56 protein-coding genes are annotated in these 57671 nt (G+C 42.0%); 26 read left to right on the plus strand and 30 right to left on the minus strand.

Going from position 1 to position 57671, the window contains the following annotated elements; translation table 11 throughout:
* Nucleotides 1-557: 557 nt before the first annotated feature.
* The 5 genes from LC653_RS08865 (at nucleotide 558) to LC653_RS08885 (ending at nucleotide 4180) form a co-directional block, all read left to right on the plus strand.
* Nucleotides 558-1454 carry an alpha/beta fold hydrolase gene (locus tag LC653_RS08865; protein WP_229494138.1) on the plus strand — a complete coding sequence of 299 codons (897 nt, stop codon included), beginning with the start codon at nucleotides 558-560 and terminating at the stop codon, nucleotides 1452-1454.
* A gap of 196 nt (nucleotides 1455-1650) precedes the next feature.
* On the plus strand, nucleotides 1651-2610 hold the full coding sequence (locus LC653_RS08870; protein WP_229494139.1) for a type I restriction enzyme HsdR N-terminal domain-containing protein: 960 nt from the start codon (nucleotides 1651-1653) through the stop codon (nucleotides 2608-2610).
* Nucleotides 2607-2897 carry a hypothetical protein gene (locus tag LC653_RS08875; RefSeq protein WP_308189055.1) on the plus strand — a complete coding sequence of 97 codons (291 nt, stop codon included), beginning with the start codon at nucleotides 2607-2609 and terminating at the stop codon, nucleotides 2895-2897. Before LC653_RS08870 ends, LC653_RS08875 begins: the two co-directional genes overlap by 4 nt.
* A 39-nt stretch (nucleotides 2898-2936) precedes the next feature.
* A complete protein-coding gene (locus LC653_RS08880; protein WP_229494140.1) occupies nucleotides 2937-3404 on the plus strand; it encodes a hypothetical protein in 468 nt (155 codons plus the stop codon).
* Nucleotides 3405-3724: 320 nt separating this feature from the next.
* Nucleotides 3725-4180 (plus strand): nuclear transport factor 2 family protein, encoded by a 456-nt coding sequence (locus LC653_RS08885; RefSeq protein ID WP_229494141.1) that lies wholly within the window; start codon nucleotides 3725-3727, stop codon nucleotides 4178-4180.
* 412 nt (nucleotides 4181-4592) lie between these two features.
* Here the strand turns inward: LC653_RS08885 and LC653_RS08890 are convergent, their stop codons facing one another.
* From LC653_RS08890 to LC653_RS08905, 4 genes are all read right to left on the minus strand, one after another.
* Complete coding sequence (locus LC653_RS08890) at nucleotides 4593-5285, minus strand: hypothetical protein (protein WP_229494142.1); 693 nt, start codon at nucleotides 5283-5285, stop codon at nucleotides 4593-4595.
* A gap of 628 nt (nucleotides 5286-5913) precedes the next feature.
* A complete protein-coding gene (gene trpE, locus LC653_RS08895; RefSeq protein ID WP_229494143.1) occupies nucleotides 5914-7467 on the minus strand; it encodes an anthranilate synthase component I in 1554 nt (517 codons plus the stop codon).
* A 92-nt stretch (nucleotides 7468-7559) separates the two neighbouring features.
* Nucleotides 7560-7985 carry a photosystem I reaction center subunit II PsaD gene (locus LC653_RS08900; RefSeq protein WP_229494144.1) on the minus strand — a complete coding sequence of 142 codons (426 nt, stop codon included), beginning with the start codon at nucleotides 7983-7985 and terminating at the stop codon, nucleotides 7560-7562.
* A gap of 160 nt (nucleotides 7986-8145) precedes the next feature.
* On the minus strand, nucleotides 8146-10155 hold the full coding sequence (locus tag LC653_RS08905) for a DICT sensory domain-containing protein (protein ID WP_229494145.1): 2010 nt from the start codon (nucleotides 10153-10155) through the stop codon (nucleotides 8146-8148).
* A 917-nt stretch (nucleotides 10156-11072) separates the two neighbouring features.
* On the opposite strand from LC653_RS08905, the gene LC653_RS08910 reads away from it, so the two are divergent.
* Entirely contained in the window at nucleotides 11073-13364 is a 2292-nt protein-coding gene (locus LC653_RS08910) for an amylo-alpha-1,6-glucosidase (RefSeq protein WP_229494216.1), read from the plus strand.
* Between the two features lie 172 nt (nucleotides 13365-13536).
* On the opposite strand, the gene LC653_RS08915 is transcribed toward LC653_RS08910, so the two are convergent.
* From LC653_RS08915 to LC653_RS08945, 7 genes are all read right to left on the minus strand, one after another.
* The gene (locus LC653_RS08915; protein WP_229494146.1) at nucleotides 13537-14217 is read right to left on the minus strand and encodes a hypothetical protein; all 681 of its coding nucleotides are present in this window, start codon (nucleotides 14215-14217) and stop codon (nucleotides 13537-13539) included.
* On the minus strand, nucleotides 14217-14630 hold the full coding sequence (locus LC653_RS08920; protein ID WP_229494147.1) for a RusA family crossover junction endodeoxyribonuclease: 414 nt from the start codon (nucleotides 14628-14630) through the stop codon (nucleotides 14217-14219). Before LC653_RS08920 ends, LC653_RS08915 begins: the two co-directional genes overlap by 1 nt.
* Nucleotides 14631-14728: 98 nt before the next feature.
* Nucleotides 14729-15025, minus strand: coding sequence for a BrnA antitoxin family protein (locus LC653_RS08925; protein ID WP_229494148.1), 297 nt, complete (start codon nucleotides 15023-15025; stop codon nucleotides 14729-14731).
* Nucleotides 15015-15311, minus strand: a complete 297-nt coding sequence (locus LC653_RS08930; RefSeq protein ID WP_229494149.1) for a BrnT family toxin — start codon at nucleotides 15309-15311, stop codon at nucleotides 15015-15017. Before LC653_RS08930 ends, LC653_RS08925 begins: the two co-directional genes overlap by 11 nt.
* 78 nt (nucleotides 15312-15389) lie before the next feature.
* Nucleotides 15390-15566, minus strand: a complete 177-nt coding sequence (locus LC653_RS08935) for a hypothetical protein (protein WP_229494150.1) — start codon at nucleotides 15564-15566, stop codon at nucleotides 15390-15392.
* A 176-nt stretch (nucleotides 15567-15742) separates the two neighbouring features.
* Entirely contained in the window at nucleotides 15743-16072 is a 330-nt protein-coding gene (locus LC653_RS08940; RefSeq protein ID WP_229494151.1) for a DUF2973 domain-containing protein, read from the minus strand.
* A 329-nt stretch (nucleotides 16073-16401) separates the two neighbouring features.
* A complete protein-coding gene (locus tag LC653_RS08945) occupies nucleotides 16402-16719 on the minus strand; it encodes a DUF2605 domain-containing protein (RefSeq protein ID WP_229494152.1) in 318 nt (105 codons plus the stop codon).
* Between the two features lie 414 nt (nucleotides 16720-17133).
* Between LC653_RS08945 and thrS the strand changes: the two genes are divergently transcribed.
* Nucleotides 17134-19005: a threonine--tRNA ligase gene (gene thrS / locus LC653_RS08950; protein WP_229494153.1), complete on the plus strand. Its 1872-nt coding sequence runs from the start codon at nucleotides 17134-17136 to the stop codon at nucleotides 19003-19005.
* A 265-nt stretch (nucleotides 19006-19270) separates the two neighbouring features.
* On the opposite strand, the gene LC653_RS08955 is transcribed toward thrS, so the two are convergent.
* Together LC653_RS08955 and LC653_RS08960 are read right to left on the minus strand one after the other, a co-directional pair.
* Nucleotides 19271-19642, minus strand: coding sequence for a hypothetical protein (locus LC653_RS08955; RefSeq protein ID WP_229494154.1), 372 nt, complete (start codon nucleotides 19640-19642; stop codon nucleotides 19271-19273).
* Nucleotides 19643-19825: 183 nt separating this feature from the next.
* Nucleotides 19826-20152, minus strand: coding sequence for a hypothetical protein (locus LC653_RS08960; RefSeq protein WP_308189056.1), 327 nt, complete (start codon nucleotides 20150-20152; stop codon nucleotides 19826-19828).
* A 371-nt stretch (nucleotides 20153-20523) separates the two neighbouring features.
* On the opposite strand from LC653_RS08960, the gene LC653_RS08965 reads away from it, so the two are divergent.
* A complete protein-coding gene (locus LC653_RS08965; protein ID WP_229494155.1) occupies nucleotides 20524-21405 on the plus strand; it encodes a DUF4351 domain-containing protein in 882 nt (293 codons plus the stop codon).
* Between the two features lie 166 nt (nucleotides 21406-21571).
* On the opposite strand, the gene LC653_RS08970 is transcribed toward LC653_RS08965, so the two are convergent.
* The 3 genes from LC653_RS08970 to LC653_RS08980 all read right to left on the minus strand — a co-directional run bounded on the left by LC653_RS08970 (nucleotide 21572) and on the right by LC653_RS08980 (nucleotide 23667).
* The gene (locus LC653_RS08970) at nucleotides 21572-21910 is read right to left on the minus strand and encodes a hypothetical protein (protein WP_229494156.1); all 339 of its coding nucleotides are present in this window, start codon (nucleotides 21908-21910) and stop codon (nucleotides 21572-21574) included.
* 181 nt (nucleotides 21911-22091) lie between these two features.
* On the minus strand, nucleotides 22092-22892 hold the full coding sequence (locus tag LC653_RS08975; RefSeq protein ID WP_229494157.1) for an RMD1 family protein: 801 nt from the start codon (nucleotides 22890-22892) through the stop codon (nucleotides 22092-22094).
* A 493-nt stretch (nucleotides 22893-23385) separates the two neighbouring features.
* Nucleotides 23386-23667 (minus strand): hypothetical protein, encoded by a 282-nt coding sequence (locus LC653_RS08980; RefSeq protein ID WP_229494217.1) that lies wholly within the window; start codon nucleotides 23665-23667, stop codon nucleotides 23386-23388.
* Between the two features lie 598 nt (nucleotides 23668-24265).
* Here LC653_RS08980 and LC653_RS08985 point away from each other — a divergent pair.
* The gene (locus tag LC653_RS08985; protein WP_229494158.1) at nucleotides 24266-24418 is read left to right on the plus strand and encodes a ribbon-helix-helix domain-containing protein; all 153 of its coding nucleotides are present in this window, start codon (nucleotides 24266-24268) and stop codon (nucleotides 24416-24418) included.
* Nucleotides 24419-24716: 298 nt separating this feature from the next.
* Here the strand turns inward: LC653_RS08985 and LC653_RS08990 are convergent, their stop codons facing one another.
* On the minus strand, nucleotides 24717-24911 hold the full coding sequence (locus LC653_RS08990; protein WP_229494159.1) for a hypothetical protein: 195 nt from the start codon (nucleotides 24909-24911) through the stop codon (nucleotides 24717-24719).
* A 919-nt stretch (nucleotides 24912-25830) separates the two neighbouring features.
* Here LC653_RS08990 and LC653_RS08995 point away from each other — a divergent pair.
* Complete coding sequence (locus tag LC653_RS08995) at nucleotides 25831-26235, plus strand: response regulator (RefSeq protein WP_229494160.1); 405 nt, start codon at nucleotides 25831-25833, stop codon at nucleotides 26233-26235.
* A gap of 217 nt (nucleotides 26236-26452) precedes the next feature.
* Nucleotides 26453-26719 carry a hypothetical protein gene (locus tag LC653_RS09000; protein ID WP_229494161.1) on the plus strand — a complete coding sequence of 89 codons (267 nt, stop codon included), beginning with the start codon at nucleotides 26453-26455 and terminating at the stop codon, nucleotides 26717-26719.
* A 142-nt stretch (nucleotides 26720-26861) separates the two neighbouring features.
* Here LC653_RS09000 and LC653_RS09005 read toward each other — a convergent pair whose 3' ends face one another.
* Complete coding sequence (locus LC653_RS09005) at nucleotides 26862-27647, minus strand: hypothetical protein (RefSeq protein WP_229494162.1); 786 nt, start codon at nucleotides 27645-27647, stop codon at nucleotides 26862-26864.
* Nucleotides 27648-27759: 112 nt separating this feature from the next.
* The gene (locus tag LC653_RS09010; RefSeq protein WP_229494163.1) at nucleotides 27760-28029 is read right to left on the minus strand and encodes a DUF2171 domain-containing protein; all 270 of its coding nucleotides are present in this window, start codon (nucleotides 28027-28029) and stop codon (nucleotides 27760-27762) included.
* Nucleotides 28030-28304: 275 nt separating this feature from the next.
* Between LC653_RS09010 and LC653_RS09015 the strand changes: the two genes are divergently transcribed.
* On the plus strand, nucleotides 28305-28472 hold the full coding sequence (locus tag LC653_RS09015; RefSeq protein WP_308189058.1) for a universal stress protein: 168 nt from the start codon (nucleotides 28305-28307) through the stop codon (nucleotides 28470-28472).
* Nucleotides 28473-28839: 367 nt separating this feature from the next.
* Nucleotides 28840-29820, plus strand: a complete 981-nt coding sequence (locus LC653_RS09020; protein ID WP_229494164.1) for an aldo/keto reductase — start codon at nucleotides 28840-28842, stop codon at nucleotides 29818-29820.
* 198 nt (nucleotides 29821-30018) lie between these two features.
* On the opposite strand, the gene LC653_RS09025 is transcribed toward LC653_RS09020, so the two are convergent.
* Entirely contained in the window at nucleotides 30019-32820 is a 2802-nt protein-coding gene (locus LC653_RS09025; RefSeq protein WP_229494165.1) for a calcium-binding protein, read from the minus strand.
* An 860-nt stretch (nucleotides 32821-33680) separates the two neighbouring features.
* Between LC653_RS09025 and LC653_RS09030 the strand changes: the two genes are divergently transcribed.
* The 5 genes from LC653_RS09030 to LC653_RS09050 all read left to right on the plus strand — a co-directional run bounded on the left by LC653_RS09030 (nucleotide 33681) and on the right by LC653_RS09050 (nucleotide 42630).
* A complete protein-coding gene (locus LC653_RS09030; RefSeq protein ID WP_229494166.1) occupies nucleotides 33681-34550 on the plus strand; it encodes an inositol monophosphatase family protein in 870 nt (289 codons plus the stop codon).
* 110 nt (nucleotides 34551-34660) lie between these two features.
* Nucleotides 34661-35875 (plus strand): RNA-guided endonuclease InsQ/TnpB family protein, encoded by a 1215-nt coding sequence (locus LC653_RS09035; protein WP_229494218.1) that lies wholly within the window; start codon nucleotides 34661-34663, stop codon nucleotides 35873-35875.
* Between the two features lie 66 nt (nucleotides 35876-35941).
* The gene (locus LC653_RS09040; RefSeq protein WP_229494167.1) at nucleotides 35942-36919 is read left to right on the plus strand and encodes a 2-dehydropantoate 2-reductase; all 978 of its coding nucleotides are present in this window, start codon (nucleotides 35942-35944) and stop codon (nucleotides 36917-36919) included.
* 416 nt (nucleotides 36920-37335) lie between these two features.
* Nucleotides 37336-41538, plus strand: a complete 4203-nt coding sequence (locus tag LC653_RS09045; RefSeq protein WP_229494168.1) for a response regulator — start codon at nucleotides 37336-37338, stop codon at nucleotides 41536-41538.
* 12 nt (nucleotides 41539-41550) lie between these two features.
* Complete coding sequence (locus LC653_RS09050; RefSeq protein ID WP_229494169.1) at nucleotides 41551-42630, plus strand: hybrid sensor histidine kinase/response regulator; 1080 nt, start codon at nucleotides 41551-41553, stop codon at nucleotides 42628-42630.
* A gap of 210 nt (nucleotides 42631-42840) precedes the next feature.
* On the opposite strand, the gene LC653_RS09055 is transcribed toward LC653_RS09050, so the two are convergent.
* Nucleotides 42841-43140: a hypothetical protein gene (locus tag LC653_RS09055; protein WP_229494170.1), complete on the minus strand. Its 300-nt coding sequence runs from the start codon at nucleotides 43138-43140 to the stop codon at nucleotides 42841-42843.
* Between the two features lie 173 nt (nucleotides 43141-43313).
* On the opposite strand from LC653_RS09055, the gene LC653_RS09060 reads away from it, so the two are divergent.
* Entirely contained in the window at nucleotides 43314-44795 is a 1482-nt protein-coding gene (locus LC653_RS09060; protein WP_229494171.1) for an ABC transporter permease subunit, read from the plus strand.
* The gene (locus LC653_RS09065) at nucleotides 44788-45522 is read left to right on the plus strand and encodes an amino acid ABC transporter ATP-binding protein (protein ID WP_229494172.1); all 735 of its coding nucleotides are present in this window, start codon (nucleotides 44788-44790) and stop codon (nucleotides 45520-45522) included. Before LC653_RS09060 ends, LC653_RS09065 begins: the two co-directional genes overlap by 8 nt.
* On the opposite strand, the gene LC653_RS09070 is transcribed toward LC653_RS09065, so the two are convergent.
* The 3 genes from LC653_RS09070 to LC653_RS09080 all read right to left on the minus strand — a co-directional run bounded on the left by LC653_RS09070 (nucleotide 45519) and on the right by LC653_RS09080 (nucleotide 47215).
* Nucleotides 45519-46007 carry an NUDIX hydrolase gene (locus tag LC653_RS09070; protein WP_229494173.1) on the minus strand — a complete coding sequence of 163 codons (489 nt, stop codon included), beginning with the start codon at nucleotides 46005-46007 and terminating at the stop codon, nucleotides 45519-45521. The genes LC653_RS09065 and LC653_RS09070 overlap by 4 nt on opposite strands.
* 528 nt (nucleotides 46008-46535) lie before the next feature.
* Nucleotides 46536-46979 (minus strand): type II toxin-antitoxin system PemK/MazF family toxin, encoded by a 444-nt coding sequence (locus LC653_RS09075; protein ID WP_229494174.1) that lies wholly within the window; start codon nucleotides 46977-46979, stop codon nucleotides 46536-46538.
* Nucleotides 46973-47215: an AbrB/MazE/SpoVT family DNA-binding domain-containing protein gene (locus tag LC653_RS09080; RefSeq protein WP_229494175.1), complete on the minus strand. Its 243-nt coding sequence runs from the start codon at nucleotides 47213-47215 to the stop codon at nucleotides 46973-46975. The genes LC653_RS09075 and LC653_RS09080 overlap by 7 nt, the downstream gene beginning before the upstream one ends.
* Before the next feature lie 232 nt (nucleotides 47216-47447).
* Here LC653_RS09080 and LC653_RS09085 point away from each other — a divergent pair, with 232 nt between their 5' ends.
* The 3 genes from LC653_RS09085 (at nucleotide 47448) to LC653_RS09095 (ending at nucleotide 48858) form a co-directional block, all read left to right on the plus strand.
* Nucleotides 47448-48056 carry an NADPH-dependent FMN reductase gene (locus LC653_RS09085; RefSeq protein WP_229494176.1) on the plus strand — a complete coding sequence of 203 codons (609 nt, stop codon included), beginning with the start codon at nucleotides 47448-47450 and terminating at the stop codon, nucleotides 48054-48056.
* A gap of 214 nt (nucleotides 48057-48270) precedes the next feature.
* Complete coding sequence (locus LC653_RS09090; RefSeq protein WP_229494177.1) at nucleotides 48271-48549, plus strand: type II toxin-antitoxin system RelE/ParE family toxin; 279 nt, start codon at nucleotides 48271-48273, stop codon at nucleotides 48547-48549.
* A 9-nt stretch (nucleotides 48550-48558) separates the two neighbouring features.
* Nucleotides 48559-48858 carry a HigA family addiction module antitoxin gene (locus LC653_RS09095; RefSeq protein ID WP_229494178.1) on the plus strand — a complete coding sequence of 100 codons (300 nt, stop codon included), beginning with the start codon at nucleotides 48559-48561 and terminating at the stop codon, nucleotides 48856-48858.
* A 60-nt stretch (nucleotides 48859-48918) separates the two neighbouring features.
* Here the strand turns inward: LC653_RS09095 and LC653_RS09100 are convergent, their stop codons facing one another.
* Both LC653_RS09100 and LC653_RS09105 read right to left on the minus strand, forming a co-directional pair.
* Nucleotides 48919-49884 carry an acetamidase/formamidase family protein gene (locus LC653_RS09100; protein ID WP_229494179.1) on the minus strand — a complete coding sequence of 322 codons (966 nt, stop codon included), beginning with the start codon at nucleotides 49882-49884 and terminating at the stop codon, nucleotides 48919-48921.
* Nucleotides 49885-49981: 97 nt separating this feature from the next.
* Nucleotides 49982-50602: a hypothetical protein gene (locus LC653_RS09105; protein ID WP_229494180.1), complete on the minus strand. Its 621-nt coding sequence runs from the start codon at nucleotides 50600-50602 to the stop codon at nucleotides 49982-49984.
* 158 nt (nucleotides 50603-50760) lie between these two features.
* On the opposite strand from LC653_RS09105, the gene LC653_RS09110 reads away from it, so the two are divergent.
* From LC653_RS09110 to LC653_RS09115, 3 genes are all read left to right on the plus strand, one after another.
* Complete coding sequence (locus LC653_RS09110) at nucleotides 50761-51993, plus strand: DUF4336 domain-containing protein (RefSeq protein WP_229494181.1); 1233 nt, start codon at nucleotides 50761-50763, stop codon at nucleotides 51991-51993.
* 170 nt (nucleotides 51994-52163) lie between these two features.
* A complete protein-coding gene (locus tag LC653_RS47265; RefSeq protein WP_372478138.1) occupies nucleotides 52164-52337 on the plus strand; it encodes a DUF6888 family protein in 174 nt (57 codons plus the stop codon).
* Complete coding sequence (locus tag LC653_RS09115) at nucleotides 52334-52546, plus strand: DUF6887 family protein (protein WP_229494182.1); 213 nt, start codon at nucleotides 52334-52336, stop codon at nucleotides 52544-52546. The genes LC653_RS47265 and LC653_RS09115 overlap by 4 nt, the downstream gene beginning before the upstream one ends.
* Before the next feature lie 309 nt (nucleotides 52547-52855).
* Here LC653_RS09115 and LC653_RS09120 read toward each other — a convergent pair whose 3' ends face one another.
* The 4 genes from LC653_RS09120 to LC653_RS09135 form a co-directional block, all read right to left on the minus strand.
* Nucleotides 52856-53503, minus strand: a complete 648-nt coding sequence (locus tag LC653_RS09120) for a GNAT family N-acetyltransferase (RefSeq protein WP_229494183.1) — start codon at nucleotides 53501-53503, stop codon at nucleotides 52856-52858.
* A gap of 146 nt (nucleotides 53504-53649) precedes the next feature.
* Nucleotides 53650-54963, minus strand: a complete 1314-nt coding sequence (locus tag LC653_RS09125; RefSeq protein ID WP_229494184.1) for a GTPase family protein — start codon at nucleotides 54961-54963, stop codon at nucleotides 53650-53652.
* A 76-nt stretch (nucleotides 54964-55039) separates the two neighbouring features.
* On the minus strand, nucleotides 55040-55261 hold the full coding sequence (locus LC653_RS09130; protein ID WP_229494185.1) for a hypothetical protein: 222 nt from the start codon (nucleotides 55259-55261) through the stop codon (nucleotides 55040-55042).
* A 709-nt stretch (nucleotides 55262-55970) separates the two neighbouring features.
* Complete coding sequence (locus LC653_RS09135) at nucleotides 55971-57338, minus strand: polysaccharide lyase family 7 protein (RefSeq protein WP_229494186.1); 1368 nt, start codon at nucleotides 57336-57338, stop codon at nucleotides 55971-55973.
* Nucleotides 57339-57671 lie beyond the last annotated feature (333 nt).

A 57671-nucleotide genomic window follows, 5' to 3' on the forward strand; every position in this document is an offset into this window, starting at 1 on the left:
TGATAGACTAGCATAAAAACTTATGTTATATTCACGTTTTAGTGATGCTTGCTACCATGAAAAACCCTTATAAAACAGTAATTTCAACGCTCATTTACTTTTTATTATGAAAAAAAATCACCAAATCTTTACAAGTAATCCAGTAATTTTATATCTACTTAATCTGATGGTAGGAAGAAGTCCTAAAGTGATTGGTTCGCTGATAATAACAATGAGTAAGGAGTTTGAACTAAATAGGTAAGTATTCTGGGGTGACCAAAAAAGATGCGGTCAAAAGAGGCAGGGGAGCAGGGAGCTATTAGCTGGGGGGAGAGGCTGAGACGGAGCTTGTACTCCGTGCATAGCCAAGCGTCCTTTATGATGGGGCTTCATACCCATGTTCCGATCAAGCTTCACGCTCAAGGGATAGGCTTGCTCCCCCAGCAAGAACTGCCCCCTTCCCCTCTGCCTCTTCGGTGACCCGGATAAATTATCAAATGCTCTCTACGTATCTACGTATCTTTATGGACAATTTGTTACTCGTGCTACTTAATAACTACAGTCAACAAAAAGTACTTATGTTTCAACCACCAGGATTTGAACAACGGTCTATAAATACCTCACTAGGTAGAATGGTATATTATACAGCCGCTAAGTCACCTTGGCAGGACAATTTTACAACAAAAGATGATCGGGAAACTTTAGTGTTTCTGCACGGCTTTGGTGGTGGATCTTCTGCTTATGAGTGGTCGAAAGTATATCCGGCTTTTGCCGCCGAATATCGGGTCATTGCGCCAGATTTAATCGGTTGGGGTAGGTCTGAGCATCCGGCACGGAGTTATAAGATTGAAGATTATTTAACTACGATTCGGGAGTTTTTCGAGCAGACTTGTACCGGGCCAGTAACAGCGATCGCTTCTTCTTTGACCGCAGCCTTTACAATTCGAGTAGCATCAGATCATCCTGATTTATTCAAGTCTTTAATTCTCACTACCCCAGCCGGACTTTCCGACTTTGGCGAAGACTACTCCCGTAGTTTTTTTGCCCAGTTAATCAGCGTTCCCCTTGTTGACCGTTTACTTTACAGCACTGGAGTAGGCACCAGTGGGGGTATTCGCAGCTTCTTAGAGCAACGGCAATTTGCTCAGTCTAATCGAGTGTACCAAGAAATTGTAGATGCTTATTTACAATCTGCCCAACAGCCTAATGCTGAGTATGCAGCACTCTCCTTTGTCCGTGGCGATTTATGCTTTGATTTATCCCTTTACATTCAACAACTAACCACTCCCACCGCCATTATTTGGGGACAAAGGTCAGAATTTACAGGCCCCTCAATTGGTCGCCGCCTTGCCGAAATTAATCCCCAAGCGATCCGATTTTTTCAACAGTTGGAAGATGTGGGGTTAACACCGCAGTTGGAGTTGCCAGCAGTGACAATTGGGTTAATTCGCCAATTTTTGCCTTTGCTTAATTAGTGCTTTGTTCAGTAGTACATCGGTAGGGGTGCATAGATGGCTGTGCGCCCCTACGAGTATCTTTATTAATTATTTATGACGATTGGTTTCATTATAGTATTCAAAATAACTATACTACTCAACCTGACTTGATAAATTGCTAATTACACAAACAAAATAAGGCCTAGCAAATTTATACTAGCAGGTAAATTATCTGATGACTATTCCAGAGCCAATTAAAAAATTTATCACATGGATACAAGGTTTTAACCATCGTCTTTTACGAAATGAAAATGATGTAAAAGAAAAGTTTGTTTTCCCAATGTTGCACTATCTCTGTTATCCAGAAAAATGTCATCGTGAATACCCTTTAAAAACATCTAAATCAGAAAAATACGGCAAAAAGCCAGAAAATAGTCATATTTATTATATTCAAGATGATATTCAGCAACAAAATACAGGTAATTTACTTGTTTTTATTGAAGTAATAGAACCCAAAAAAACTAAATTAAATGATGCCATCGAGAAAGCTAATTTTTACATTAATCATTTTAATACACTATTTTTTATTGTCACTAACGGATATGATATTAAGGTTTTTGAATGTCTATATTGCTATAAAAATGAATTGGTATTTGATATAAATATAGATAAACTTAAAAATAATGATGTTGCTTCAAAATTTTATAATAAACTAAACTTTGATTGTGTGAAAAATATCGATAAAAATACAACAAATATTTTAACCAATACTAAATATAACTTAATAAAAAAATTAATCAAACACCATCCAGATTTGCAGGATGTTTTAGAAAAATGTGATTTTGAGCCTTGCACTACGAGAGAAGGCTACCGCTTGATTATTGTGAGAAAAAAAGTAGCGATCGCATGTAATTTACCCAAAGCTTTTGGAGAGGGTAATTGTGAAATAGAGTTCAGCAGTCTCATTTTAAAAGGTTTAAAAATTTACTTAAATCATCAAGATATTCTAGGTCAATTAATGACTGGATTGCACACACAGCCAGATTCGGGATGTCGTCGGTTTTTTAAACAGTTAAATAAAAATACTTTTGAGATATATTTAGGTCAAACAACTCTAATTTTATCAGAGTTAGAAGCAGCAGACTTGTGTTTTTGTATTGATGGAGTTTGCCAAGAATATAAAAATTTAATATGAGACAAGCTCGGCTACCATCTGCAAGTTATAATCTTTGGTCTTTATCAGATTCACGAGTCGGTCAAGAATTCTGGTTTTGTGATATGAAGCGAGGCTTTAACAAGGTTCGTCAGAAAGAGCCTCAAGTTAAAGCTCTGTTGGAAGACAATAAACATCAGAGAATTGGGAAATTAGCACAAGGCGGGGTTTATGAATTTTATCAAGACCCCCAACTTTTGTCACAGTCTGAAGGTGTAGAAAAAGTTGCAGATATTTTAAAACTCAATCAAGAGCCAGACGAAGTTTAAGTTAAATTTGGTAAAGGTAAAAAGCTGTATGAATATGGCATGACTGCTTTGCGTCCCTGTGTTACATCTGAAACAGCTAGTAAGTTTGGGGTTAACTGGGGAGAATTGCTCAAGCAAACCAAAATTCTTTACAAAGAACGAACAAAATTATTAGCTACCTACAAAGAAGAAGCTGAAAACGCTTTAAATAATTATGGATTTGAGTTAGGACTCAGCATCAACAGCCGTCACTATCCAGAGTTGTTTTGGCAACCACAAGTTCCAATTGAAGATACACCCTTGCTATTTGGCAACGGAGTTATTAGCGCTCAAAGTAAGATTCTCACAGGTCTTTCTAGAGGTGGTGTTTACCGCCGCCATTATAAATTTTCTGAGCCATCCAGACCAATTCGGATTACTGTTCTGAATCTTTGTGAGGTGGGGTTGGATGACTTTATACAAAAACTTAAAGAACGGTTAAAAAGCTATAAATTTGAAAGCCTATTCGTTACCAAATCCCAGCTTTAATTTCTCCTCCCATAGAACAGGTAGTTGAAACTACTTTAAAACTCACCTTGCTGCATTATGGAGCATTAAAAATGCCTCGCTTACCAATGCCAGTATATGGAGCGCATAAGATGGCAAAACTGCGATTAAGGGGGATTTATCCAAGCAGTATGTTAGAGGGCGATCGCCAGTTTTGGTTGTAGAATTAACATCAACCCTACAGACATTCTGCATCCAATCAAAACATGACTTTTTGCAAGAGCGATCGCAATGCAAACAATTTCTGGTTAAATTTTACTAATGCTCTATAGCTTGATACTTTAGAGGGTAGAAAAATCTAGATGTTTTGGTTATCTCAATGGCTAGTGTTAGGAACTATATTTGTTAGCTTAACTTTTAGCACACCTTTATTTGCCAGTCATTCTATGAACCAACAAGATATCCAGATATTAATAGAAAAAGCTAAAGATGCATGGGTTGCTCAAGATGTCGATGCTCTTGCACAATTGTTTACAGTTGATGGAGAACTAATCGTGCCTGGTCAATGCTGGCGGGGGCAAGAAGGAATTCGAGAAGGACTTACCAATTTTAAACAACAGTATTCAGATATCAAAATAGACATCCAGCGGATTATCATTGGAGCAAATCAGGCAGCAGTAGAGTGGTACTACGAAGATACAGAAAAGGCAACAGGTCTTCGTAATAAAGCTGATGACGTAATTGTTGTAGATTTCAAGGATAGTCAAATTAGTCGTTGGCGTGAATATTTTGACACACAAACGCCAACTAACAGATAGTTGCACTAGTCGTGACACTTCAATCTCCTTAGTTCAAAATGAATTAAGGAGATTGAAGTGCGAAAATTAAGTTGTAATGTAAAAAACACAAGACGTTTATCACCTCAGACCGCTCTGATAAAGAATTTAACCTTCCCTTGGTGATAATGAAGTGGAGGAAGCGACAAAAACTCCACACCGTCAACGTATTTAATTTACACTGTTCAAACATCTGCGGTCGCTCTCCTTCGATGTCCGATAATGGGCCACAGCGGCATAACACCCATACAGTGTTGTTTGTTTTAATAAATATAGAATAGCTAACAGTTGGGTGGAAAACTCTCTCTCCCAAGTAGAAACACTACCTAGCCAAGAGATATAGCTATATTGTTATACAAACTTGTCTAAAGTAAGATTTTAATTCTTTATAACTTTAGCTAGTCATTTGACGCCGTTGGGACTGTGCTTGGTTAAACTGCTTTTGTTGTGGTGTTAATTGGTTGTAATCACTTGAAGATTGCATATCCCATTGTAATTCTGCTAGTAACAGTAAACTAACGGTCATAATTAGCCCCGTTGAGAGAAACTGCATGACACCGCAGTACGGCAAAACTAAAATTCCCAGAAAATGAATAAACCCCATCAGAATAAATGTGCGTGAACGCATTCCTACCCCGGTGCAAAAGTAGCCGATGGCACTTAATCCTAACCACAGTGGACACAAACGCATCAAGACCTCTCCCCATCCCAAAAAAATGCTCAGATCGGTCAAGATTAAACCCATTATGATTAAAATCGCCCAGCTATAAATAACCCAGCGTAGCTGTTCTACAGTTGCCCAAAACCAAGTTAAACTTACCATACCGACTGCACCGAATAAGGTAAGCACTGACCACAAAATCGCTTGGCTACTCCAGCTAATGGGTAGAAACTGGGCGGTTACAAAAATCCCAGATGAAATTAGTCCCCAGAGAATAAATGCTTGATCGACGCGAGTATAAAACTTTGAAAAGAGGATGAAATTTCCAATTTGGTAGTTTAGACAGACTAGACCTTGAATATCTTGAAAATCTAGCTCTTGCTGTTTTTCACGCAGGAGCGGCTCAGAGGGATTGAAAAAAGTCATTGATAATCTATTACTCTTGGTAGATGAATAAATTATTACTCTATCCAAAGATATATTGTTATTTAAATATAAACAAGTAAAGAATAGTTGAGATGCTCTTGAGCGAGAAAGGTTCTAGAAGTCAATACTACTTGTTCTAATTTAGTATATTCTGAGACTTAAAAAACTCCGCATTCACCTGAAAACTATTTAATAATCTTTTAAAAGATCGTTGATGGAATCGGTTGTTTTCAATAGCGATTGCAGTGCGAAAATGCCATCTGGTCTAGATTCTCATACAGCAAATCGAACTGTTACTGTACTTATATCAAGCCCGGTTTTACAATTAACCAACAAAAACCAGTGTGCTATTAATTGGCGAAAGTAACTATACAGGCAGACAAGGGACAAAATCCCATTGTTAAAGGTAGGCAAATTTCCGCCACAGTGTACTGGTAGTCTGTCAAGGTAGTTTTGAGGGTTTGTAGTAAGGACTTTAGTCCTGAATTTTTAAGCACTTCAGTGCTTACTACAAACTCATCAAAATTAATGAGACAGACCACTAGTTTCCAGGCCCCAACCGTTTTAGGGTTGGAGGAGAGGTTCTTCCAGAATAACTGAATTGAGCTATTAGTCTCCAAGCCCGAGTTCAACGCAAACAACGAATCGCCTCTAATAGACCTCTGGCCTTATTCAGCGTCTCTTCGTATTCTTTTTCTGGCTCAGAATCAGCCACCAAACCTGCACCGGCTTGCACGATTACCGTATTATCATGCACTACCATTGTGCGAATTGCGATCGCAGTATTTAATTGTCCTTCAAAATCGTAATATCCATACACACCGGAATAAACACCCCGACGGCTAGACTCTAACTCGTGGATAATTTCCATTGCCCGAATCTTGGGTGCGCCGCTTACCGTACCTGCTGGGAAACAAGCTTTCAATAAATCCCATGCTGTTTTACCAAGTGCTAATTTACCCACAACATTGCTGACTATGTGCATCACATGGGAGTAGCGCTCAACTACCATTAATTCATCAACTTTGACGCTACCATTTTCACAAACCCGCCCCAAATCATTCCGCCCTAAATCTATAAGCATCACATGTTCGGCAACTTCTTTAGGATCTTCGAGTAAATCCTTCGCAAAGGCTGCATCTTCCTGGGTGGTTTTCCCCCGTGGACGTGTGCCGGCAATTGGGCGTACCGTCGCTATCACTCCACCATCTGAATCTGTTTCGGCTTTCACCATCACTTCAGGGCTTGAACCGATGATTTGCCAATTTTGGAAGTTAAAGTAAGCCATGTAAGGCGAAGGATTTATCTGACGTAGGGAGCGATAAAGGGCAAAGGGGTCGCCTGTGTATGCTGTTGATAGTCGCTGGGAAATTACTACTTGGAAGATATCGCCTGTTTTGATGTAGTCTTTGGCCTTTTGGACGCTAGCACAAAAATCAGGGCGAGTGAAATTAGTATTGTACTCCTCTGCTCCTTTGCTCCCCCGGTTACTGAGCGCAGTCGAAGTATGCTCCTCTGCTCCCCTGCTCCCTGGCGGTTTCCATTCCAATCGAGTTTTTTCTGGCGATAGGGGCAAAGATAGCTTTTCGAGCATTTGAGTGACGCGATCGCACGCTTGTTGATATGCTGCTTTGAAATCTACTTTCGGATCACGTAAATCAGCATAGGCGATCGCCCAAATTTTCCGCTTCACTTGGTCAAAAATCAATAGGTGGTCTACCTGCATCCACAACCCATCAGGGATATTTCGCTCATCTGGTGGGTGAATTGGCACACGCGGCTCAATCCAGCGAATTAATTCATAGCCCCAAAACCCAAACAAACCGCCAATTCCTGGCGGTAGCTGTGGTAACTTGACTGGGTGAAAAGGTGCTAAACATTCGGCTAAAGCTGTAAAAGGGTCGCCTGCAAAAACGACCTGCGAACCATCACGGTTTTTCTGGGTTGTGCGATCGCCCCTTGCTTCCAAAACCCACAGAGGATCGCAACCAACTAAACTATAGCGTCCCAGTTTTTCCCCACCTTCGATCGATTCCAACAAAAAACTATAGGGCTGACCTGCACAGACTTTATACCAAGCAGATACGGGCGTATCTAGGTCTGCCACCCATTCTTGATATACCGGGACGAAGTTGCCTTGTTGCGCTAGGGCCGAAAACTGCGAGAAATCCGGAAACATCATTATTTTTCAAAGGTAATTGGTAATGGGTAATGGGTAATTATTTTTCTTACCAATTATCCATTACTAATTACCCATTAGCTACTAACAGCTAGTTACGGAGCGTCGTAGGTATAAACACCGCTAAACTTAAGTTTAGAGGGACTGGGGTTTTGTCCGATACGACGGTCTACATAACGCACTTTGTCGCGGCCTTCATTCACCTTTTCGGGGAATACACCATCAGCTGGGTGAAGTAAAGTGGTTTCTCCGTTGGGTAAAATCCGGTAAACTTTGTAATCTGTAATTTTGAGTTTCCGGAGTTGCTGACCGCCCAAAGCGATTCCATATTCTTTACGAGCTATATACAGCAGGTTTTCACCTTGCCGCATAGTAGCAGCACCACCTGTAGGCAATTCAAAAACTTGCTCTTTCGGGCTAGTCCAAGTAATAGCGTACTTTTCTTCTACTTCTGCTTTTGTGAGCAAGCCACCGGTGCTGCCACCGTATAGCGGGGTTTGTCCAGAGAGTGTTTCTGCCATAAGTTTTCTCTCAACGTTTTTAGGGAATCCTAACACCGCAACCACGATCATATTGCGATCGCGTCATAGACTGTAACAGTTTTTAGTCATTAGTCATTGGTCATTGGTCATTGGTGATTCTCCCCTGCCTCCCGTGCCTCCCCTGCCCCATGCCCAATCCTTATCTACTCTTGACTTTTGTCCGCTTTTCTTCTTGACTACTTTGAACAATCGGTATGGTGAAGTGAAACTGACTACCCTGGTCTTTGCCGGTTGACTCTGCCCAAATTTCCCCACCCCAGCCATTAACAATTTGACGGCAAATTGCTAAACCAAGTCCAGTCCCGCCAGTGGTGCGGCGCAGCGCTCCCTCTTCCTGATAGAAGCGGTCAAAAACTACTTCTAAACGATTCGGTTCAATGCCGCGTCCAGTGTCTGCTACAGTCACCTCGACCATTTGATGGCTGTTGTAAATAGCTTTAATGGTGATTTCTCCTTGGGGTGGCGTAAATTTACAAGCATTGTCTATGAGTTTTGCTAGTACCTCTACTAGCCAATCACCGTCAGCTCTAACCAAAGGTAGGTTTTCGGCAATTTCAGTCTTGATTTTCGGCGGCTTTTCCGTTGAGGAACGCGTGCGATTGCGGCTGAGTGATAAATCTATACACTCTTGTAAGGTGAGAGATTCTGGATGCCATTCCACCCGACCGCTTTCCAAGTTGGAAAGTGTGAGGAAATCTTGTACCAGTTTTCGCATCCGTTCTGAGTCGGAAAGAGCAGTGTTAAGCATGACCTGCTGCAACTCTAAAGGCATATCCGGCTCACTAGCAAGGCTTTCCAGGCAAACTTGAATGGTGGACAGGGGGGTACGCAGTTCATGTCCGGTGATGGCTATGAGGTTGCTGCGGGTGCGGTCTAGGGCTTCTAGCTGCTGGTTCAATTCTTCTAGGTTAGCGTAAGCTTCCGCTTGGATGAGAGCTGCTCCCACTTGGGTAGCAATCGCTTCTACCAAATCCAATTCCCCAGGTTGGCACTCGTGCGGTGGCATTCGGCAATAGTGTAACTCCACGATGCCCAATAATCGCCCCTGATAGAATACTGGTTCCATCAGCCAAGAACGAATGGCAAACTTTTTGGCGATCAAGGAGAGGGCTGGCGAATTGTTAACACGAGGGTCATTCAGTGTATCGCTAATACAAACACCTTCGCCTTGTTGCACTATGTCCCGAAATAGAGAATTTTTCTCTAACTCCCAGGTTTGCCCACGAAGCGATAAAATGCCGGGATTCAAAAACTCGTGTTCAATTATGGCTTGGCTATCTGTGGCTTGAGCGCGGTAAATTAGACAGCGACAAGCTTCTAGGTGTTGCCCTAATTCTTGTGCCGCCACCTGGAGAACTTCGTGAGGATCGAGCGATCGCCGAATGGCAGTGCTAATCGAGTTGACTAATCGTTCTTTTCGTGCTTGGGCAGCAATGGAACGGTAGGCTTTGTGCAATTTGTACTGACTAGCTTGCAAGTAAGTTACTAAGCGCTGCACAAAGGGATCTGTATCGATGTCACAAGCATATTCATTGATCTGTTCTGCTCCAGATTGGCTTCGCGGCTCTCCTATACCAAACCTCTGACGTGCCTCCTCAATTTTACTTGCCAGTTCTGGTCTGTAAACCAAAATCCTGTCTAACAGCAATTCGGCTGCTTTGAGGCTAACTCCCCTTTCCGATGTCCAAACTCCCTCAAATCTTCGCGCTGTGTCTATATCCAGATTAGGGCTCAGTTCCGGTAGTTGCTTGTTTTTGGCAATAGAACCAAGGTTTTCCCGGCAAACCAGACAAGTAGCATAATTGTCAGCAATCACTACTAAATGCCACTCTTGACTTAAGCCATCCGTTGGCTCAAAAGCGACCTTTTCATAGTGTTCCGAACTGTTGCCGAAATCCGTTTCTGGAGCAGATAATACGTATATTTGGTTACTCCGCAAGGCAAGTCGCAGGTAGCGATGAGCTTCTTGGCGGTAGAATCGCTCTCGCTGGAAACTAGCAATTACAAGGGGTTGTGCTAAAGTCGCAGCCAAAACTTGATCTTCCATCGCATGGGAGAGCGCCGTTAGTGAAGCCTTAAAATATAGCTGGGGCCGCAAGTATGGTAGGGACTTTAGCAGATCACTCAGCACAGAAGTCGAAATGCTCATGAATTATTGTTAAACGCTCAACCTCGACAAGATCAAAAGTCACAGCTGCATTGTACAAATTCCAAGGGACTCTCAAGTTAAATAGAGAGTTGCAATATGTAAAGAACGCGCTTAAGCACTTTCTGCCAAAGCAGGCGCAACACTTCGTTACCAATTAGGAGGAGTGCATACAACTTGATTTGTTGATTGACAACCTACTACGCCCAATATACATTCTCGACCAACTTTGAAATATGCTTGCACAACTAAAATATTTCACAGCTAAGTACCAAGCTACTAATTTTTGTATAGTTTTAAATGTTTGATTCACTGATAACCACTGATTATTGATTGATAGTCCAGATGTAGGCAAAGTAGCCCGTTGTAGACATCGCCTACTTCAATACTGCGTAGGTTTTGAAAATTTGTAGGTTGGGTTGAACAGAGTAAAACCCAACAAACCCCTGAAAATGTTGGGTTTCGTTCCTCAACCCAACCTACATTGGAGTTATTTCTTAGGCTTAACCGAACAGTATTGTCGCCTACTTTGCCTATGTTGATTTATGCCTACTAAATAAATTTTCTTATCCAAAAATCATTACTGCTACATTCACATAATTTAATCAATTAATGAATTATCATAAATTAGTCTAATCAAATACCATAGATTTTTAAAACAAAATCGTATAATAGTAGAAAACAAATAATCTCCGCCCTACAAGTGCGGGAAGTGTCAATTTAGAGTTATAAATAAGTTTATAAATATCTGCTTATACGGGTTTGAGCGCTGCTATGTTGTCAGCAGTAGTTAAGTGTTATTTTGGCTCCAATGGCTCAAGCAAGTTTTAGAAAGCGTCTTTTTTTTGAAAGTTGTGAGGGTCAGCAACCTCTACTCAGAAGACCACAAAAATATAGACTTGTACACGGAACTTTTGCTAATGACATCGGATACCCTAATGACCCCGGAAAAAATTTTCCTAGATGGCAAAACTTTTATTCCTGCCGAACAATTACCTATCCCGGAGTGGCCTTGTGTTGTAAGTGAAAGACCACAACCGACACTGACGGTTAAAGATGATGATTTATTTTTTGTAACGGATACTATCGGGAATATTTCTGGCTGTTCCCTCAACGATGGCAATCCCAGCATGGGACTGTTTTGTTGTGATACGAGATTTCTGAATCGCTTGGAGTTGCAAATTGAAGGGCGATCGCCTGTACTCCTCAGTAGTACTGCCGAAAAAGGGTTTTCACTCTCAGCTTTGTGTACCAACCCCAGAATCGACGAACGCCTGAAAGCCGAAACCGTGGGAATTAGCCGGGAAATGGTGCTGAATGGGGCACTATTTGAAGAAATAGAGGTATCTAACTACAGCACAACCACTGTCAATTTTGAACTAACCATCAGCTTTGATGCGGATTTTGTTGATTTATTTGAAGTCCGGGGCTATGACAGAGAAAAACGAGGTAGGCTTTTACGTCTAGTAGAACCGCCGTCTGAAGAAGGAACAGTTTCTCTAGCCGATGGTGTTTCGCCTATACCCAAAGAGCCACAAATTTTTAGGGAAGAATCCTTAACACTCGCCTATCAAGGTCTGGATGGCTCAGTAATGGAATCCCGTATTTTATTCCAGCATCGCCAACCAGACTATTTCAAGGGTTACACTGCGGTTTGGCAGCTAGAGTTGACTTCTCACGAAACTCAAAAGTTGGGCTACCGGGTGAGCATGTTGAAAAACAACCAGTCTAGTTCAACCGTGAGCGCCGCCTTTACTTTAGGACAGGCGAAAGCTGCTGAGTTGATGGAGGAGCAAAACTGGGTACAACAAATTACACGCATTAGCTCAGATAAAAGCACCTTCAATCGAGTGATTGAACGGGCCGAGCAAGATATGTATTTGTTGCGTCAGTCTTTTGGTAAGCATAAGACAGTTTCGGCTGGAGTGCCGTGGTTTTCGACACTATTTGGGCGGGATTCGCTGATTACAGCTTCTCAAGCCCTAATGTTAAACTCGCAAATCGCCAAAGAAACCCTGATATTGCTTGCGGCATACCAAGGTAAAATCGAGGACGAATGGCGCGAAGAAGAACCGGGTAAGATTTTGCACGAGTTACGTTTGGGAGAAATGGCTCGTTGTCAAGAAATTCCCCATACACCCTACTACGGTACAGTTGATGCCACTCCCCTGTGGCTGATGCTGTATGCCGAACATTATGCTTGGACTCACGATCACGAACTTCTAGAGCAACTTTGGCCAAATGCTCTAGCAGCAATGGACTGGATTGATCGCAATACGAAAGAAACCAGCTACCTCAGTTACTTCCGTAAATCCAAACGCGGTCTTGTTAACCAAGGTTGGAAAGATTCTGGCGACTGTATCGTAGATCATAAGGGAGAATTAGCCAACGGCCCAATTGCCCTCTGTGAGGTGCAAGCTTATGTCTATGCTGCAAAAATGCGTCTAGCAGAAATCGCTAGGATGAAAAAGCGGCTTGATTTGGCAGATCGTTGGCAAGAAGAGGCCAGAAATCTTAAGGTTCGTTTTAATCGAGATTTTTGGGTTGAAAACCAGGATTTTTGCGCTTTGGCTTTGGATGGAGATGGCAAGCCAGTAGACAGTATTACCTCAAATCCTGGTCATTGTCTGCAATTGGGCCTCTTCAACCACGAAAGAGCCTATAGTGTCGCAGAACGATTGCGGGCACCAGATATGTTTAATGGTTGGGGCATTCGGACTCTGAGTAGTTTGTCACCCGCTTATAATCCAATGGGCTATCACACTGGCTCAGTTTGGCCCCATGATAACGCTCTGATTGCAATGGGATTGCGATCGCTCGGTCTTATCGATCAAGCCTTAGAAATTTTCCAAGGTTTATTCGACATGACTAGTCAGCAGCCTTATCAACGTCCTCCAGAACTCTTCTGCGGCTACGAACGGAACGGTGATAATGCCCCTGTACAGTATCCAGTTGCCTGCACTCCCCAAGCTTGGGCTACTGGTAGTGTCTTCCAACTACTGCAAATGATGGTTAACTTGGTACCTGATGCTCAAAATAACTGCTTGCGAATAATCGACCCCGCTTTGCCAGAATCGATTAATCGCCTGTCATTTCATAATTTGCGAGTCGGCCCCACCATCCTCGATTTAGAATTCGAGCGTTCTGGTACTACGACTGCTTGTCGCGTTGCAAAAAAACGCGGTAATTTACGGGTAGTTATTGAAGCGTAGGGAGTAGGGAGAGACGCAATTAATCGCGTCTGTACTAGGGAGTAGGGAATTTACCACTCCCTATTTTATGGTTGGTGCGACGCCGAATAGCCCGTCGTAGGCATCGCTCAGTAGCATAACCTGAAATTCAGCATCAGGGCTTGTCCTACTATCTACTCCAACCAATGCAGTGTTAGTCTGCTTCATCTCCAGTGTGTAGAGTTCTCAAGAGTTGCTCTGTAAGCTCGATCAATTCATATACAGAATTTTGCGTAATTTGTGTAGTTTTGAAGCCATGAGCAATAGAATTACGTAATGGGAGTGCATCCATTAGTAACTGATACTCAGATTTTGAAATTACACCTTCAGTTGCTAATTGCTTTATTAAGTAGAGTGGATCAAATCTTTGTAAACTTAGCTCTTCCTTTTGGGCAATAAGTCTCAAAGTTGCTTCTACCAAAGACCAGGAATATAGGATAGCTGATTCTGGATGTTGTGTTATAAGTTGCCTTGCTAGTTGCAACTGTGATTCTATTTCATGTTCTTGAAGAGAAGCCTCTGCTTTGGGAGAATACATTGTATCCTCCGGGTTGGTCATTACTAATTCAAATCTCCAACCAGGATGTTTTTCTACCGCTTGAGCTAAATTACCTAAGTATTGATTAGAAGAAGAGTTAAGTGAAGAGCGTGACTTAACTTCAATAACTACATTTTCTTCTCCTCGACGTACTATCATGTCAGGGCGATAGGTATTAAGGAAGTCAGGCAAGTCTTCTGGATTTGGATGAAAAAAAACTTCGTAACCCTTTTCACGATACTCCTCTCCTAGTTTCAGCAATCGCTCTCTTTCTAAGTTTGCGGTTGAAGTTTCCATCAGGTAAGTACCTCCTGGTTAGGAGCATTAATTACGACAATATGTAAGAACTCATTGCCACGGGCAAAGCCTTCCGCCAATGTCGAGGTCATGTTTTCTATTCTAAAGTTACCTGACAAATTCCTCTTTCTAACTAGGAGATCGCTTACTTGATTATCATCGACGTAGGCTAATCCTTTAATTGCATCTTGAATAGGCTTCACTATATTGTCTACATCTATTTGAACAGAATCATAGAAATAGGTTATTTGGAGCATAACCAACCCAGTAGCTGTTTTTTGTTCCGAAGACCAATATTTTTCAGCCTCTTGTCGCACTGTCTTTTTCCAATCTTGAAGTCGATTGCCCTTACCGCGCTTACGAGCCTGTTGTGATACTGGTGGGCCATCTACTATGAACTCAAATCTGGTCAATGCAATTTTAAATAATAGATCGCAGGTTATTTTATGCTAGTAACCTCGAACACAAGCGGATAATTCCCGCTACTCATGACAGAGGAATACTGCCGTTACTAACTGTTGCTGTGTCGCCTAGTAGCTTCGCTGAGTGCTTCACGAATTATCTCATCACTCACACCATGCCGTTTCAGGCTCGCAATCAATGTAGAAACAGTATCACCCTCAAGTCGCTCAATATCTGCTCTAAGTCCTTGTCCGATGTAAGCACGAACTAATGGCTGATAACCAGAAAACCCTAACAATGGTGCTACCCGCTTCAAATCCTCAATCACATCTTCGGGAATGCGAATTGTAATTGTTGTCATTGGACGATTTTTATCGAGTCGCTTTTTTAAATCTTCAGCTTTCATAGTATTCACGTTCCTTGTGCGTCGCTTTCCGAGCCGAGATGATCTTAATCATGTCGTTTTCACGCTCAATGTAGACGACGTACAGAAGATTCCATCGTCTGTCCAAGCCAATCACAGCATCCCGCTCCTCATCATTGCGGCTTGCATCAACCACCACTAGAAACGGATCGAAGAAAGCTTCTACGGCTTGCTGAAATGTTATGCCGTTATGATTGCTGGGATTAATCCGAGCTTTCTCCTCGTTCCAAAGGAAGGTGACACCATTAAGCACGAAAAACACATCCATACCTCATAGTCTAGGCAAGATGTATTTACGTTGTCAATACGCTTTTTTGTAAATTTCTAAGTGCTTTTGGTGAGAGAATTACTTGCTAGTCCAGGCATCGATTATCTGCTCAACTGGAATTCCCTGCCCTTGGTCAATCTGATTAAACCCTTCCCGTATAGCTGCAATAAACTCAATTTTCTGAACAATTTCTCGTAGGGTTACATCCTGGGGTAAATGTTTCACCAACTCAATAACGGCTTTTTTGTCACTCATAGCAACTTAAACCTGGGCCAAGTGGACAACACAATGTTAACTTACCAGCCTACCGACGCGATCGCCTCAAGTTCAAGGATGGTAATAAATTTCTGTACGAGAAGGGTTAAGGATGTAAAAACAACAATAATTTACACCCAAACTCTTAACTCTTAACTCCTAACTCCTAACTTTTTTTAAGCTTCTTCAGAATTTTCTCTTTTATGTCCTGGGGATGCTTCGTAAAGTGCATCAAGATGTTGACGCGCATCTTCAACGTTAATCGAACGCATTACCAAAAGTGGCTCTTTAATTAAGTTGCCCGCGTTATCTAATAACTCTGGATGGGGTACAAACTGTTTTTTTGATGAATAATAACCATAGTTGCCTTGATTATTCATTGGCGAGGAATTCGTCGGGTAAGTTCGCTCCCGATCAAAACTGAACATGATCAGGTTACGAATTAAGTTGCCAACAGCTATAAATGCAAGGATTGTAAAAGCAAGAATGTAAAGCAGGTGTAACATTGAATTTTCCTCCAGGACAGCAATTTTTAAAACTTTATTTTGATTTTGTAACGCTTTGTTTCGCCGACACTGTGACTCACAGTTAAGACGAGTATTTGACGCACTCTTTGTGCGGTTACATTTATATGAAGCTATTTGTCAACCGTTATTCCACTTACGGTAGCATAGGATACATTACTTTGTTAATCCAATGAGTGTTAAGAAATTGTTAAGAGTTTTTTACTATTTCTTTGACGGCTGACTTACCGTCTTGTGTAGACGCAAAGAGGGTTGTCGTTATATATCGCTAAGTAGGCTGCCAAAATTTAACAGATGCTTCCATCTGTTGCTTAGGCTTCACGCGCTTGGCGAAAGCGCATTGCGACATTCCAGCATTCTGTTACTAATTGATGCCAAGGCATTAATGTTGCCATATCAATTCCGACTTGTTTATCAGTAGCTGTAAACAGCATCTTCGCCGTATTTAGTTCATCTTGCGCTTGCTTAACCCGCAAAAGCAAGTCAGATTGCTCTTGGTGACTCATAAATGATAGTTGCTCGGTTTCGAGTAAATGACGCGATCGCGTAAACCAATGCTGAAAATCTTCCAGCAGGGGTTCTAAAACCGTTTTTAGCAAATCTGTCCCTGGTAAATTTGAGTCTGACATAAATGAGAAGAATATTTCAAACTTTCTTACTAATATTAACGTTATTTACGTTTCTTAACATTTTTTTCCATTCTCTCATAATTTGAGGATGTAAAAATTTGTAACAAAGAACACATAAATCATTATATAGTCTTGCTAATAGGTTTGTACAGTTCCTTTGGAGAGGCTTCTATAGATATAGCTGACAGCAAGTTGCAATTGATAAGATAATTTAGCGATGTCTACGACGGGCTACGCCTACGCGTGGAATCCTGAATTTGATACTCACCGAACCGATGAAAAATTTATCTTTATCCCCTATCACAAATTAAGCCAGTAGTTGGAAGATAAAGGTGAAAAAAGCAAAAATCAAAGTCGTTATAGTTAAATAAGCCTCCAGATTCAGATAAATCACCTTTTGTAATCACTTCGCCAATGGTTCAGCAGCCAATGTCGCTAAATTCATCAAATCAGTCCGAACAGTCAGAACAAGTTGAAAAAATTTATTTACCGCGTACCAGCGAATCGGAGAACTTAAAGAAGATTCGCCACACTGCTTCCCATGTTATGGCAATGGCAGTACAAAAGCTGTTTCCCAAGGCGCAAGTTACAATCGGCCCTTGGATTGAAAACGGTTTTTACTACGACTTCGACAATCCAGAACCCTTTAGCGAAAATGATCTTAAAGCCATCAAAAAAGAAATGGCAAAGATTATTAATCGCAAGTTGGCGGTTATTCGAGAAGAAGTCAGCCGCGAAGAAGCCGAACGCCGGATTCAGGGAATTAACGAACCTTACAAGCTAGAAATCCTGGCAGATATCAAAGAGGAACCAATCACGATTTACCACCTGGGGAATGAATGGTGGGATTTGTGTGCGGGGCCTCATCTGGAAAATACCAGCGAATTAAACCCCAAGGCAATTGAACTAGAAAGCGTTGCTGGCGCTTATTGGCGTGGGGATGAAACTAAAGCCCAATTACAACGCATCTACGCCACCGCTTGGGAAAGCCCAGAACAACTCGCTGAATATAAACGACGTAAAGAAGAAGCGCTACGGCGAGATCACCGGAAACTGGGTAAGGAACTAGGATTATTTATATTTTCTGACCAAGTGGGGCCGGGTTTACCTTTGTGGACACCCAAAGGCACTGTGTTACGGAGTACTTTAGAAGACTTCCTCAAGCAAGAACAGTTAAAACGGGGTTATTTATCTGTAGTAACGCCTCACATTGCCAGAGTAGATTTATTTAAAACCTCTGGACATTGGCAGAAATATAAAGAAGATATGTTCCCTTTGATGGCAGATAACTCCGAAGCTGCTGCACAGGAACAGGGCTTCGTCATGAAGCCGATGAACTGTCCCTTCCACATCCAAATATATAAGAGTGAGTTACGCTCTTATCGAGAACTACCGATGCGCTTGGCGGAATTTGGCACTGTTTACCGCTATGAACAATCAGGGGAATTGGGCGGTTTAACACGGGTGCGCGGTTTTACTGTGGATGATTCTCACCTGTTCGTCACCCCAGAACAGCTAGATAGTGAATTTCTCAGTGTGGTGGATTTGATTTTGTCGGTGTTCAATAGTCTGCAACTGAAGAACTTTAAAGCCAGACTCAGTTTCCGCGATCCAGCTAGTGATAAGTATATCGGTTCCGATGAAGTTTGGGACAAAGCCGAAGGTGCAATTCGCCGTGCAGTTGAAACCTTGGGGATGGATCACTTTGAAGGTATTGGAGAAGCGGCATTCTATGGGCCAAAACTTGACTTTATCTTTAGTGATGCTCTAGATCGGGAGTGGCAATTAGGAACTGTACAGGTAGATTACAATTTGCCAGAACGCTTTGATTTGGAGTACGTTGCCGAAGATGGTGTTCGCAAACGTCCAGTGATGATTCACCGTGCGCCTTTTGGTTCACTGGAACGACTAATTGGGATCTTAATTGAAGAATATGCGGGCGATTTTCCTTTGTGGTTAGCGCCAGTACAAGCTAGATTACTGCCAGTGGGTGATACACAGCTAGAGTTTGCTAAAGATGTGGTGGCGAAAATGAGAGCGTTGGGCATCCGTGCAGAAGTTGATACTAGTGGCGATCGCTTAGGTAAACAGATTCGCAATGCAGAGAAAGAAAAAATACCCGTGATGGCTGTGGTGGGAGCTAAGGAAGTGGAAACCAACACCTTGAGTATCCGTACCCGCGCCTCTGGGGAATTGGGAGTTATCCCTGTAGATGAGGTGGTGGATAAGATGAAGGATGCGATGCCTGCGGTGGGCTGCGCCAACGCTAAGTTCGAGAATTTCTAAAATCTAACCGCAGACGCACACTAATTATAATTGGTGTGCGTTTTGTCTAGTAGATCAAACCATCGCCTAGCTGGTAGGTTTTGGCAAAGGTGAGATGTCTACGACGAGCTTCTCTACGAAACGCACTCGCGTTCGCTTACGTAATATCATGTCCGGGTAATTAGTTGTGATTCCCATAGTCATTGCACCCCACCCCGCCAAAGCTACGCTTTGTCTCCCCTCCCCTTAGCAAGGGGAGGGGATTAAGGGGTGGGGTTCTTCGGGTTTAATAAGCAATCAAGCGGACATGATATAACGTATTTAATATCAAAGACTCATTAATGGAGTTCAAAGGCTCATTAACGGAGTTCAAAGACTCATTAACGGAGTTCAAAGACTCATTAATGGAGTTCAAAGGCTCATTAATGGAGTTCAAAGGCTCATTCACGAGTATCAAAGACTCATTAATGGAGTTCAAAGACTCATTCACGAGTATCAAAGACTCATTAACGCAGTTCAAAGACTCATTCACGAGTATCAAAGACTCATTAATGGAGTTCAGAGGTGGATTCATCCAGTTCAAAGACTCATTAACCCAGTTCAGAGGTGGATTCATCCAGTTCAAAGACTCATTAACCCAGTTCAAAGGTGGATTCATCCAGTTCAAATACTCATTTTAATTTTAACTTTTCACTGGATTTGGAAGGTCAGAAATTATTACAGACAACAAAACTTTTCTCAATCACCGCACCCAAGAAAACTTTTCGGGATAAGCGAAGATGAGGGCAAGCCAAAAAGCAGCATGAATCAAAATAGTAGTTATGGCGTTGAAAAACCACTATCAACCCTTGAGGTTAACTATTACTGATTGCAGCGAATCAGCTTCGTTGTATCCAGCTTTTTTGAGATTGTTGTAGTGAGTTTCTAGGATGAGAATGTCTTGCGATCGCCAAGAGACTTTTTTCGCAACTACAGCAATTTGCTTGGCTAAGTCTTCTCGTAATCGTGCAAAATATCGGCTGGGTTCCCAGGCTTGGGCAAATATTTTGAGAGTTTTATCACCTTGCTCATGACTCAATTGAGCAGGAATCGTTTTAGTGTCAGGAAAACCCAACCATGTCAGCAGTATTTTGACTTCATCAGTGCCGCCACTAAGGAAATATGTCAAAAATCGCCACTGTTCAAATAGAGTTTTTTCATTTGGTGCATTCGTAATTCGTAATTCGTAATTCGTAATTCGTAATTTTATTTAGAAATAAAGGCTCTTTTTGCCCTTTCCTTGGTAGGGAAAGAGAAGGGAGTTAGGTTTTTTACTAGTCAAACAGGAACCGCTACAGTTATGTTTTTACTGTCTGATAACTCAACCTAGCTAGAAATGGAATATTAATGTAAATACTACAGGAATTTAAAAAGATACGCCCAGAGTATAATGAGCTTCCTTGAGCGATGGTGCGTAGGCGTAGCCCGTCGTAGACATCGCCTACTCAAACCACTGCACGAGATAATAACAATATCTCGTTCAATTGTTGGCGATCGTTAATGTCCTTTGATAACCTCTGCAAACTCCTGTCCGAAAAACATCCTGCTACCTTTGCCAGTTGGGTTTTGGGTACACCGCAAACTTCTGTCAAAGTCCTCAAAACCGAATTGAGCATTGAACCAATTCGCGCAGATTATGTAACATTATTACAACTACAAGGACGCATTCTCCATCTGGAATTTCAAACCAAACTAGAATCTACGCCACCCCTACCCCTGCGGATGCTAGATTATTGGGTACGCTTGTATCGTTTGTATCGTCTACCAATAACACAAGTTATCGTCTTATTACTTCCCCCCGCAGCAGAAACAGTAATTGAAACTGTCTTCTGTGTCGAAACTACCCGTCATGAATATCGCGTGATTCGCTTATGGGAAGAAAATCCCGAACTATTCCTCAATGACCCAGCTTTATTAGCATTAGCACCACTGGCAGCAACCACGCAACCCCAAGCATTGTTGCAACAAGTTGTGGTCAAAGTTAATCAACTTGAGCCAAGACAACGACCAGAAATTTCCGCTTATACCCAAATCTTAGCGGGGTTAAAATACGAAAAGGACTTGATTAGACAATTATTTCGGGAGGGTATGATGCGCGAGTCAGTGATTTATCAAGAAATTCTCGCTGAAGGGGAACAACGCGGCGAACAACGCGGGGAACAACGCGGACGGGAAGAAGGACGAAAAGCAGAAGGGCAATTGCTCATTCTCCGTCAACTTACTCGACGGGTGGGAGAATTACCCCAAGAAGTGCTAGCTCGTATTGAAACTCTCTCTTTAGAACAATTAGAAAATCTCGGTGAAGCATTGTTGGATTTTCAGGCTCAAGCGGATTTAGAAACCTGGTTTAGTACATTAGACAAGAGCGTGAAAATGACGTAGGTACAATTTATGAATTATGCCTACCAAGGATTTCGGGCAACGCATAATTAATTTCACTCCTATGTCTATTAAATGAATTTTTCCAATTGAGCCAATGTCTGATGGCGCTAGGGGAAAAAATAGTTTCAGAAGAACGAAAGCGAGTTGAGCTTGTCAGATTGCCACATTAAAGCTCAATTAACTTGAAGCCCCAAGGTTTGAGAGCCGCTAGAGCGATTTCTGGATCTACACCTTCATAAGCCTCCCATTCCAAGGGATGCTCTTTTGGATGTCCGTCGCCGACATTACCTGCAACTTTGATTATCGGACAGTTGGCGATGCGATCGCGCTCCAACCCTTTTGGAATTACTAGTTGGATTTTGTGACCGATAAACTTTGCTGTACTTTCATTAGCTACAGATTCACGGATTAAACAAATATCACCAGCAGTCCCCCAAGTAGTTTGGTAAATGTGGAGGAATGATATATAGGTGGCTGGTTTGATGGATCTTTTGAGAACGTGCATTATCTGTAATCCTTACACTATGAGTCAAAAATCATAAATCATACAAGTATTTTCTATCACGTTCGTAGGGAAGAATGTTTTTAATTAACATTTTCCACCTAGCCCAGGTGATTATAAATCGTCTGGTAGAATATGGCGGTTTTGGGTTAGTCCAATAGGTTTACGCTCTGCAAATTTAGCGTTAGCCTTTAAAAATGATGTCATACAGTGACAGCAGAATCTCCACCACAATCAGAATCACCACATACCACTCTACTCGCTGGCTACTGCTATGCTGCATGAACTCCAGCACAGTTTGTGCAGTTTGGGAAATTAAATCTAGTTTACGTTCTAGGGCATGGTGACGCTCACGGATTTCGTATTCATCCTCCAAGCGCAGATATAAGTTTTCTAGCTGTGGGGATTCCCAGAGTAACTCCGGCTTATCGATGATCTCTACTCGACCGACAATTTTATGTTGAACTAATAGAGTAGTCCCAAGTTGACGCAGTAATTCCCGACTCTGTCGTCTACTCCTGTTTTCACGCTGGAGACTTGCTGCAAACGGTTCAATTTGATCAAATACAGTCGCTAGGCTAGTTTCATAATGAGACAGCACAACACTCTTAGCGAGAATATCAGCTACTATCTGCAAGCGTTCTACACTAAATTCATGCAGCAAAATTTTTCCTTCCTTAACTCGCTCACTCTCTGCTACGTTGAGATGAATTTCTACCTCTTCTGTTTCTGGGTTGGCAAAAGAGCCACTAACTTGAGAGGATAGTTTGGTCAAAAAGGCTACCTTTTCCACAGGCTCAAGGTTAAACAGGACAACTGCACCATAGTCCAGCAGTACCGCACAGCCGTGTTCACCGACTGTAACTATTACTGGCATAGTCGCCAAGCAAACGTAATTCTCTAAGTTCTGTAAGTTAATATCCTTGCCAAGGAATAGGGCCTGCGCTCTAAATCTATCTTTGTCATTAAAAAAGAGTTTTTGCATTGTCGCCCTATGCTATATTCTGCCTATTGAACTGCTCAAGTAGCGATGTCTACGACGGGCTACGCCTACGCAATTAATGTCTGCTGTTGGAAATCATTACAATCTCAGCTTACCAATAAATCTATCCAGCACTACCTTAGTACAGGTCACAGTACTCTTGAAGATTCCGGTTCCTTAGCTATGCCTATCATTTAAATAACTTTATTCCCCAATTCTTCGGAATGTGAATTAAATAACATCCAAATATGGTTTTAACCTCACCCCTCCTTTGACTTTCGTCAAAGTCTCCCCTCTCCGAACTCACGGAGAGGGGTTGGGGGTGAGGTTTTGTACTTTCTTAAATCAGCGTTCCTTAGCTGCCTCTTCATGGTAAGAGGATGTAATAATGTCGATTCTAAGTTATCTGCCGCTTCCGCTCAATGGCAATCAAGTATGGAAGTTATCGTCTTTAAAGATATTTAAATAATTTCGCTTAATTATTTAGTCTTAATCCCTACTGAATATTGAAAGCGATAATTCCAATAAATACGGCAAGACCTAGCGCTCTGCGAAAATAATTAACGCCTTGAAATAATTCCAGCCACGCCCAAGTAAACAAGGAGCCATTTGCGAGTACATCTAACACTGTATTGATTTTACCACTTGTAAAAATTAGAGTTAGTAAACTAGTTACTATCCAAACAATAAGCGGTAAATTTGGCATCTGAGCGATAACAATGTTGCCATCGTTATCGCGGAAGGTTTTATCAATCAATGTATTTTGTGTATTTTGCATCATTTTTAATTGCTACTTAGCTACAAATAATTAACTTACAAAAACGACCGTGAGAATAGGTTTGCATCTAATTGCAAATTCATTAATGATATTAAAACATTCAAAACTCTCTTTCCAACTGTCTAATTGCTGAGATTAGAGCGCGAAAGCATATTCCTATATGACTATGTTGAGAGGCATACTCACACGAAATCCGCCAAAATATCTGTCGGGAGTCTTTTGCAATTTGGAGCGATTGTAATCATAGCCAAAATGCAGTTGTCTAGTTTAATCGCGATCGCTTCCTCAATTGCCCTAATATCTCCAATGTGGTGCTGTAGCTTGGGCTGCTGATATGGGCTAGCGTATATTTGAGCAAAATACTTAGTTTATGTAAATTTATTTTATACTATTTTTATACTTACTTTATAGTTACTACTTTTAAGAGAGTTAAACTTTATATTCTAAAATAGACTTTACATCTTGACTATTATTTGGAAAAACATATTAGTCTGCTTCATCATTTCTTGAATTAAAATTCCTTGATAATACCCATGTAGTAACAGATTAAGTGATTGATATTAGAGAAGTAGTTGAAAAATCGAACTTGTCTAATATTATGAATAAGAAATGGGCTGTTAAACGACTTACAATCAATCTCACATCAAGTGAGGCTCAGAAATTGGAAAAATATTGCTCAAGCACTGGCAGACCAGCAACCGATATAATTCGGGAATTAATTCGCTCTCTTCCGACTGAAGATGAAGAGTAAAAAACCTAAAATAAAAATAACCCACACTGGATAAAAAGTTAACCAAGAGAGGGAATGAAAGTTTCAATTAGCTTGATGCTAGACAAGATTTGTCATAAATTTCGGCAAATTGGCAACTGATGTTGTGCTGTTGGAACTTCAATGGAGATATCAACAGCGTTAGACAGTGAAGAAGTTGTGGTTTGCAAGACAGCTTTAACCCTGCATCACTTCTCCCGCTCTATGCCAGTTGTTGCGTGAGTGCTGTTGAACGGCTCTACATGATTGATACAGTACTCAAAAGAGTTCAGTTACCGCTCTACAACTGGCTAGAAATGACATAAAAACTACATAGAACTTGCAGGTTTCTTCGAGAATGAAGCATTATTTGCGTTTTGGAGTTAGAGAGCGATCGCATTGCGATCGCGCCCTCTCGCCCAATACCGTAGTCAATCGCCCAACCATCGAACCTTTCAAGAATATCGAAAGCCGTGTTTTTATGAATTTGAATCATAAAGTACTGCGATCGCATAAATTTAGGACTAACCTTTCAAGGTGACTGGTAAAATCTCTTTTTTTCTCTCTGCGCCGCGCCGATTGCTTCTCCCTACAGCCCTTCTCCTAAGACGCTGTTCGCGTTCGGGCATCCTACGGCAGGCGCTAGCCTCTCACGAATGGGATTCGGGGAGACGCTCTTGCTAGCAAGATCCCCGGAGGGGTACAAGTCTCTTAACCGCAAGGGCGCACTGGCTTCTTTGCGTCTGTGCGGTTCAAGAGTCTTTTATTTAACCTGATTAGGCACAGATAAGCTGTTAAGAGTTTGATAAGCAACTATAAAGCGAATTTTTGCCCCAAATTTTTCTAATAAAAGTAATCCATAGTAGGACTTACGCAAAAGTACACGCGCTCAGGGGCAATTCATGAATTGCCCCTACGTGAAATAAGGGTTTCGGCTATTGTTTGCGTAAGTCCTGCCATAGATAGAGCCTCCTTCACAAGTTAATGCTTTATTTTCTATACTTAACAAAGCTTTTACCTAGTTTAACTATATTGGGTAAAAGCCTTATTTTGTCATAGGTAAAGCCAGGACTAAATTTTATTTACAACTCAATATTTTTTACACTAAATTCATGATTATAATTACAAAGCTCAGGATAAAAATAACTTTTTTTTTATAACATTGCTTCCAAAATAAAAATTAAAAAATAAATTATACCTACTATTTGGAGGATTTCTGGTTCTAAATTAAATGTGCATTTAGATACAAATAAATTGTTAAAATTGATTAGAAATCGTTTTCTGTTTGTTTTACCGTTGATTATATAGTTCTGGCTTTTCACGGCATCTGAAAAAGGTCACTTTGAAGGTTTCTCAAGCCCTGATTTTATCATTAGCAGGTAAAAGTCACAGAAAGTTAGAATAAAATGTCATTTATGGAACCTTCTGGAACTCTTGCTGGTTTAGACATTCTGGTAGTTGAGGATGATGATGATACTCGCTTCTTCATCACTACTGTGTTGCAAATGGATGGAGCAAAAGTTATAGCAGTGATATCAGCAGATGCGGCACGCAAAGTATTATCTGAATTGCAACCCGATGTTTTAATTTCTGATATCGGGTTACCTGGGGAGGATGGCTACGCTCTCATCCGCAAAATCCGTGCGCTTAAACCAAAGAATGGTGGACAAGTTCCGGCTATTGCTTTAACAGCCTTTGCTGATAGTGAGGATCGTATCCGTGCCTTGGAAGGTGGCTTTAACACTCATATATCTAAACCCATTGATCCTGAAGAACTAGTTGAGATAGTGGCTAGCTTAGTTGGTTCTTGTAATTGGTAATTATGAAGCGCTACTGTTCAATTACTTCCTCTTACCATTTTTCCCCATTCGTGCAACAACGCCATTTTAAGGCAGATATAGCGGTTCCCATTCAGATGCGGTACAACATTATATCGCCAGGTGTAGGGGCACGCTGCTCTGACTTTTCACGGTAAGTCCTCAAGCCCCAAAAAAACGTGACTTTTTCCACAGGCTAATTCTCAATAGCTTTAAGTTAATGAAAATAGCTAACGAAAAAATCAGGGCTTGGAAAACCCTCAAAATGGGCTTTTCCACATACCGTGAAAAGTCAGGCACGCTGCTGCCCATTGGTGTCAACTTAAGTCAGAAAGCTCATTCCACAGTCATTTTACCCCACACGCTATCCGGCTCCACTTGGGGAGACCCCAAGACCGCACTGGCTCCCCAAAATCTCCCCTCACCGGGAACGGGGAGGGGAGATTTTGTCGTTAGACAAAAGCGGGGTGGGGTGACGACGGCTTAATTAGTAATTGAGTGGACTTGATATAACGTCATTGCAAGGGTTTCACGTTAAGTTGACACGCATGGCTGCTGCCCTGTCCTTACTGATGTACCGCACATAAACGAGAACCGCTATATTTAATTTGGTATTTTTTAAGAGTTCTCTAGTTCAGTATTTTTGCTGAATCTCTTATGTCTCGATGCCATCGTCCATCTTCACCCAGTCCAGGAATTTCATTGATTCCTAAAGTTTTTCTCAAAGCTAAATACGATTTACCTTCTTCTGTAATTTGAAAATAGTTTTTTAAATCTCCTTCTCCATCTTGTTGAACTTTTTCAATTCCTTTGCCCACAAAATTATTAATAAATCCCATAGCTCGTAGATGCTTCAGTTCCATTGCTAAATTATCGTCAAATTTAAAGTTAAATTCTTCTGGGGAATTAAGCTTAATCAGATGCTTAAGTTCATTGCCATCAATCAGATATCTAACTAAAAATTGCAATGTTGCTGATTGTTGCTCCTGAAGTAAGTCAATCCGCTTTTGTTGTGTATTCAGTTCGGCGATTTGCTCATCTTGCAACTTATTGATATCATCCCTAACTTCTTGCTTGAGTCTCCTGAGCGCAATTCCCGTACCTGAAATTGAGATATCATCTATGTTATCTAGCAAACCTGAGTTAAACAGCAAAATCAAACTAAATATAATAACTTCCGTATTTCCAATTCTACGGTTTTCTTGAGGAACTGGGGTAGGAGTAAGTGCGATAAAGAGTAAATACAATAATCCTGTAATAGACGCTATCTTTAGAAACCACCAGTTCATATTTCGCTTAGGCTTTTCTTTGGGTAAGCTAGCGTTGGAGTCTGGCGGTGACAACGGCTGTTCTGACCTGCGCTCAGATTGGTTAAAAGCTAGTTTTTTGAGCGTTTCTAGCTCTTGATTCGCCATTTAGGTTCGCTGGTAGGATAAAGGACAGAAGATACTGATTCTGGATGCTGGATAGGCAAGCGCTGCCTTTGTAGAAGATGATGCAGCGCTACCCCCTGAACGGTTACCAATTTTAAACACCAGCAGGCTCCTCATTGAGCAATTCTTTTATCACTTCATCCACCGTTTTTTTCAGATAAACGGCTCGTTCATCTACTGCCCTTACCCAGTCAATAGGAAACCAGTGGTGTTGTCCATCAGGAGCATTATTCTTCGTCAATTTGATGTACTTGCCTCCCTCCACGGAGTCGATATTTGCAATATGCGTGTCAGATGCTCCTGATAAACCGCCTGGGCCTTCTGCATAAACTGGCAGATGTTCTTTAATTTGTGATACGTTCATTTTGTACCTCTTGATTGAATTGGTAAAAAGTCAAACCTAAATCCTACTGAGTAGTTTTGTTTGTAAGCAGATAGGTTTTTATTCAATTACACTAGAGGATACGCTGCATTCTTAATGATGTGCTTCATTCTAGAGATAGATGGTATTGTACCGAAATCAGTAATTTAATTTGGGTAAAAAGCTTTTAATACCATTTCGCTATGAGGATGCACTTAATAGATAGCTAGTATCGATTCGGAAGATTTTAACTGAATTAAACACCAATTTGTCAAATAATACATGGCGAGCCAGAAAAGGTTATAGCCAACTACGTAGAAAAGCAAGATATCAATTTACTGATTATGGGAGCCTACGGACACAGCCGCATTCGGCACTTAGTCATTGGCAGTACTACAGCCCAAATGCTACGCAGCAGCCACATCCCTGTCTTGCTCTTTAGGTAGGTTTTTGTCGAACACAATTACAAAAGTTATCAGCAATGTTTAAGATGACAAATTAACGGTAAAAATTATAGTCTAATAGCGATCTTGTTTGCCTCAATTTACTTAATTCGATTCCATCTTAAAAGCCTGGTTTATGCCTACTAAATAAGAAATGTTTTTATGCAATTATTTCTATCCAATGGTTTGAAGGTTTGTGAACAATTACTGCATTCTTAGATACAAATGAAATTATAAAGAAAACGAACAGTAGATGAATTGCTCAAAATACTACTAAAGAGCTAAGATGGATTCCTATAATTTAGGTAATATGTCGTTATTTGTTTTAATACTAATGTTCACATAAGACTTAATAGCTGGGAGATTTTCAATGAAAACTAGAAAGTTAGGCAAACAAGGATTGGAAGTTTCACAACTGGGACTTGGTTGTATGGGAATGTCTGAGTTTTACAGTGGTCGTGATGAATCTGAAGCGATCGCCACTATCCATCGTGCTTTGGATCTGGGAGTGAATTTTCTCGATACTGCTGATATGTATGGGCCTTTCACTAATGAGCAATTAGTAGGTAGAGCAATTAAGGATCGTCGAGAGCAAGTAGTATTAGCAACCAAGTTTGGCAATGTTCGTACCGAAGAAGGTGGTTGGAAAGGAGTTAATGGCAGCCCCGAATATGTCCAAACAGCTTGTGATGCTTCACTTAAACGCTTGGGAGTAGAAGTTATTGACCTGTACTATCAACATAGAGTTGATCCAAACGTGCCAATCGAAGATACTGTAGGGGCAATGGCTCAGTTAGTACAGGCTGGTAAAGTGCGCTATTTAGGGCTGTCGGAAGCTGCCCCAGCGACAATTAGACGGGCTGTGGCAGTTCATCCAATTACCGCGCTACAAACAGAGTATTCTTTGTGGAGCCGCGATCCAGAAGATGAAATTTTACCTACTATACGAGAACTAGGAATTGGTTTTGTTCCTTACAGTCCTCTTGGTCGTGGGTTTTTATCGGGAGCCATCACCCGTCCTGAAGACCTTGCAGCAGATGATTACCGGAGAAATAATCCCCGTTTTCAGGGCGATAATTTCTATAAAAACCTGCAATTAGTTGAAAAAGTCAAGGAAATCGCTGACCAAAAGCAAGTCACACCTAGCCAGCTTGCCTTGGCATGGCTACTAGCTCAAGGTGAAGATATTGTACCGATTCCTGGTACAAAGCGGCGCACTTATTTAGAAGACAACATCGCAGCAACTGAGATTGTTTTAACAACAGATGACCTCAGTCGGATTGAAGCAATAGCACCAAAGGGGATTACCGCAGGCGATCGCTACCCTGATATGAGTACTGTTAATCGCTGAGAAAGATCCAAAAAATAAAAGCTTTCTTCCGTTTCAAGGATATTATTGCCAAAACCCCGATATTTTGGCGCTTTCGCCCTTGACGCATACTCATGACTATAAGTCACGAGTATGCGGTTTGTAGAAATCAAATGCGAGATGCTAAAAATAGCACTTCCCAAACCGTACCGCTTGGTGATAAAAGAGCGCTAATTCCGATTAAACAACCACAAAATTGTTTTCAGTTAGTGTCAATCCACCAGATATTTGTGCAAATTGTACCTGAGTAAACCCAGACGCACTACCATCTTGGTCAAAGAACAATCCACCTGTAGCGCTGTCGTAGATAAATCGCTGAGTCTTAGTGGTTGCAGATGTTCCGATGGTAAACTGACTTGCTTGAAGTGAAGGTGTTGACAACCCGCCACCAAAGCCAGCAGCCGATACCTGAATCAATTCATTAGTCGCGTTCAAGTAATCAAGACGATCAATGCCTTCATTGAAATTATTGAAAGCAAAGGTAGTAGTACCAGATGCTGGCTCAAGTGGATAATAGACGCTGAGACTATCATTACCTTCGCCACCATAAAGGGTGCTATTACCTAAATAGCTAGCAATCAAACTATCGTCACCCTTACCCCCATCTATCGTATCATTGCCACCATAGCCCCCAGAGAGCGTATCGTTGCCATTGTTACCCACAATCAAGTCATTTTGTTGTGTACCTGAGATATCTAATCGTTCGATATTCTTGTAACTAACTCGATTCGTGCCCGCCGTAATTGAGCCAATGTTAGTAGTAGGATTGAATGTAGTTGTGATTCCTTCATCAGAACTGTAAGAGACGGACAATAAATCGTCACCCTTACCCCCATCTATCGTATCATTGCCACCATAGCCCCCAAAGAGCGTATCGTTACCCTTACCCCCATCTATGGTATCATTGCCACCAAAGCCCCCAGAGAGCGTATCGTTGCCATTGCTCCCTACAATCAAGTCATTGTAGTCTGTACCAGTGATATTTAATTGTTCAATATTCTTGTAACTAACTCCATTCGTGCCCGCCCTAATTGAGCTAATGTTAGTAGTAGAATTGAATGTAGTTGTGATTCCTTCATCAGAACTGTAAAAGACGGACAATAAATCGTTACCCTTACCCCCATCTATCGTATCATTGCCACCATAGCCCCCAAAGAGCGTATCGTTGCCATTGTTTCCCACAATCAAGTCATTGTAGTCAGTACCACTGATATTTAATTGTTCGATATTCTTGTAACTAATTCGATTCGTGCCCGCCGTAATTGAGCCACTGTTAGTAGTGGCATTGAATGTAGTTGTGATTCCTCCAGTAGCATAACTGTAATTGTAATCGGACAAGTAATTGACGGACAACAAATCGTCACCCTTACCCCCATCTATCGTATCATTGCCACCATAGCCCCCAAAGAGCGTATCGTTGCCATTGCTCCCCACAATCAAGTCATTGTAGTCTGTACCACTGATATTTAATCGTTCGATATTCTTGTAACTAACTCGATACATGTCCGCCGTAATTGAGCCACTGTTAGTAGTCGCATTGAAAGTTGAGGTGATTCTTTTGGGATCATAGGTGTAATAAGCGGACAAGAAATCATCACCTTTACCCCCATCTACTGTTTGAGTCACTAAAGAAGAGAGGGCTGGATATCGACCGCCTACAAAGGGGGAATCGTATGGGGTTCTTACATAGAAAGAGTCATTGCCATCGCCACCATTGAGTAGGTTATTGCCGAATGAAGTCCCAGCATCTAAGGTATCGTTACCAGTACCACCGTTGAGAGTGTTATTGCCTGTTGAAAAACTAGCATCTAAGCGATCATCACCAGCGTCACCGTTGAGGGTGTTACTACCAGAGGCATAAAGTATTCCAACATCCCTCTGAAAGCTGTAGAAGCCAGAAACGGAGAGAGAATCATTACCAGTGCCACCAGAGAGCAGATTATTGCCTGTTGAATAATAAGCAATCAAAATATCCTCACCAGCGTCACCAATGAGTGTATTATTGCCTATTGAAAAACTAGCATCTAAGCGATCATCACCAGTGCCACCGTTGAGGGTGTTACTGCCAGAAATCGGATTGCGAAAAGAAATTACGCCTGAGAGGTCGTCGGTGTAGTCACCATAGGCAAAGAGATAATCATTTCCATCGCCACCACACAGTAGATTATTGCTTTGTGAATAGTTAACATTCAAATTCTCATCCCCAGTACCGTCAACCAGAGAGTCATTCCCCACACCACCAATGAGCGTGTCATTCCCTATACTACCAATGAGCGTGTCTTTGCCCACACCACCTCTGAGCAAGTCGTTGCCAGTTTTGCCATCGAGGTAGTCATTACCGCCCTGACCATTAACCACATCATCTGAATCATCTAAACCGATAATGTTGTTATCGAGGTCATTAAGGAAGGTGACTGTATTTTTGATGCCCAGGCTAGTATCTGTGGAGTTGGCATCTAGGACATTAAAGCTGTCAGTAATGCTAGTTTGCCCGTTAAACAAAATATTGCCGATAGCTGGTCTTGCTCCAGAAGCTTTCAGGTTCTGCAAGTTTTCTAATTTGAAGTTTTGCAGGATGACTTTGGCACGACGTGCATCTAGAGCAAGAAATCGATCAGTTTCAAAGTTTTCAAATGCTTCAAAGGTGATTTCCAGATTGCTGCCGTTTTGGGTAAGCAGCAGATTTCGGGCGGTGAACAAGTCATTGTCCTCGAATTTTAGGGTGTCCACTTCGGCAATTACTGCTGCTGGGTTTATTCCTTTACCGACGCCACCGAAATCAGTGATAGTATCAGTGCCGTCCTGGTAGGGGGACCTCACGCTTTGCTTGTAAACAAACTGATCCTTACCACCGCCACCAGTCAGGGTGTCGTCACCCCCCTTACCTGTAATGGTATCGTTGCCTGCAAGACCATTAATCGTGTCAGCTAACTCGCTGCCCACTAGGGTATCATTACCGTTGGTTCCAATGATATTTGCCATAACTTTTACCTACCTAAATCGATTTTTTCAGCAACTTCAGTTCTCAACCTTGAGTTTAGTGCTGTTTTCGGGCATAAAAATTCGCCTCACTTTAACGTTTTCGGCATATTTTATATCTCAAGAGTGAAGAACAGTAATATTCATCAAAGATTCACCTTATGAAAAACCTTTTCGATAGCACTTCTCTAACTATCAAAGAAGAACAACTGTTTTAAGCGCTATACAAGTTCATGAGGACGTGCATTTAGTCAAACAAATAGTTTCAGGCTTTTTTCACTCATCTTTAATCAACCATGAAAGCTGAAAAAAGCTCGAAAAATCAAGATTGAATGTCTAAAATTCACATTTCATAGTTTGTTGTTTTGTCAATGGGTAATTACTACTACTGTGAAAATAGCGAAGAGTTTACTCTTGATAGGCAAAAATATTTTTATACCCTCGTTGTGAGCTATTGCCTGTGACTGTCTATCCTGAAAATAGAGAACATCGAAATCACTTTGTACTAACTATATACTACCGAATTTATGTAAATGTCTTTGTTTAAAGACACATCTTTGCATATTCTTCACATTATTCACCGTTCAATGTAAGTATAAGTACTTTTGTTTATGTATTGCTGAACGGTTACGCTTTTTGAGGCGATCGCTAATCCGAAATCAACAACAGCCATCTTTCAATTACGAACAACAAACCCTGTGGGAACTAAACTTTTAAGGATTGTGCAGCTTAATTAAACACACAGATTAGAGTAATATAACAACGGTGGTATCATTGCATCAAAATGATACCGTAATTTTGTCTAGATATAGAATTCTATCGCCCTGCCAACGGTAGATTATTTCTGAAAGGAGTTTGCTGCAATGGCCACAACACCTACTACTCGCCTGATTTTGGAGACTTTACTCCCCCATCTCAAAGTAGCAGCAGCCTATGCCCGTTTTCTTCAACCAAAAATTGCTGCACTTCCCGCCAAAGAACAAGGAAACAACTTTTTTAGTGCCGCACTTACTGATGCAGATGTGGCTATTCAAAATCTGGTAGAAGTAGTACTATTGGGCACTTTCCCAGAGATTCGCTTTTTTGGGGAAGAGTATGCAAGTTCTAACAATACTAAGTATTTTCGCGCTACCGAACTCGGCTCAGAAGGTGATTATTTAGTCACACTCGACCCGATTGATGGCACGAAGTTTTACATGGATGGACATTCTAATTACCAAATTATTCTCAGTATTCTAAATTCAGATGACTTTGAAGCAGTACTCGCTATTTCCCCTGCCCAAAATGTTTATTTTTACGCTCTCCGAGGCGAAGGTGCTTTTAAAGGGACGCTGGATATGAGCTTAGAAGCCTGTGCCCCGTTACACATAACATCCGCCAAACCTGCTATTTTGTTGGGATGGGGAATGAATGCGATCGCACATTTACTAAAAGATCGATATAAAGTAATCGATATAGCGACTGATTACTCTAGTGATATTGAAATTCCCAATCTCAATGGTATTTTCAGTGGCGACTTGAGTGGAGCAGTGATCAAATCGGGCAAATTTATTGATGGTGCTGCACTCGCTTTTATTGCCAGAGAAGCTGGCTGGATTGTAACTACTCTCGACGGTTCGACTTTACCGCCACTGCATACTTGTCAAAACTATAGCCTGCCTGGATTGATAGTAGCTGCCTCAAAATCTGTTCATCAAGACCTACTGAAAGCGATGCAAAGCCTACCTGTTTGAGGGTAAATAATTAGTTAATTATTTACCGAAATTAATGGGTTTAAAGCCCCGTCATAAAGGACGGCTTTCTAGATATGTGCTACAATCTTATCGTCAGCTATAACGATAAGATGATCATCTACGAATCCAAGCTAGAAGGAACAAAAGACCAGTACGAGCGGCTAAACAACGCCATTCGTACTGGTCTTTTTGTGCGAAATTCTATTATTCGGGCTTGGATAGATGGATTAATAAAAAGTCGCAATGATGCCTACAAATATTGCAAGGTCTTAGCCGATAATCCTGAATTTCCTTGGGCACGTTTGTTAAATTCTCAAGCGCGACAAGCGCACGCTGAAAGAGCGTGGGCAAGCATCGAGAGATTTTACCGCAACTGTGCTTCAAAGATTCAAGGAAGTAAGGGTTTTCCAAAGTTCAAGAAACAGCAAACTAAAGCCTCGGCAGAATATAAAATTTCGGGTTGGAAACTTTCAGATGACAGGCGTTATATAGAATTCACTGATGGATTCAAAGCTGGTTCATTTAAACTTTGGGGAACTAGAAACCTGCATTACTACCAGCTTGATCAGATTAAACGGGTCAAAGTTGTTAGACGACACGATGGCTATTACGCGCAGTTTTTAATTGACCACAAGCGGGAGGAAAATAAAGAATTAAGTGGGCGACAGATTGGGCTGGATGTCGGTTTAAATCATTTCTACACCGATAGCAATGGTTTCAAAATAGATAATCCGAGGTTTTTGAGAAAAGATGAACGTAAAATAAAACAGATGCAAAGACGTTTATCTAAAACTCAAAAACATAGTAAAAATAGAGCCAAAGCGAGAAACAAATTAGGTAGAGCGCATCTTAAGGTATCACGCAGACGTAACGATTGGGTTTGTAAATTGGCCCAGCGCGTCATCCAGTCTAACGATTTGGTAGCGATTGAAAACCTAAAAGTGCGTAACATGATTAAAAACCATTGTCTGGCTAAGTCAATATCTGATGCTGCTTGGGTTCGGTTTCGAGAATGGTTAGAGTATTTTGGAACTGTTTATGGAGTTCCGGTAATAACCGTGAACCCAAACTATACCTCCCAAAATTGCTCGAACTGTGGAGAAACTGTAGTCAAAACATTGAGTACCAGAACGCATAAATGTCTGCATTGTGGCTACGTTGCGGACAGAGATGAAAATGCAGCGTTGAACATCTTGAAATTAGCTCTGAAAGAATTAGTAAATACGGTGGGGCACACCGAAATTAACGTCTCTGGAGAGATTCCCCTCTGTTTGAACGTGGAAACGCAGTCAAGTAAGGGAACTCGAAGAAAGAGAAAAGCCTGAAAGTGATTTCAGGAATCCTCGTCCCTTTTAGGGCGAGGAGGATGTCAATAACTATCCTTAAATAAAATGAAAATTTGTATTGTTGGCGCGGGTGCGATTGGTGGATATTTAGGAGCGAAATTGGCACTGGCAGGTGAAGCCGTGACATTAATCGCTCGTGGTTCTCATTTGGAGGCAATTCAAAAAAATGGGCTGAAGTTGCTCATGGCAGACGGTTCTAGCCAAATTGTTACTCCGTTGGCAACTAGCGATATCCAGTCAGCAGGGCCACAAGATGTAGTAATTTTAACTGTCAAGGCTCACAGTGTTCCAGTGATCGCACCTTCTCTCCCTGCACTCTACAATCCTCATACGATGGTGGTAACAGCCCAAAATGGCGTTCCTTGGTGGTACTTTCGTAAGTATGGCGGTGAGTATGAAGGGACGCGGATTCAATCGGTTGACCTAGATGGGATTATTGAAGCTAGTATCGGTGCCCAACGCGCCATCGGTTGTGTTGTTTACCCAGCAACTGAGATAATTGAACCAGGTGTGATTAAGCATATTGAAGGCGATCGCTTTACTCTTGGTGAAATCGATGGCACTAAAACAGAACGCATCCAATTATTGGCACAGACTTTAAAACAGGCAGGATTCAAAGCACCAATCCGCAATCAAATTCGCACGGAAATTTGGATTAAGTTGTGGGGGAATGTGGCATTTAATCCCATCAGTGCCCTGACTGGTGCTACTCTAGAGGATATTTGTCGCTATCCCCTCACCCGTGAACTAGCGCGGCAAATGATGACAGAAACTCAAGCGATCGCGGAAAATTTGGGTATAAAGTTTGGCATCACTTTAGAACAGCGAATTAATGGGGCAGAAAATGTTGGTGCCCATAAAACCTCGATGCTACAAGATATTGAAGCCGGACGCGCTACGGAGATAGATGCTATTGTTGGCGCGGTGGCAGAATTAGGAAAACTTACTCAAATTCCCACACCTTATATTGATGCTATTTATGCCAGCGTCAAGCTGCTGGAGGCCACCAAAGTGAGAATTTAATAGTCCAGTCAGGAGCCTGATTTTGTATCGTGAACTCGGTTGAGAGCTTTTTTGGCTCCTTTCCTACGGGACGCTAACACGGACAAGTTCTGGAAGACTGGCAGATATATAGCGACGACTTATATCATGTCCGCATAATTAGTTATGATTCCCACAGTCATTGCACCCCACCCCGACAATCGTCGCTTTGTCTCCCCCCCTGCTTGCGAGGAGGGGATTAAGGGGAGCCAGTGCGGTCTTGGGGTCTCCCCAAGTGGAGCCGGATAGCGTGTGGGGTTCTTCGGGTTTAATAAGTAATCAAGCGGACATGATATTATTTGACCAAATGTCACTCGATTGATAATAGCAGGTTATTAGCATGATAAATATTGAGATATAATTTTTTGAGGCGCGATCGCATTTGTATTTTTAACCTTATGAGTCATCCTTCTTGCCTTACAATCCTGCTGATTGATGATTGCGTCGAAAATCGGCTGGAATTGTCTCACTTCTTACAGCAGGACAGCCTATATACCTATCGCATATTGGAGTTTGAGAAGGCAACGCAAGCCCTGGAATGGTGTCAACAGGAGATACCAGATATCATTTTGCTGGATTTTGTGTTGCCTAATGGGGATAGCCTGAAGTTTATTCAGCAATTTCGGGAATGCCATAGCAATACCCAAACTGCTGTGATTATGCTGACAGGACAAGGCGATGAAATTATCGCTGTCTGTGGGATGATAAAAAATGGTGTTCAGGATTATGTAGTTAAAGATAAACTCACGGCTGAAGTTCTTCAAGGCGCAATTCATCATGCCGTTGAACGGATGTATCTGACTCGAGAGTTAGAACAAAGTCGGGAACAACAACAACTGATTGCCGCGATCGCCTTACGGATTCGTCAGTCTTTTAAAGTAGAAGAAATTCTGCGTGCCACAGTAACAGAAGCGCGGCAGTTTCTCAAAGCAGACCGAGTAGTTGTCTATCAATTTCAGCCAGATATGAGCGACAGCATTGTGGCGGAGTCAGTGCTTCCTGGTTGGACGGTAGCTTTGGGGAGGCAGATTCGGGACACCTACCTTCAACAGGGAGCCGGGAGGGATTATCGCCAGGGAAAAAAACGGGCGATGAATGACATTTATCAGGCTGGCTTAACGAATTGTCATTTGCATCTTTTAGAACAATTTGAAGTTAAAGCTAATCTGGTAGTACCTATTTTGGTCAAAGAGCAATTGTGGGGATTATTAATTGCTCACCAATGTAGTGCATCTCGTCACTGGCAATCGTTGGAATTGGATTTGTTAGATCAACTAGCGGTGCAAATAGCGATCGCTATTCAACAAACGAGTGCATATCAGCAAGCACAGGCAGAACGCCAACGCACAGAAGCAGCCCTAAAAGCCAGCGAAGAGAAACTCAAACTCACCCTAAATTTTGCTGCTATTGGCTATTGGGAATGGAACCCAATCACCAATCAAATATTTACCGAGAATGCAATTCACTGTCTTTGTTCTGAGCCGAGTGGTGCAAACCTAACTTATGAACAATGGCTCAATCAGGTATATCCAGAGGATCGGGAATGGGTTGAGCAGAAATTTAGGCAGGCGATCACAACACAGACTGATTATGCTGTGGAATACCGGGTTACCTGGCAAGATGGCAGCATTCACTGGGTATCGCTAAAAGGACGGGGACTTTATGACGAAACCGGACAACTGCTGCGGATGCTGGGCGTGCTAATTGACATCACAGAACGCAAGCTCTCAGAAGAGGAGCGGCGGCACGCAGAGATACCGCAAATTGAATTACATCTTATGGAGCAGATTCTGGAAGTAGTCCTAGCAGGTTACTGGGATTGGGATATTCCAGGCAATCACGAGTACTTGAGCTTAACCTTCAAACAGATGTTCGGCTATGAAGATCATGAGTTGCCAAATACACCAGAGAGCTGGCAACGCCTGATTTTTCCAGAGGATTTACCAGGTGTTCTGGAAATTTTCGAGCAACATGTCCAAAGTCGTGGAAAAATTCCCTATTACAATGAAGTGAGATATCGGCATAAGGATGGTTCTACCGTTTGGGTCATTTGTTCCGGTTGTGTCATTGCGTGGGATCAAGACGGCAATCCCCTTCGCATGATTGGTTGCCATATTGACATAACAAAACGCAAACAAGTAGAAGAAGCCCTCAAAGAGAGCGAACAACGTTATGCAACATTGACAAAAGCGGCTCCTGTGGCTATTTTCCGGCTTGACAATGCTGGTAACTGTATTTACGTTAACGATCGCTGGAGCGATCTCACGGGTAGACCAACACAGGCAGCATTGGGGATGGGGTGGGCAGAAGCAATATACCTAGAAGACCGCGATCGCATCCTCAGAGAATGGTATGAGGTGCAATTAGAGCAAACAGAACTTTTTTACAACGAGGGTAGGCATCTGCGCCCAGATGGTAGTATCAACTGGTTTCACTGCTATGTGTTACCTGAAACTAACACCAGTGGAGCTATTATCGGCTATATCGGTACACTAACGGATATCAGTAATCGCAAACAAGCCGAACAAGAACTCATCCACAACAGAGATTTGCGAGAAGCAATTTTTAACGAATCTGCCGATGCCATCTTTCTGGTTGATCCGCAAACACTGCTCACCTTGGATTGCAATCGGCAGTCGGTAGAACTGTTTGAGGCGGCTGACAAAACTGAATTGATCAATATTCATGGGCAGACGCTCCAACGCTATCCATTCACTGCCAGCGAAACGGATGCGATCGTAAGAGATATGCAGTCAAAAGGTGTTTGGAGCCGAGAGATTGAATATGTTACTCTTCAGGGTAAGATTTTTTGGGGAAACATTGCAGTTAAACCGATTACTGTAGCCGGACGTACTATAAATTTAGTGCGGATCACTGATATCAGCGAACAGCAAGCTGCGCTACGCGATCGTAAACTTGCCGAAGCACAACTGCGGCAGACGAATCAGCAACTTGCTAACACCAACGTGGAACTTGCCCGCGCTACTCGCCTCAAAGACGAATTTCTCGCAAACATGAGCCATGAACTGCGAACACCTCTCAATGCTATTTTGGGGATGTCAGAGGGCTTACAGGAAAGTGTATTTGGCTCCATTAATGAAAGACAAGCAAAAGCGATCGCTACTATTGAGGGCAGTGGCAGACATTTGCTAGAACTAATCAACGACATTTTAGACTTGTCTAAAATCGAATCTGGCAAACTGGAACTGCAATTGAGCGATGTTTCTGTCAGGAGCCTCTGTGATGCTAGCCTTGCCTTTGTCAAACAGATGGCTTTGAAAAAAAATATTCATCTTAGTATTCATATTTCTGAAAATATTGACAGCATCCAAGTAGACGATCGCCGCCTGTCTCAAGTACTAATCAACCTACTGAGTAACGCTGTCAAGTTCACGCCAGAAGGGGGATCTGTAACGCTAGAAGTCCGGCTGGAAGAAGCAGGGGAGCAGGGGAGCAGGGGAGCAGAGGGAGCAGGGGGAGCAGGGGGAGCAGGGGGAGCAGGGGAAGTAAATTCTGCCTTGTCTTCCTTATCTTCCCGAAACCTCTGTTTCCATGTCACTGACACCGGCATTGGTATCGCTGCTGAAGAAATTGGTAAGCTGTTTCAGCCCTTCATTCAGCTTGACAGCAGCCTTAACCGCCAGTACAGTGGCACTGGTCTAGGTTTGGTACTTGTACAAAAGATTGTTACCCTACATGGAGGAACAGTCTCACTTAGCAGTAAAGTTGAAGAAGGAAGTTGTTTTACCGTCCGCATTCCCTACCATAGCAGCAATAATCTGTTAACAAGGCAAGTAACTGCTTCATTGCCCAGCTATAGTTTAACTGCTGAGAATGCTCAAGTTTTGATTGTGGAAGATTCTGTTGCGGCGGCTGACCAAATTACTCGCTACTTCAGCGAAATGGGAATGCAACCCATCATTTATCCCAAAGGTGAAGGAGCTGTAGAAGAAGTGCTGCGCCTTCAGCCTGCTCTAGTTATCCTGGATCTGCAACTACCGAATCTATCGGGTTGGGACGTGCTAAATCAACTCAAGAGCAACCCAAAAACCAAAGATATTCCAGTAATCATTATTTCAGTCGTGGATGAGCGTAGCAAAGGACTGGCTCAGGGAGCGTTTGAATATCTGATCAAACCCATTACCCGCGCTCAACTTCAAGCAACTATAAATAAACTACAACATTCTGCCCATTCCGAGTCGCCAAATTTGGTATTACCAAAAGCCGCTCTGAAACCACCTTTGATTTTGCTGGCAGAAGATAATCAAGCAAATATTGATACCATGTCCGGTTATCTTGAAGGTCGAGGCTATCATCTCATTTTGGCAAACAATGGACAACAAGCTATCGACCTTGTTAAAGTTCAACGCCCCGACTTAATTGTGATGGACATTCAAATGCCGGAAATGGATGGGTTGGAAGCAATGCGCCGCATCCGTGATGAGCGGCAATTTGTGGATATTCCGATGATTGCACTAACGGCGTTAGCCATGCCAGGCGATCGCGAAACTTGTTTAGCGGCCGGAGCTAATGAATATTTGACTAAACCCGTAAAACTTAAACAGCTTGTAGCCAGAATTCAACAACTTTTAGGAAAGTAGCGGAAATTCTCGATGCATAGTCAACCCTCTATTTTAGTGATCGATGATGAACCCGATAACTTTGATGTTGTTGAAACCTTGCTGGATGGTGAAAACTACCAGCTATACTACGCTCTTAGTGGTCAACAAGCTCTAAATCGCCTCAAAAGTTTTCAACCCGATCTGATTTTGCTCGATGTAATGATGCCTCATCTAGATGGGATGGAAGTCTGCCAGCGCATCAAAGCCGATCCACAATGGCAAGCGGTTCCGATTATTATGGTGACTGCATTAACCGCTAAAGAAGATTTGGCTAGATGTCTGGCGATGGGTGCAGATGACTTCATTAGTAAACCCATCAATGGTGTGGAATTACGAGCCAGAGTTCATTCCATGTTACGGATTAAGCAGCAGTATGACAGTATGCAAGTATTGATGAAACTGCGAGAAGACATGGTAAATATGATTGTGCATGATCTGCGAAATCCACTTACCAGTATTGTCTTAGGGACAGAAATTCTTCGGTTACCAGGTTTGTCACCTGAACAGCAGCAAGGAAAAGTTGATCAAATTTTCCTGGCTGCACAACAACTACAATCGTTGATTGATAGCTTGCTGATCATGGCAAAGCTGGAATCTGAGAAAATGGTTCTCAACTACACAGAAGTAGATATTTGTGCGCTGTGTATGTCAGCTGTAGAAGATATTAAGGCGATCGCTACCCAAAAAAACCTGACCCTGATATGTGAATTACCCGAACCTGGTAGCATTATTGCAGTAGATGCAGTTATCTTTCGTCGAGTGCTGGATAATTTGCTCTCCAATGCCATTAAGTTCTCACCGTCTAATTCTCAAGTAACTCTACGGGGAGAATATTTGGCAGGAGGAGGTGTGAAAGTGCAAGTCGTTGATTTCGGTTCCGGAGTCCGTCAAGACTTACGACAAATGATTTTCGAGAAGTATGAAATTGGAACTCGGATGCCAGATGTTTCGCAAATTGGTTTAGGATTAGCTTTCTGCAAAATGGCGATCGAGGCACATTGCGGTACGATTACCATTGAAGATAATCATCCACATGGTAGTATCTTTACTGTATTACTAAAAAATAAATAATACTTAAATAATTCGTAATTCGTAATTCGTAATTCGTAAATTTTGTTTTGTAATGGGGATTTAACCCCAACACAAAACAAAATTTTTATTGAACCGGGGGACTTAAACCCACGGACAGGAGTTAAACTCTAGTAGGTTGTCGGCGAAATTGTAGAAGTATTTGCCAGCAAAACCTGCAAACTTCTCAAATTTAATGCTAAAAAACGTAGATTAAATAACTTGTAATTCTGAGTGTAGTTTGGGTTTGGCAGTATAGTTGCACAGTGGCAAAAAATGATTGAATAAAATCCAATACAGTTCAATTAAGCAATTTTTTCCTTCTCTTTCTTCTCTTTCTTCTCTCTCTGTGTCGCGCCAGTTGCGTCTCCCCTTGGGAGAAGCAACTGGCGCGAACAAGTCGGGGAACCGCAAGGGCGCACTGGCTTCTCTGCGCCTCTGTGGTTCGTTAAAAAAACAACTTTGACAAAGAGTGCTAGCCTTAACCCAAGCGTATTGGAATAAAATTTCCATTTTTTATTTAAAATGTTTTGGATGTATTCTTTCTTTTAAGAAATTCTCTATCGCTTTGCCTACAAAAAACCTTTAAAATTAGAATTTTACCTTGCTGCATGGCACAGGTATTATCTGCTCGATTGATGTGAAAGTTTCAGGTGCGGAATGCAAATTTTATAATTATCAAGTTTATGAAAAAAAAAGTATGGCTATTAACGATACTGGTTGTAGCAGTAATCAGTATCATCACAGGACATAGTAATTCTCTAAAAGCTACCTCATCTTTAGATAAAGACACGCTGACGATGATTACTTCCCCAGATTATCCCCCTTATGAGTTTTATGATACTAAAGGAGGCGATCGCCAAATCATTGGCTTTGATATAGATATTGCCAAGACCCTTGCTCAAAAACTAGGGTTTAAACTTCAGATAATGGAATCCGATTTTAATGGATTAATTCCTGCACTCCAAGCAAATCGCGCTGACTTTGTAATGGCTGGGATGACTCCGACTCCAGAAAGGCAGAAAAATATTGACTTTTCAATTATTTATTACGAAGCCAAAGATACGATTGTCGCTCCTAAAGGTAGCAACCTGAAGCAGCCCCAAGACTTATCAGGGAAAAAAGTTGGTGTACAACTAGGAACGATACAAGAACAAAATGCTGAGAAAATTGCTCAAAAAGTTGCAGGTATTCAGTTAAAGCAACTCAACAGAGTGCCGGAAGTAGTTCAGGAAATCAAATCTGGGCGAATTGATGCAGCAATTGTTGAGGATACCGTCGCTAAAGGATTCGCCCAAGCTAACCCAGATTTAGAATTTAATATTATTCCCTCAGAGGAAGCAAGTGGATCAGCGATCGCTTTTTCTAAAGGTTCTTCCTTAGTAGAACCGTTTAACAAAGTCCTTCAACAAATGAAGGACAATGGCACATTGGCTAAACTAGTAACCAAGTGGTTTTCAGAGAATACCACCGCCAATCCTGCATCTTCAACTCCTGCCAAAGGCGGATTAAATCTCGATTTCACCAGAATTCTTCCAGATATTCCCTTTATTCTTCGGGGAATCCCTTTAACTTTGTTGTTTACGCTATTATCTGTATCCTTGGGGTTAATCTGGGGAACAATACTGTCTCTATTAAAAATTCTCGGCATCAAACCGCTTACCTGGGTTGCTAACGCCTACACCTCTGTTTTCCGAGGCACACCTTTGCTATTACAGTTGGCGTTGGTTTACTACGCAACACCCCAGCTTACAGGCTATGACATTTCAGCATTGCAGGCTGGGGTGCTAACTTTTACCCTAAATTCTGGCGCTTATATGTCGGAAACCATCAGAGGTGGGATTCAAGCGGTGGATAAAGGGCAAAGTGAAGCGGCGATGTCTATGGGTGTTCCCTATTGGTTGATGATGTGGGATGTGATTTTGCCCCAAGCATTGAAGAACATTCTCCCAGCATTGGTGAATGAAACTATCGGATTGCTCAAAGATTCCGCGCTGGTATCAACCATTGGGGTGGTGGAAATATTACGCAGCGCCCAAATCGTTGGTGCAAACAAGTATATTTATTTTGAACCACTGCTATTTGCAGGGTTAATCTACTATGTTTTAGTAATGGGTATGACCTTGGGTGCATCTGCTTTAGAAAGGAGGTTACGGGAAAGTGAATAATGTAGTAATTCGCACAGAATTCTTATGTAAATCCTTTGGCAAACTCGACGTACTCAAAGACATTTCCACTGAGTTTTACCAGGGAGAAGTGGTTGCCATACTAGGCCCTTCTGGTTCAGGTAAGTCTACCTTTCTGCGATGCATAAACTTACTAGAACAACCCACCAGAGGAAGAATCTACTTTCACGAGCAAGAAATTACCAAGCCCAAGGCAAACATTGCTAAGGTGCGCCAGCATTTGGTGATGGTATTTCAACATTTTAATTTGTTTCCCCACATGAGTGTGCTGGAAAATGTCACCTACGCGCCTATAAAGGTGAAAGGAATAAACAAGCAAAAAGCACAAGCACATGGCTTAGAATTGCTTGCTAAGGTAGGTTTAGAGCCAAAAGCCAATGTCTATCCATCCAAACTATCTGGGGGACAGAAACAGCGAGTAGCGATCGCTCGTGCATTAGCAATGGAACCAGAGATGATTTTATTTGATGAACCCACCTCTGCGCTAGATCCAGAAATGGTTAAGGATGTGCTGGAAGTGATGAAAGCTTTAGCATTATCTGGAATGACAATGGCGATCGTTACCCATGAAATGGGCTTTGCAAGAGAAGTTGCCAATCGGATTATGTTCCTCGACCAGGGAAGTTTAGCAGAAGATGCTACTCCTGGCGAGTTTTTCCAAAATCCTCAGTGCGATCGCGCTAAACAGTTCTTGGAAAAAATGCTTTAGAACATCAGGAATTTGCCGCTTTTTTTGTATTCTTGAAACTTTTCCAAAACAGGACGATCGTTTGGCATTAACGTAGGTAAGTCTGCCAAATCAAAAAATTCTAGCGCCAGCGATTCTCCATCTAGGCAAGCGAGGCTGCCTTCCCATTCAACGGCTCGCAAAATTAAAATGAAGTTTTGGACGCGATCGCCGTTAGGATAAGTTACAGCTTCAAAGGCTGGGTTAGAAGAAAACCCCACAGCTGCAAAACGCTTAACCGTTAAACCAGTTTCTTCAAAAACCTCTCGTGCTGAACATTGTTCGGCAGATTCACCTACTTCTGGACAGCCACCAGGTAGCCCCCAAAGTTTAAAATCACTTCGCTTTTGCAATAAAACGCGCCCTAAATTATCCTCGATAATCACGCGTGCGCCAAACATCAGAAGTAGGCGATCGCCTACAACTTGTCGTAACTTACCGAGATAAGAATCTGACCAATTCGCCATAATCTTCCATAATCTTAGAGAAAGTTTGTAAAGAAAATCTAAAGGTAGCTGGAGGCGACTAAACAAAGAAGTCTATTAGTAAGTATCTGCTAGGAAAAATTGCAAAACTTCTTAAAGAAGCTCAAACTTTGTTCAAAGCTATAGATTCAGAATAAGCGAAAATTTTGAAAAAGTACCGTCTACCTAAAGATCCAGAATAAGCAATAATGCTTGCGACTTCAACTTACAACTTATTAACTAGTGGTGGAAGTCGGAAGTCAGAAGTTGGAAGTCGAGCGAGAAATGCTGCGTTGAGTAAGGGACTTCCAAGAAATAAATTACCCAAATAAACGAACCACAGAGACACAGAGAAGCCAGTGCGCCCTTGCGGTTAAGAGACTTGAAGCAACTGGCGCGACACAGAGGAATGAGGAGGAGAGAGCTTTTTCGTTAATTTTTGAGTATTTTTTTATTTGGAAGTCCCTAATCCATCAACTCACGTTGCAATTAAAGTTGCGATCGCGCTTCTAAATTTAAATAAAATTAGTTTTATAAAATTAATGTTTCGAGTTTTGCCTGTACTTCTTCTATTAAATCCTGTGAAACACTTTCAACAAATTTTGCCTTTCTGCTTTTCCAATCGAATGATTTAATTTGGTCAGCTAACACAACTCCTTTTGTTTGCATTCCCTCAACAAGTGGAACTTCAAACTTAAGCCCTTTTGCGTTGCTGGTTATAGGACATGTTAAAACTAAGGAGGCTAATCGATTGTATTGAATTGGAGATATAACAAGAACAGGGCGGTAGCCCCTTTGCTCCCGCCCTTGCTGTTGTAGTTCATTGTTCAATGTCATAGCAATGTCATCAAATGACATCCCTGAGTTGTAAAGGGCAAATGCACGCTGAATTGAATCAACCGTAAACTGCTGTTCTGATCCAAATTCTAATTTGATAATATCTCCTCTTTTGGGAAAGTATTGATTAACTACCAATGCTCATTCCCCACAGCATTTCCGGTTTCAAATTCTGGATGAAATTTATCAGGAGTCATACCTTCAAGCAATTCATCAAGCGTATACTTTTTTCTTTTTCGTGGTGTAACTATAATACTGTTACCTTCGACAGTAATATCCATACTTGTTCCTTCAGTTACATGTGCTTGTTCAGCTACCGCTCTTGGAATCCGAATAGCTAAACTATTTCCCCATTTAGCAACAACTGCGGTCATAGCTATTTCCAAATATTTTGTTAGTTATCTACACGCCCAAACTTTACATTTTCGGAGTCAAAACTTTTAAAAACTTTGTCTGACGTATATACTTTGAAGATACAGGTTTTATTAGCGGGTGTCAACACCCCCTTGTAAGCCAATCGTTGACGCCTGGTTGCAGCATGATTTTAGAGAAAGTTTATAAAGAAAATCTAAAGGTAGCAAATAGCGATCGCCTGAAAACAGGATAATGCAGCTGATTCCCATTCAACCTAGAATTATGGCATCTACACCTAAAATCCTCGCCTTTGCAGGCAGCACTCGTATAGATTCTTACAACAAAAAATTGGTAAAAATCGCGGCGGCTGGCGCTAAGGCAGCAGGCGCAGAAGTGACTTATATAGACCTTCGCGATTTGCCTTTACCTCTTTTTGATGAAGATTTAGAAGCTCAAGAAGGACTACCAGCCAACGCCCACACTTTCAAGGATTTGCTGATTTCTCATCAAGGATTGCTGATTGCTTCGCCGGAATATAACAGTTCACTCACAGCAGTTTTGAAGAACGCCATTGATTGGGCATCCCGTCCAGCCCCAAATGAAGCACCGTTGGCTGCTTTTGCAGGTAAGGTTGCTAGCATTATGAGCGCTTCCCCAGGCGGCCTTGGTGGTTTGCGGGGGTTGGTTCACCTGCGCTCTATTTTGGGAAACATCAAAGTTTTAGTACTTCCCGATCAAATAGCAGTATCTAAAGCTTATGAAGCCTTTAATGTCGATGGCATATTAAAAGATGCTAAACAGCAAGAATCTGTTGAGCAGTTAGGCGCTGGCTTAACAAAAATATTGCTGAAGCTCAATTAAACTCTTCAGGTGTTCAGTAAATAGCGAACATTTATCATTAAATACAGATTTTGGGGTATGAAAGCGTGGCTACTACCTCCTGTTACCTTCAACCTCGACCTGGTGATAGTAGCAGTTTCTGTGTCAGTATCTTACGTCTGTTGCTGTAAACAGTATTCGCTTTAACATAATATTTACAGTTGACGCGTGTAACCCCAAGGGTTACTATTTTAGTGTGATTAGGACGTTTAAACACAAGGGAATTAAAAAACTTTTTGAAGACGATGATAGGAGTGGAGTTCAGCCAGCGCAAGCAGACAAGCTTTTAGATATACTTGACAGGCTTGATGCCGCCGCCGAAATCAAAGATATGCAATACCCTGGATCTGGACTGCACCAATTACAAGGAGACAGAAAAGGGGAGTGGTCTGTTACTATTACAAAAAATTGGCGGATAACTTTTACTTTTCAAGACGGAGATGCTTACGACGTAAATTACCAAGACTATCATTAGGAGTTAAGGATGATCGCAAAAAGAAAACCTAGACATCCTGGCGGATTAATCAAGCGTCAGTACCTGGAACCGCTAAATATCACAATTACTGACTTTGCTGATATTCTTAATGTGTCTCGTAAAACTGTATCTGAGATAGTTAACGAGCAAGCAAGTGTTACGCCGAATATGGCGCTTCGTTTGGCTACCGCTTTGCAAACTACTCCTGAACTTTGGTTAAATCTCCAACAAAAATATGATCTTTGGTGCGCTGCTAATGAATCAGAGTCTTGGAAAGATATAGCACCCATAAATTTACAAGCGTGCTGATCGACAAGATTCCCGACTTCTTAAATCAATCGGGAATCTGAGCATTTCAATTCTCACAAATTATAAATTAATATTCTTGGACAAAATTGATTTTGGTAGCATTCCATGCACACCTTTTTGGGGACTGTTGACAACTTGAGTGATATGAAAATTCACAGCTAAACTACACAATACATAAGCATCCTCTGGCGACAAATTTATGAAACGTTCCAGAAAATCAATCATGTTTTTTAAAGCCAGTTCTAAGGCTTCATCTAAAGTTTGGGCAAAGCCCATTGTGATGATATGAGTTGGAGTTTCGGCAATTGGTGTTGTTAGTTGTAAATCCTTGCGAAGTTTGAGGGTAATTCTACCGTTCATGGAAGTTTCAATGGCGGTGACATTTACCTCACCATCTCCCTGTGCAGAATGCCCATCACCAATAGAAAATAATGCACCTGGTACGAAAATCGGCAAAAATAAACGAGAACCAGCTTGTAGTTCCCGGTTGTCGATATTACCGCCGTAAGAACCTGGTGGGACAGAAGTTCGAGAGGTTTCTGGGGTAGCGACACCAAGAATTCCAAAAAACGGTTTGAGAGGAATTTTTATGCCAGTACCCGCCGGAAATTCCGCGATATTGTTTGCTAAATCTAGAGGAATGAATCTCAAAGCAGGTTGAGGAAACTGATGTGGTAAAGCTCCCCAACCTGTACGAATGGCATTGAAACCGATGGGTAAACGAGGTGCGATCGCATCTAATTGTACTTCTAAAACATCCCCTGGTTCGGCATTGTGCATATAAATCGGCCCTGTGAGTAAATGCGGCCCCCCAGCAATTTTGCGTTCTGGTAGAAGATTTTGGCAGATGTCGAGAAATTCTGGTGTGACAAATTCAGGTGGTGCTTTGTCGTAAACGTAGTAACCAGTATAAGTTTCCACATCAACCGTATCGCCAGAGTCAATAATGAGCGCTGGTTCTAGCAGATGGGAGAAACCACCCAAATGCACCGTTTCCTTGGTAGCTTTTAAAATGTAATGAGTCATATCATATCTGCCTAATCACTTATCAAAAAAAGTTTCCGCGTTAGAGCGTCCCCCTTGCTCCCAGCTAAGAACTCCCTTGCCTCTTTTCCAACTTCTGTCAAGCATCAGATGAAAGGATGCCTACTAATACTCGTAGCAAATCTTCTAAACCTTCAGGAACACGATAAAGCTTAATATCTTCTGTAATTAGCTTCTGTTGTCTATTGAGTGTACCAAATTTCCAGTCATCTCCATTAGTAACTGCGCCAAATAAAATTGATGATTGATCGTCTAGAGTCTGATCCAGAGCTATTAATTCTACTGCTAGCTGTGTAAACCCTCTTCTGATATCTGATTGTTTTGCCTCAATCACTAATAGAGAGTTAGATTTATATAAATAATAATCCAAAGTACCTTTGAGCTTTTCATCTACATTAAGTGGATACTCGCTATATAACTGAGCTTTTGTCTGATCGCAGATTTCAGCAAGAATAGGAGCAATCATAAATTCTCTGATTGATATCTCAGCCGTTGGGTTAAAAAGCTTTATATTGCGCTGTAAATAATTTTGTAAAAATTCTAAATAGCTAATATCAGCAAAGTATCTTGGTAATTGTAGCTCTGTGCGATCGTAGCTGTACTCAAACTCAGCTACTACATCTATTGTTGGGTTAGGTAACAAAAAATATTCACTAAAAGTGTAACTTTGTTCAGGTTTTAAAATTCTATATTTGCTCATGATTTTATCGGGAATAACCTAAATGAAATATATTACGAATTACGAATTACGAATTACGAATTAAAAATTGGTATTATTATCTCAATAATTTGCTAAACTCCAACTTTAGGGATAGCAAATAAGAACAATTTGAGCAGGGAATTTGGAGGGGTTGCAGAGTGGCTGATGATGAACGCATAGTCAATGCACAACAGATAGATCCAAAAGACTTTTCATGGAGATTATGGCCTGTTGTGCCACTCTACCCTTATGGCAGGCGGCAGACAATCCGCAAAGAAGTGGTAAAGGACACAATCTGGAATTTTGACCAGATTCAGGGCATTTTCTACGTTGTTGTACCGATTCGCATGACTGTGGTTAAGCTCGAAACTGGGGGTCTTCTCGTCTACGCGCCTGTTGCACCAACCCCAGAGTGTATCCGCCTTGTGAATGAGTTGGTGGTGGAACACGGTAACGTTAAGTACATTATCCTGCCAACTATTTCCGGCATAGAACATAAGGTATTCGTTGGCCCCTTCGCCAGATACTTTCCGACTGCACAGGTGTTTGTGGCTCCCCATCAGTGGAGTTTCCCACTAAATCTCCCCCTTAGCTGGCTTGGTTTACCACCGAAACGAACTCAAGTACTTCCAGAAGATAGTAGCAAAACACCCTTTGCTGACGAGTTTGATTATGCAATGCTGGGCCCCATTGAGCTTGGCCCTGGTCGGTTTGCAGAAGTTGCTTTTTTCCACAAGCGATCGCATACTCTTTTAGTAACAGATTCTGTGCTTTCTATCCCAGAAGATCCACCTGTGATCGCACTTTTAGATCCATATCCTTTGCTATTCCATGCCAAGGATCATGCTACTGATATTGTTGCAGATATTCAAGTAAATCGCCGTAAGGGTTGGCAGCGTATCTCCTTGTTTGCTTTGTACTTTCAACCCAACGCACTAAATATCCGCCAATGGAGTCAGGTTTTGCAAGATGCCTTGAAAGCACCAGAACGCTCAAAGAAAGCTTATTTTGGATTGTATCCCTTTAAATGGCATCCAGATTGGCAGCGATCGTTTAATGCTCTGCGAGGTGATGGACGTTTGTTTGTCGCACCAATTTTACAGACGCTGATTCTCAACCGCGCACCAAAAGAAACCATCGACTGGGCTGATAAAGTTGCAAGTTGGGATTTCCAGTGGATTATTCCTTGCCACTTTGATTCACCGATTAAAGCCGAGCCGCATCAGTTTCGCCAAGCTTTCTCTTTTTTGGAAAAGCAGCCTGCTGTCAGTGCGGGTTTGTTCAGCAGTAGCAGCTATCCCTTGCCAGAGGCGGATTTTAAACTACTTAAGGAAATCGATACAGGTTTAAATAAGTTTGGGATTGTGCCGCCAGCTAAAGATAAGGTGTAGGAAAAACGTCAAATATCAAAGTTTGGAAAGGTAAAAAGTGCGTAGGCATGGCCATTGCCGTAGATTAAGGTAAGTCAAGATTTTTATCACGTTTTTCAGCATTCTAGTTTCAAATTACTGACATGATTCCTTACCTTGATTACTATAAACATCCTCAAAATAATTAAAATATGCCTACGCAAGAACAAATAAGAACCTGTTTTATTCTCTGTTATAGAAATACTAAAATGTATCTACCCATATATTTGGTAACTGTAGACAAACGTACAAAAAATGTTGTGATTTTGGTAGGTGAAGAAACAGAAATTGTAATTTACCCAAACGGCAAATGGAGATATTTATGAGTAAACCTGACTTGATGTCATTGACCCGTGTCGAATTGCGTCAATATATCCTTGAACACAGAGAAGATGAAGAGGCACTACAGATTTACATTGATAGGTTTCAATCTGCCAATAACAAAGTATTTCCAGCACCTCAAACGATAGAGGACTTAGAAAACTTTTCCGAGTTGCATAAACAGCATCTAGAAAAGCGACGCAATGAAGCCTAAACTTCTCTAATCAGCACCTTTTACCCCAATACGCTTGGGTTAAGCATTTTTTTCTTCTCTCTGTTCCCTCTGCGCCTCTGCGGTAGCCTGCGGCAAGCCCTCCGGCTTGGTGCAGTCGCTCATGGGGGAAACCCCCATCGCCCTTGGCGTCTCCCCTTGGGAGAAGACCGCGCTGCTTCACCGCTTTGCGTCTACGTTAAAAAATTTGACCTTGATAAAGAGTTTTAGCCTTAACCCAAGCGTATTGCCTTTTACCCAATCCTCACTGCCCTCTATGCCCGCTTATTATAGGGAATTACAAGTGCCAAACTAACTGTTATTTAGTTCCATTAATGAAACTTTTTCGGAGGAATAAAGCCATTTTTCAAAATTGCTTTTACAGCGCAACCATTCTTTATCTGTCATTGCGAACCAATCAGTATCTCTGTTTCTTCCACGAACAAACATGTGTTGTCGAAAACGTCCTTCATAAATGAATCCCATCCTTGTAGCGGTAGTTCGACTCGCATGGTTGAGGGAATCACATTTCCACTCTACTCGACGATAAGAATGATGATCAAAAAGATGCTGAAGTAGCAAAAACTGTGATTCTGTATTGACTTTAGTTTTGTGGACTGCGGGAGTAAACCATACATGACCAATTTCAGCACGACCATTATTTGGTGCGATCGCAAGTAATGCTACAATTCCTACTTGAATATTTGTTGAGTTTTCAAAGACTGTCCAAGTAAGAGGGTCAGATTTACTTACTAGGTTTGTTTCTATCCAGTCTTTCATCGTGGAAGGGTGATCAAATGGGCCGTAAAATAGATAATTCCAGACGGCTTCTTTTTCAGGAGTGCCGTGTGAAGCTGCATACAAGGTATCCACATCCCTTTCGGGAATTAAGGGCTTGAGTGTTACAAATTCACCGTTAAGTTGAAGAAATTCCGGTGGTTGCCAAGTTCGGTTTTGCATGATTTTATTGTTTTCCACACACCGATAATCTCATATCCAAACCACCAACGATTCGATTATATGAATCTGCGAGTATCAACCCATAGCAGCCTATGGGCGTTATGTGGGAAATCCAGTGAGTGTTTGCTGAAACGGATTCTTGAGTTTCACCGTTTGATTCCCTTAAACCGTTCTTGCGCCGCCTGAAACGCTTCTTGCATTACCAACTGAATTTTTTGGGAATCGGGTTTCTTACCTCCCATTAAATCACCAAAGTAAACACAGGCGGCTTCTCCTAATGCCCAGGTGTAGGCAGCTGCCCAAGAGGCTGCGATCGCACTACCAAAACCTGGTATAAATTTAATTAATTCCCGTGCTATTGCCTGTGCTAAAAAACCACCTGCGATCGCACTCACAACGCCTCCCGCCTGAGATGGAGTAACTGTTTGCCCATATAATTTACCCAACAGTCCCACCATTGATACTTGCAAAGCAGTTAGTACGGGCATTGTCGCAAATGGCAGAGGTACAGCCGCAAGAGTTGCAGACATAATCGAAAATGGCAAAATATAACGGCGTGCAGCATCTCGGTAAAGATTACCAAGTTGCTTCCCAGCTTCTTCTTGATCTAATAGTTGATAAATCGCCTGGGCTTCTGCTTCTGGGAGTACTTCTGCTAAGGAATCTCGCAGTGCTTCTAAGCCATAAAATACCGGATTATAGCCATCTTCTTCTAAGGTAAAGTCAATGAGTACAGAGCGATCGCTTATTTCTGCAAAGGCTTGCTGCATTGCGACAAATGCGCGGTTGACTTCTTGATAATCTGGTGGATAGGCAGGATGATCGACGGTATCGGCAGGATAAACCTCATGCAAGCAAGTAACTACCAGCAAACAGGGAATATTTGGATACTTCTGGCGCAACTGTTGAGCAATTTGTCGTAGCGTGTCAGTTGCAAAATCATTAATTTTGACGGACAGAAGGAGGATTCTAGCAGAACGAGTCTCTTTTTTTAAATCGCCAACTAACTCCTGAATAATTTTTTCAGTATCTTGTTTAACATCACCCAGTCCCACCGTATCAGTAAAAATCAGTAACGGCAGGTCATTGGAAGGATAGGCATAGCGCTCTGTATGTTGCGTGTGAGGACGAAATCCCTGACCGACAATTTCGGCAGAAACTCCCGTCAATCCCCGGACAATTGAACTTTTTCCGGCTTGGGGTTTACCAATCAGGAGGGCTTCTGTGGTTGGCAGTTCAGCTCGAACTTTCTCTAAAATCTCTGCAACCTGAGTTTCGCTCACACTAAACCATTCAACAACCGTCTGTGCCAGTTGTTCTACGGGTAAGAGTTGCGTTAGACGTATTGTTGCGTTGTTCCAGACACCAGCAATGCGGTTTGTCCAGGAATTATCGACCGACTTGGTAGTTGCTCCATCGGTCGGTTCACTCAATTGCTGAGAATCATCTTGCTCAGTCATTTTCATCCAAACGTAGAAGACCCTTTTACTAATCTTATAGCGATTCTCAAAGGGATAACCAGTACCGTTAGTGGTGTTATAAACTTGGGCGATCGCGTTCGTGTCTCATAATCCTAAAGGAACCGTCGCCGTACAAAAACATAGCAAGGGAAATTATTGTATCGACTAACAATCCCATTGTTACGGCAGACAATAGCATTGTATCGACTAACAATCCCATTGTTACGGCTGACAATAGCATTGTATCGACTAACAATCCCATTGTATCGACTAACAATCCCATTGTTTTGACTAACAATGCAATTGTTTCGGCTTACAATGTTAATACAAAACTAAAGTTATGGACAGCCTCTCAACCCGTTAACAATTCAAAATTCACGCATTCAAAACTTGTACTGAGCTTGTCGAAGTATTCAAACATTTTAGACATTTCAGACGAACGCGAGTGCGTCTCTAAGAGTTGAGAAGTGCCTTCTCCCAAGGGGAGACGCCAAGGGCGATGCGCGGGTTAAGAGCGTTGTGGCAACTACGTTCGATTTAAACCCCGACTGAAACTGGTGCTACATATAGATGTAGGGGTCTTAAACCCTTGAACTTACGATAAATTAAATGATCTTGTTGGCTAATTGATCGACGGGTTATATACCAATACGCTTGGGTTAGCGCCAAAAACCTTAAACTGCGTAGGTTGGGGAGCCACTGCGCCCTTGCGGTTTCCCGACTTGAAGCAAGTGGCGTTTGAGGAACGAAACCCAACATTTTCGGTGTTTTGTTGGGTAACACTAAAGTTCAAACCAACCTACGATTATCCTTAACCCAAGCGTATTGGGTTATATACCTCAACGACTCGTTTCCTGGCTGGAGCTAGGGAATGCAGCCAGTCTTCGGCAAAGCCTCCTTTACTGGTAGTGAAAGCAGAGGGAAAAATTGTATTTTCAAGCCTTCTGCCCTTTGCCTCTTTTTTGGGAAGTTTACATGCTGGTAAAAAAGCTGAAAACTTCTGCGGATTAGCGTAGGGTAATGTTGCGTAGTTCTATTTCAGCGTAAGCGTAAGGGTCAGTCTCGTATTTATTAGCAGACAAGTTTTTGTTCGCACACACAGTGTTGGTGTTGCCGTAAATATCAGTCTTTGAGCAAGCTTGAATATATATGCCAGCCTTGAAGTAACAGGAACCGATGATACCCGTCATCCTCACTGTACCAGTACTACTCGTTACACCTGAACGCAGATTTTTGTAGGTGATAGTAACATTGCCACTGGATGTAACAGCAATGTCGATAGTCATCGGATCGCCGATCTTGTAAGCGCTGTCGAGAAGCTTGGTAGTAGTGTCGTTGTTGAAGCGGGCTTCAAGCTTGCCGATGTCCGTCGAGCCGTTGGCAGAGGACGGGCCGAAGTACTTCACCATCACGAGGTCGTTTTCTGAGTCATGGATCTGCCCGATGGTGGCTTCCGGCTTATTCGTGGTGGTGTGCAACAGGGTCTGTTCCAGGTACATGGCATGATCGGTATTCTTACAGTTCCAGGCAGCAGACTCCGTTCCATCACCCTGCATTTCACGCAGTTCAGAACGGGCGTAAGCAGTATTTTTGCTGGTACGTGCGCCACCAGCGATCGCTTTCAAAAGCACACCATTCTTGGCAGCATTCAGACGAAAATATTCTGAATTAGTGTAGGTCTTGAGTTGCGGCTGCTTAATTTCCGTTGCCTTGTTTGAGTTGGAATTCAAGCTGATTGGCAGGGTGATCTTCCACTTGCTTAGGTCAAGCACATCGGCCGGGTACTGAGCGTTACCACCTGAGACCTGACCATTTGAGGGATTTGAAGTACCACTGCTCTCACCATTTGAGGGATTTGAAGTATCACTGCTTTCATTATTTGAGGGATTTGAAATACCACTGCTTGTACAGCCATTGGTCGAACCCAGCGAATTAATCTTCAATTCATCGATACGCAATCTAGAATCGATATCACCCACGATCTTGATCGTGTTGGCGGCTTGGTCGCTGACGTTTTGCGCGTCTTCATTCCCCTTGCCAGAGGTGTTACTGACCACAGTAGTCCAGGTTGCACCATTGTCCTTGGAAAGCTGTACGCTGTAGGTATACTTGTTCGTGCCGTACCAATTAAGCACCAGATCATCTACGCGCTGGCAGCTACTGAATCTCGCAGTTATGGAAGTACCATGGGCGTCAGCCTCCCAGTGGGTATTCTTATTTTTGTCAATAGCGTTGGCAGCAACAAACACACCCCTGACAGATGTGGCAGTAGCATCGCTGAACGAGACAACGGTAGGCGACGCTACAGAAGCACTAGCTATCATTGCAGCCGAGACAGCTATTGTAAAAGACAGGTTTGAAAATTTTGTATTCATTCTTTAACCTCTGTTGAATATTGAACAATGAGTTGTTACTCAGAGGGATGGATGATATTTTTTGTGAATGCGTAAGTCATATTGTATATAAATAAGTAACGTACCGAACACGCTAAGAGGATTGCGCGTCAGGTTGCGATCGTCGCCTATAAAAAAATACGCTTGGGTTAACCAGTACCGTTAGTAGTGTTATCAACTTGAGCGATCGCGTTCTGGAGGTAGCGGTGTCTCACATTCCTAAACGAACCGTCGCCGTAGAAAAACGTAGCAAAGGAAATTATTAAACCTCTTGCGAAAATCCTTGATCCGCCAGGGACTCAAGTCCTCTCTTAT

Source organism: Nostoc mirabile CHAB5784, assembly GCF_020829645.1.
Classification (GTDB): domain Bacteria; phylum Cyanobacteriota; class Cyanobacteriia; order Cyanobacteriales; family Nostocaceae; genus Nostoc; species Nostoc mirabile.

What these genes read in the sequence shown, in the direction of transcription:
- LC653_RS08925 (WP_229494148.1), bottom strand. Translation starts at nt 15,025, where the DNA reads ATGAAAGCTGAAGATTTAAAAAAGCGACTCGATAAAAATCGTCCAATG.
- LC653_RS09115 (WP_229494182.1), top strand. Translation starts at nt 52,334, where the DNA reads ATGAGTAAACCTGACTTGATGTCATTGACCCGTGTCGAATTGCGTCAA.
- LC653_RS09040 (WP_229494167.1), top strand. Translation starts at nt 35,942, where the DNA reads ATGAAAATTTGTATTGTTGGCGCGGGTGCGATTGGTGGATATTTAGGA.
- LC653_RS09080 (WP_229494175.1), bottom strand. Translation starts at nt 47,215, where the DNA reads ATGACCGCAGTTGTTGCTAAATGGGGAAATAGTTTAGCTATTCGGATT.
- LC653_RS08900 (WP_229494144.1), bottom strand. Translation starts at nt 7,985, where the DNA reads ATGGCAGAAACACTCTCTGGACAAACCCCGCTATACGGTGGCAGCACC.
- LC653_RS09125 (WP_229494184.1), bottom strand. Translation starts at nt 54,963, where the DNA reads ATGACTGAGCAAGATGATTCTCAGCAATTGAGTGAACCGACCGATGGA.
- LC653_RS09105 (WP_229494180.1), bottom strand. Translation starts at nt 50,602, where the DNA reads ATGAGCAAATATAGAATTTTAAAACCTGAACAAAGTTACACTTTTAGT.
- LC653_RS47265 (WP_372478138.1), top strand. Translation starts at nt 52,164, where the DNA reads ATGCCTACGCAAGAACAAATAAGAACCTGTTTTATTCTCTGTTATAGA.
- LC653_RS09030 (WP_229494166.1), top strand. Translation starts at nt 33,681, where the DNA reads ATGGCCACAACACCTACTACTCGCCTGATTTTGGAGACTTTACTCCCC.
- LC653_RS09035 (WP_229494218.1), top strand. Translation starts at nt 34,661, where the DNA reads ATGATCATCTACGAATCCAAGCTAGAAGGAACAAAAGACCAGTACGAG.
- LC653_RS08870 (WP_229494139.1), top strand. Translation starts at nt 1,651, where the DNA reads ATGACTATTCCAGAGCCAATTAAAAAATTTATCACATGGATACAAGGT.
- LC653_RS09055 (WP_229494170.1), bottom strand. Translation starts at nt 43,140, where the DNA reads ATGGAAATTTTATTCCAATACGCTTGGGTTAAGGCTAGCACTCTTTGT.
- LC653_RS09045 (WP_229494168.1), top strand. Translation starts at nt 37,336, where the DNA reads ATGAGTCATCCTTCTTGCCTTACAATCCTGCTGATTGATGATTGCGTC.
- LC653_RS09135 (WP_229494186.1), bottom strand. Translation starts at nt 57,338, where the DNA reads ATGAATACAAAATTTTCAAACCTGTCTTTTACAATAGCTGTCTCGGCT.
- LC653_RS08885 (WP_229494141.1), top strand. Translation starts at nt 3,725, where the DNA reads ATGTTTTGGTTATCTCAATGGCTAGTGTTAGGAACTATATTTGTTAGC.
- LC653_RS09060 (WP_229494171.1), top strand. Translation starts at nt 43,314, where the DNA reads ATGAAAAAAAAAGTATGGCTATTAACGATACTGGTTGTAGCAGTAATC.
- LC653_RS08940 (WP_229494151.1), bottom strand. Translation starts at nt 16,072, where the DNA reads ATGTTACACCTGCTTTACATTCTTGCTTTTACAATCCTTGCATTTATA.
- LC653_RS08980 (WP_229494217.1), bottom strand. Translation starts at nt 23,667, where the DNA reads ATGCAAAATACACAAAATACATTGATTGATAAAACCTTCCGCGATAAC.
- LC653_RS08955 (WP_229494154.1), bottom strand. Translation starts at nt 19,642, where the DNA reads ATGAATCCACCTTTGAACTGGGTTAATGAGTCTTTGAACTGGATGAAT.
- LC653_RS08935 (WP_229494150.1), bottom strand. Translation starts at nt 15,566, where the DNA reads ATGAGTGACAAAAAAGCCGTTATTGAGTTGGTGAAACATTTACCCCAG.
- LC653_RS08965 (WP_229494155.1), top strand. Translation starts at nt 20,524, where the DNA reads ATGTCCTTTGATAACCTCTGCAAACTCCTGTCCGAAAAACATCCTGCT.
- LC653_RS08865 (WP_229494138.1), top strand. Translation starts at nt 558, where the DNA reads ATGTTTCAACCACCAGGATTTGAACAACGGTCTATAAATACCTCACTA.
- LC653_RS08875 (WP_308189055.1), top strand. Translation starts at nt 2,607, where the DNA reads ATGAGACAAGCTCGGCTACCATCTGCAAGTTATAATCTTTGGTCTTTA.
- LC653_RS08990 (WP_229494159.1), bottom strand. Translation starts at nt 24,911, where the DNA reads ATGATTCAAATTCATAAAAACACGGCTTTCGATATTCTTGAAAGGTTC.
- LC653_RS09120 (WP_229494183.1), bottom strand. Translation starts at nt 53,503, where the DNA reads ATGCAAAACCGAACTTGGCAACCACCGGAATTTCTTCAACTTAACGGT.
- LC653_RS08915 (WP_229494146.1), bottom strand. Translation starts at nt 14,217, where the DNA reads ATGGAAACTTCAACCGCAAACTTAGAAAGAGAGCGATTGCTGAAACTA.
- LC653_RS09020 (WP_229494164.1), top strand. Translation starts at nt 28,840, where the DNA reads ATGAAAACTAGAAAGTTAGGCAAACAAGGATTGGAAGTTTCACAACTG.
- LC653_RS08985 (WP_229494158.1), top strand. Translation starts at nt 24,266, where the DNA reads ATGAATAAGAAATGGGCTGTTAAACGACTTACAATCAATCTCACATCA.
- LC653_RS09005 (WP_229494162.1), bottom strand. Translation starts at nt 27,647, where the DNA reads ATGGCGAATCAAGAGCTAGAAACGCTCAAAAAACTAGCTTTTAACCAA.
- LC653_RS09100 (WP_229494179.1), bottom strand. Translation starts at nt 49,884, where the DNA reads ATGACTCATTACATTTTAAAAGCTACCAAGGAAACGGTGCATTTGGGT.
- LC653_RS08930 (WP_229494149.1), bottom strand. Translation starts at nt 15,311, where the DNA reads ATGGATGTGTTTTTCGTGCTTAATGGTGTCACCTTCCTTTGGAACGAG.
- LC653_RS08970 (WP_229494156.1), bottom strand. Translation starts at nt 21,910, where the DNA reads ATGCACGTTCTCAAAAGATCCATCAAACCAGCCACCTATATATCATTC.
- LC653_RS09010 (WP_229494163.1), bottom strand. Translation starts at nt 28,029, where the DNA reads ATGAACGTATCACAAATTAAAGAACATCTGCCAGTTTATGCAGAAGGC.
- LC653_RS09085 (WP_229494176.1), top strand. Translation starts at nt 47,448, where the DNA reads ATGCAGCTGATTCCCATTCAACCTAGAATTATGGCATCTACACCTAAA.
- LC653_RS08945 (WP_229494152.1), bottom strand. Translation starts at nt 16,719, where the DNA reads ATGTCAGACTCAAATTTACCAGGGACAGATTTGCTAAAAACGGTTTTA.
- LC653_RS08910 (WP_229494216.1), top strand. Translation starts at nt 11,073, where the DNA reads ATGACATCGGATACCCTAATGACCCCGGAAAAAATTTTCCTAGATGGC.
- LC653_RS09095 (WP_229494178.1), top strand. Translation starts at nt 48,559, where the DNA reads ATGATCGCAAAAAGAAAACCTAGACATCCTGGCGGATTAATCAAGCGT.
- LC653_RS09025 (WP_229494165.1), bottom strand. Translation starts at nt 32,820, where the DNA reads ATGGCAAATATCATTGGAACCAACGGTAATGATACCCTAGTGGGCAGC.
- LC653_RS09070 (WP_229494173.1), bottom strand. Translation starts at nt 46,007, where the DNA reads ATGGCGAATTGGTCAGATTCTTATCTCGGTAAGTTACGACAAGTTGTA.
- LC653_RS08880 (WP_229494140.1), top strand. Translation starts at nt 2,937, where the DNA reads ATGACTGCTTTGCGTCCCTGTGTTACATCTGAAACAGCTAGTAAGTTT.
- LC653_RS08995 (WP_229494160.1), top strand. Translation starts at nt 25,831, where the DNA reads ATGGAACCTTCTGGAACTCTTGCTGGTTTAGACATTCTGGTAGTTGAG.
- trpE (WP_229494143.1), bottom strand. Translation starts at nt 7,467, where the DNA reads ATGATGTTTCCGGATTTCTCGCAGTTTTCGGCCCTAGCGCAACAAGGC.
- LC653_RS08905 (WP_229494145.1), bottom strand. Translation starts at nt 10,155, where the DNA reads ATGAGCATTTCGACTTCTGTGCTGAGTGATCTGCTAAAGTCCCTACCA.
- LC653_RS09000 (WP_229494161.1), top strand. Translation starts at nt 26,453, where the DNA reads ATGAAAATAGCTAACGAAAAAATCAGGGCTTGGAAAACCCTCAAAATG.
- LC653_RS09050 (WP_229494169.1), top strand. Translation starts at nt 41,551, where the DNA reads ATGCATAGTCAACCCTCTATTTTAGTGATCGATGATGAACCCGATAAC.
- LC653_RS08975 (WP_229494157.1), bottom strand. Translation starts at nt 22,892, where the DNA reads ATGCAAAAACTCTTTTTTAATGACAAAGATAGATTTAGAGCGCAGGCC.
- thrS (WP_229494153.1), top strand. Translation starts at nt 17,134, where the DNA reads ATGGTTCAGCAGCCAATGTCGCTAAATTCATCAAATCAGTCCGAACAG.
- LC653_RS08890 (WP_229494142.1), bottom strand. Translation starts at nt 5,285, where the DNA reads ATGACTTTTTTCAATCCCTCTGAGCCGCTCCTGCGTGAAAAACAGCAA.